Origin of the sequence: Streptomyces sp. KL2, assembly GCF_046529545.1 — a bacterium.
In the GTDB taxonomy this organism is placed as follows: Bacteria; Actinomycetota; Actinomycetes; order Streptomycetales; family Streptomycetaceae; genus Streptomyces; species Streptomyces radiopugnans.
In genome coordinates, this window is the sequence record NZ_CP127170.1 from 3,167,501 (window position 1) to 3,223,245 (window position 55,745).

General features: G+C 72.7%; 52 protein-coding genes and 2 rRNA genes (1 of these 54 cut by a window edge). 22 read left to right on the plus strand and 32 right to left on the minus strand.

The features are described 5' to 3' along the window. The first annotated feature begins 216 nt into the window (after nt 1–216). Both QPK52_RS14325 and rrf read left to right on the plus strand, forming a co-directional pair. Nucleotides 217–3,335 (plus strand): 23S ribosomal RNA (locus tag QPK52_RS14325). A 73-nt stretch (nt 3,336–3,408) separates the two neighbouring features. Then, nucleotides 3,409–3,525 (plus strand): 5S ribosomal RNA (gene rrf / locus QPK52_RS14330). 133 nt (nt 3,526–3,658) lie between these two features. Here the strand turns inward: rrf and QPK52_RS14335 are convergent. The 7 genes from QPK52_RS14335 to QPK52_RS14365 form a co-directional block, all read right to left on the minus strand. Further along, the gene (locus tag QPK52_RS14335; protein WP_410537870.1) at nt 3,659–4,090 is read right to left on the minus strand and encodes a protein-tyrosine phosphatase family protein; all 432 of its coding nucleotides are present in this window, start codon (nt 4,088–4,090) and stop codon (nt 3,659–3,661) included. Further along, nucleotides 4,087–5,631 carry a type VI secretion protein gene (locus tag QPK52_RS14340; protein WP_410537871.1) on the minus strand — a complete coding sequence of 515 codons (1,545 nt, stop codon included), beginning with the start codon at nt 5,629–5,631 and terminating at the stop codon, nt 4,087–4,089. Before QPK52_RS14340 ends, QPK52_RS14335 begins: the two co-directional genes overlap by 4 nt. Before the next feature lie 2 nt (nt 5,632–5,633). Further along, nucleotides 5,634–7,064, minus strand: coding sequence for an ATP-binding protein (locus tag QPK52_RS14345; RefSeq protein WP_410537872.1), 1,431 nt, complete (start codon nt 7,062–7,064; stop codon nt 5,634–5,636). A 15-nt stretch (nt 7,065–7,079) separates the two neighbouring features. Next, on the minus strand, nt 7,080–8,630 hold the full coding sequence (locus QPK52_RS14350; protein ID WP_410537873.1) for an SCO6880 family protein: 1,551 nt from the start codon (nt 8,628–8,630) through the stop codon (nt 7,080–7,082). Then, nucleotides 8,627–9,919, minus strand: a complete 1,293-nt coding sequence (locus QPK52_RS14355; protein WP_410537874.1) for a hypothetical protein — start codon at nt 9,917–9,919, stop codon at nt 8,627–8,629. Before QPK52_RS14355 ends, QPK52_RS14350 begins: the two co-directional genes overlap by 4 nt. Beyond that, complete coding sequence (locus QPK52_RS14360) at nt 9,909–10,700, minus strand: hypothetical protein (RefSeq protein ID WP_410537875.1); 792 nt, start codon at nt 10,698–10,700, stop codon at nt 9,909–9,911. Before QPK52_RS14360 ends, QPK52_RS14355 begins: the two co-directional genes overlap by 11 nt. 567 nt (nt 10,701–11,267) lie before the next feature. After that, nucleotides 11,268–11,576: a hypothetical protein gene (locus tag QPK52_RS14365; protein WP_093658653.1), complete on the minus strand. Its 309-nt coding sequence runs from the start codon at nt 11,574–11,576 to the stop codon at nt 11,268–11,270. A gap of 157 nt (nt 11,577–11,733) precedes the next feature. On the opposite strand from QPK52_RS14365, the gene QPK52_RS14370 reads away from it, so the two are divergent. Together QPK52_RS14370 and QPK52_RS14375 are read left to right on the plus strand one after the other, a co-directional pair. Further along, nucleotides 11,734–12,660, plus strand: coding sequence for an NlpC/P60 family protein (locus tag QPK52_RS14370; RefSeq protein WP_410540334.1), 927 nt, complete (start codon nt 11,734–11,736; stop codon nt 12,658–12,660). A gap of 206 nt (nt 12,661–12,866) precedes the next feature. Further along, nucleotides 12,867–13,547 carry a phosphatase PAP2 family protein gene (locus QPK52_RS14375; protein ID WP_410537876.1) on the plus strand — a complete coding sequence of 227 codons (681 nt, stop codon included), beginning with the start codon at nt 12,867–12,869 and terminating at the stop codon, nt 13,545–13,547. Nucleotides 13,548–13,656: 109 nt separating this feature from the next. Here QPK52_RS14375 and QPK52_RS14380 read toward each other — a convergent pair whose 3' ends face one another. Then, nucleotides 13,657–13,839: a hypothetical protein gene (locus tag QPK52_RS14380; RefSeq protein ID WP_410537877.1), complete on the minus strand. Its 183-nt coding sequence runs from the start codon at nt 13,837–13,839 to the stop codon at nt 13,657–13,659. An 87-nt stretch (nt 13,840–13,926) separates the two neighbouring features. Here QPK52_RS14380 and QPK52_RS14385 point away from each other — a divergent pair, with 87 nt between their 5' ends. Together QPK52_RS14385 and QPK52_RS14390 are read left to right on the plus strand one after the other, a co-directional pair. Continuing rightward, complete coding sequence (locus tag QPK52_RS14385) at nt 13,927–14,790, plus strand: hypothetical protein (protein WP_410537878.1); 864 nt, start codon at nt 13,927–13,929, stop codon at nt 14,788–14,790. 126 nt (nt 14,791–14,916) lie between these two features. Further along, nucleotides 14,917–15,105, plus strand: a complete 189-nt coding sequence (locus QPK52_RS14390; protein ID WP_093658661.1) for a hypothetical protein — start codon at nt 14,917–14,919, stop codon at nt 15,103–15,105. Nucleotides 15,106–15,202: 97 nt separating this feature from the next. On the opposite strand, the gene QPK52_RS14395 is transcribed toward QPK52_RS14390, so the two are convergent. Then, nucleotides 15,203–15,523 (minus strand): metal-sensitive transcriptional regulator, encoded by a 321-nt coding sequence (locus QPK52_RS14395; protein WP_093658663.1) that lies wholly within the window; start codon nt 15,521–15,523, stop codon nt 15,203–15,205. 204 nt (nt 15,524–15,727) lie between these two features. On the opposite strand from QPK52_RS14395, the gene QPK52_RS14400 reads away from it, so the two are divergent. Both QPK52_RS14400 and QPK52_RS14405 read left to right on the plus strand, forming a co-directional pair. Next, nucleotides 15,728–16,348 (plus strand): DUF47 domain-containing protein, encoded by a 621-nt coding sequence (locus QPK52_RS14400; RefSeq protein WP_410537879.1) that lies wholly within the window; start codon nt 15,728–15,730, stop codon nt 16,346–16,348. A 5-nt stretch (nt 16,349–16,353) separates the two neighbouring features. Next, nucleotides 16,354–17,349, plus strand: a complete 996-nt coding sequence (locus QPK52_RS14405) for an anion permease (RefSeq protein ID WP_410537880.1) — start codon at nt 16,354–16,356, stop codon at nt 17,347–17,349. Nucleotides 17,350–17,482: 133 nt separating this feature from the next. Here the strand turns inward: QPK52_RS14405 and pstB are convergent, their stop codons facing one another. The 4 genes from pstB to pstS all read right to left on the minus strand — a co-directional run bounded on the left by pstB (nt 17,483) and on the right by pstS (nt 21,629). Beyond that, nucleotides 17,483–18,259: a phosphate ABC transporter ATP-binding protein PstB gene (pstB, locus tag QPK52_RS14410; RefSeq protein ID WP_410537881.1), complete on the minus strand. Its 777-nt coding sequence runs from the start codon at nt 18,257–18,259 to the stop codon at nt 17,483–17,485. 32 nt (nt 18,260–18,291) lie between these two features. After that, entirely contained in the window at nt 18,292–19,368 is a 1,077-nt protein-coding gene (gene pstA / locus QPK52_RS14415; RefSeq protein ID WP_410537882.1) for a phosphate ABC transporter permease PstA, read from the minus strand. Beyond that, the gene (gene pstC, locus QPK52_RS14420) at nt 19,368–20,363 is read right to left on the minus strand and encodes a phosphate ABC transporter permease subunit PstC (RefSeq protein ID WP_410537883.1); all 996 of its coding nucleotides are present in this window, start codon (nt 20,361–20,363) and stop codon (nt 19,368–19,370) included. The genes pstA and pstC overlap by 1 nt, the downstream gene beginning before the upstream one ends. Before the next feature lie 138 nt (nt 20,364–20,501). Continuing rightward, nucleotides 20,502–21,629, minus strand: a complete 1,128-nt coding sequence (gene pstS, locus QPK52_RS14425) for a phosphate ABC transporter substrate-binding protein PstS (protein WP_093658674.1) — start codon at nt 21,627–21,629, stop codon at nt 20,502–20,504. Between the two features lie 414 nt (nt 21,630–22,043). On the opposite strand from pstS, the gene QPK52_RS14430 reads away from it, so the two are divergent. Further along, on the plus strand, nt 22,044–23,186 hold the full coding sequence (locus QPK52_RS14430) for an NlpC/P60 family protein (RefSeq protein WP_410537884.1): 1,143 nt from the start codon (nt 22,044–22,046) through the stop codon (nt 23,184–23,186). Nucleotides 23,187–23,328: 142 nt separating this feature from the next. Further along, nucleotides 23,329–24,621 carry a PP2C family protein-serine/threonine phosphatase gene (locus tag QPK52_RS14435; RefSeq protein ID WP_410537885.1) on the plus strand — a complete coding sequence of 431 codons (1,293 nt, stop codon included), beginning with the start codon at nt 23,329–23,331 and terminating at the stop codon, nt 24,619–24,621. Nucleotides 24,622–24,690: 69 nt separating this feature from the next. On the opposite strand, the gene QPK52_RS14440 is transcribed toward QPK52_RS14435, so the two are convergent. The 3 genes from QPK52_RS14440 to QPK52_RS14450 form a co-directional block, all read right to left on the minus strand. Next, nucleotides 24,691–25,023: a DUF2516 family protein gene (locus QPK52_RS14440; RefSeq protein WP_410540335.1), complete on the minus strand. Its 333-nt coding sequence runs from the start codon at nt 25,021–25,023 to the stop codon at nt 24,691–24,693. Nucleotides 25,024–25,117: 94 nt separating this feature from the next. After that, nucleotides 25,118–25,909 (minus strand): hypothetical protein, encoded by a 792-nt coding sequence (locus QPK52_RS14445; protein WP_410537886.1) that lies wholly within the window; start codon nt 25,907–25,909, stop codon nt 25,118–25,120. A gap of 15 nt (nt 25,910–25,924) precedes the next feature. Continuing rightward, a complete protein-coding gene (locus tag QPK52_RS14450; RefSeq protein WP_093658680.1) occupies nt 25,925–26,353 on the minus strand; it encodes a helix-turn-helix domain-containing protein in 429 nt (142 codons plus the stop codon). Between the two features lie 114 nt (nt 26,354–26,467). Between QPK52_RS14450 and QPK52_RS14455 the strand changes: the two genes are divergently transcribed. Further along, complete coding sequence (locus tag QPK52_RS14455) at nt 26,468–27,403, plus strand: GNAT family N-acetyltransferase (protein WP_410537887.1); 936 nt, start codon at nt 26,468–26,470, stop codon at nt 27,401–27,403. A gap of 150 nt (nt 27,404–27,553) precedes the next feature. Here QPK52_RS14455 and QPK52_RS14460 read toward each other — a convergent pair whose 3' ends face one another. After that, on the minus strand, nt 27,554–28,633 hold the full coding sequence (locus QPK52_RS14460) for a DUF368 domain-containing protein (RefSeq protein ID WP_410537888.1): 1,080 nt from the start codon (nt 28,631–28,633) through the stop codon (nt 27,554–27,556). 359 nt (nt 28,634–28,992) lie between these two features. Between QPK52_RS14460 and wrbA the strand changes: the two genes are divergently transcribed. Further along, nucleotides 28,993–29,604, plus strand: coding sequence for an NAD(P)H:quinone oxidoreductase (gene wrbA / locus QPK52_RS14465; RefSeq protein ID WP_410537889.1), 612 nt, complete (start codon nt 28,993–28,995; stop codon nt 29,602–29,604). Nucleotides 29,605–29,699: 95 nt separating this feature from the next. Here wrbA and QPK52_RS14470 read toward each other — a convergent pair whose 3' ends face one another. After that, on the minus strand, nt 29,700–31,784 hold the full coding sequence (locus tag QPK52_RS14470; protein WP_410537890.1) for a flavin monoamine oxidase family protein: 2,085 nt from the start codon (nt 31,782–31,784) through the stop codon (nt 29,700–29,702). 136 nt (nt 31,785–31,920) lie between these two features. Here QPK52_RS14470 and QPK52_RS14475 point away from each other — a divergent pair, with 136 nt between their 5' ends. Continuing rightward, nucleotides 31,921–32,472 (plus strand): GNAT family N-acetyltransferase, encoded by a 552-nt coding sequence (locus QPK52_RS14475; RefSeq protein WP_410537891.1) that lies wholly within the window; start codon nt 31,921–31,923, stop codon nt 32,470–32,472. Here QPK52_RS14475 and QPK52_RS14480 read toward each other — a convergent pair. Continuing rightward, nucleotides 32,429–33,886, minus strand: coding sequence for an FAD-binding oxidoreductase (locus QPK52_RS14480; protein ID WP_410537892.1), 1,458 nt, complete (start codon nt 33,884–33,886; stop codon nt 32,429–32,431). The genes QPK52_RS14475 and QPK52_RS14480 overlap by 44 nt on opposite strands. A gap of 71 nt (nt 33,887–33,957) precedes the next feature. On the opposite strand from QPK52_RS14480, the gene QPK52_RS14485 reads away from it, so the two are divergent. Continuing rightward, complete coding sequence (locus QPK52_RS14485; RefSeq protein ID WP_410537893.1) at nt 33,958–34,893, plus strand: LysR family transcriptional regulator; 936 nt, start codon at nt 33,958–33,960, stop codon at nt 34,891–34,893. Between the two features lie 13 nt (nt 34,894–34,906). Here the strand turns inward: QPK52_RS14485 and QPK52_RS14490 are convergent, their stop codons facing one another. From QPK52_RS14490 to QPK52_RS14500, 3 genes are all read right to left on the minus strand, one after another. After that, on the minus strand, nt 34,907–35,854 hold the full coding sequence (locus QPK52_RS14490; RefSeq protein WP_410537894.1) for a DUF3152 domain-containing protein: 948 nt from the start codon (nt 35,852–35,854) through the stop codon (nt 34,907–34,909). A 176-nt stretch (nt 35,855–36,030) separates the two neighbouring features. Further along, on the minus strand, nt 36,031–37,062 hold the full coding sequence (locus QPK52_RS14495; RefSeq protein ID WP_410537895.1) for a sulfotransferase: 1,032 nt from the start codon (nt 37,060–37,062) through the stop codon (nt 36,031–36,033). Nucleotides 37,063–37,520: 458 nt separating this feature from the next. Next, a complete protein-coding gene (locus tag QPK52_RS14500; protein WP_410537896.1) occupies nt 37,521–37,775 on the minus strand; it encodes a hypothetical protein in 255 nt (84 codons plus the stop codon). 483 nt (nt 37,776–38,258) lie between these two features. On the opposite strand from QPK52_RS14500, the gene hemC reads away from it, so the two are divergent. Further along, nucleotides 38,259–39,194, plus strand: a complete 936-nt coding sequence (gene hemC / locus QPK52_RS14505) for a hydroxymethylbilane synthase (protein WP_410537897.1) — start codon at nt 38,259–38,261, stop codon at nt 39,192–39,194. Nucleotides 39,195–39,315: 121 nt separating this feature from the next. On the opposite strand, the gene QPK52_RS14510 is transcribed toward hemC, so the two are convergent. Next, on the minus strand, nt 39,316–39,735 hold the full coding sequence (locus QPK52_RS14510; RefSeq protein ID WP_410537898.1) for an ankyrin repeat domain-containing protein: 420 nt from the start codon (nt 39,733–39,735) through the stop codon (nt 39,316–39,318). A gap of 135 nt (nt 39,736–39,870) precedes the next feature. Between QPK52_RS14510 and QPK52_RS14515 the strand changes: the two genes are divergently transcribed. Continuing rightward, a complete protein-coding gene (locus tag QPK52_RS14515) occupies nt 39,871–41,166 on the plus strand; it encodes a sensor histidine kinase (RefSeq protein WP_410537899.1) in 1,296 nt (431 codons plus the stop codon). Nucleotides 41,167–41,173: 7 nt separating this feature from the next. On the opposite strand, the gene QPK52_RS14520 is transcribed toward QPK52_RS14515, so the two are convergent. Continuing rightward, nucleotides 41,174–42,439 carry a PP2C family protein-serine/threonine phosphatase gene (locus QPK52_RS14520; RefSeq protein WP_410537900.1) on the minus strand — a complete coding sequence of 422 codons (1,266 nt, stop codon included), beginning with the start codon at nt 42,437–42,439 and terminating at the stop codon, nt 41,174–41,176. A gap of 372 nt (nt 42,440–42,811) precedes the next feature. On the opposite strand from QPK52_RS14520, the gene QPK52_RS14525 reads away from it, so the two are divergent. From QPK52_RS14525 to QPK52_RS14540, 4 genes are all read left to right on the plus strand, one after another. Beyond that, the gene (locus QPK52_RS14525; RefSeq protein ID WP_410537901.1) at nt 42,812–43,501 is read left to right on the plus strand and encodes a response regulator; all 690 of its coding nucleotides are present in this window, start codon (nt 42,812–42,814) and stop codon (nt 43,499–43,501) included. 209 nt (nt 43,502–43,710) lie between these two features. After that, on the plus strand, nt 43,711–45,078 hold the full coding sequence (locus tag QPK52_RS14530) for a cytochrome ubiquinol oxidase subunit I (protein WP_410537902.1): 1,368 nt from the start codon (nt 43,711–43,713) through the stop codon (nt 45,076–45,078). A 38-nt stretch (nt 45,079–45,116) separates the two neighbouring features. Next, the gene (locus QPK52_RS14535; protein WP_410537903.1) at nt 45,117–45,905 is read left to right on the plus strand and encodes a cytochrome d ubiquinol oxidase subunit II; all 789 of its coding nucleotides are present in this window, start codon (nt 45,117–45,119) and stop codon (nt 45,903–45,905) included. Beyond that, a complete protein-coding gene (locus tag QPK52_RS14540; protein WP_410537904.1) occupies nt 45,902–46,165 on the plus strand; it encodes a DUF5957 family protein in 264 nt (87 codons plus the stop codon). Before QPK52_RS14535 ends, QPK52_RS14540 begins: the two co-directional genes overlap by 4 nt. On the opposite strand, the gene QPK52_RS14545 is transcribed toward QPK52_RS14540, so the two are convergent. From QPK52_RS14545 to QPK52_RS14555, 3 genes are all read right to left on the minus strand, one after another. Then, complete coding sequence (locus tag QPK52_RS14545) at nt 46,062–47,312, minus strand: phosphotransferase (protein WP_410537905.1); 1,251 nt, start codon at nt 47,310–47,312, stop codon at nt 46,062–46,064. The genes QPK52_RS14540 and QPK52_RS14545 overlap by 104 nt on opposite strands. 145 nt (nt 47,313–47,457) lie before the next feature. Continuing rightward, nucleotides 47,458–48,150 carry an HAD family hydrolase gene (locus QPK52_RS14550; protein ID WP_410537906.1) on the minus strand — a complete coding sequence of 231 codons (693 nt, stop codon included), beginning with the start codon at nt 48,148–48,150 and terminating at the stop codon, nt 47,458–47,460. Continuing rightward, nucleotides 48,151–48,984 (minus strand): winged helix-turn-helix domain-containing protein, encoded by an 834-nt coding sequence (locus tag QPK52_RS14555; protein ID WP_410537907.1) that lies wholly within the window; start codon nt 48,982–48,984, stop codon nt 48,151–48,153. It abuts the gene before it with no gap. 338 nt (nt 48,985–49,322) lie between these two features. Here QPK52_RS14555 and QPK52_RS14560 point away from each other — a divergent pair, with 338 nt between their 5' ends. Further along, a complete protein-coding gene (locus QPK52_RS14560) occupies nt 49,323–49,496 on the plus strand; it encodes a hypothetical protein (RefSeq protein ID WP_410537908.1) in 174 nt (57 codons plus the stop codon). A 113-nt stretch (nt 49,497–49,609) separates the two neighbouring features. On the opposite strand, the gene QPK52_RS14565 is transcribed toward QPK52_RS14560, so the two are convergent. The 3 genes from QPK52_RS14565 to QPK52_RS14575 are packed head-to-tail and all read right to left on the minus strand — an operon-like array spanning nt 49,610 to nt 52,695. Beyond that, a complete protein-coding gene (locus QPK52_RS14565; protein ID WP_410537909.1) occupies nt 49,610–50,869 on the minus strand; it encodes a GNAT family N-acetyltransferase in 1,260 nt (419 codons plus the stop codon). Between the two features lie 25 nt (nt 50,870–50,894). Further along, nucleotides 50,895–51,929: an asparaginase gene (locus QPK52_RS14570; protein WP_410537910.1), complete on the minus strand. Its 1,035-nt coding sequence runs from the start codon at nt 51,927–51,929 to the stop codon at nt 50,895–50,897. 43 nt (nt 51,930–51,972) lie between these two features. Further along, nucleotides 51,973–52,695, minus strand: coding sequence for a hypothetical protein (locus tag QPK52_RS14575; protein WP_410537911.1), 723 nt, complete (start codon nt 52,693–52,695; stop codon nt 51,973–51,975). 189 nt (nt 52,696–52,884) lie between these two features. Here QPK52_RS14575 and dtd point away from each other — a divergent pair, with 189 nt between their 5' ends. Beyond that, the gene (gene dtd, locus QPK52_RS14580) at nt 52,885–53,310 is read left to right on the plus strand and encodes a D-aminoacyl-tRNA deacylase (protein WP_410537912.1); all 426 of its coding nucleotides are present in this window, start codon (nt 52,885–52,887) and stop codon (nt 53,308–53,310) included. A 181-nt stretch (nt 53,311–53,491) separates the two neighbouring features. Here the strand turns inward: dtd and QPK52_RS14585 are convergent, their stop codons facing one another. Together QPK52_RS14585 and QPK52_RS14590 are read right to left on the minus strand one after the other, a co-directional pair. Beyond that, nucleotides 53,492–54,451 carry a carbohydrate ABC transporter permease gene (locus tag QPK52_RS14585; protein ID WP_410537913.1) on the minus strand — a complete coding sequence of 320 codons (960 nt, stop codon included), beginning with the start codon at nt 54,449–54,451 and terminating at the stop codon, nt 53,492–53,494. Then, on the minus strand, nt 54,448–55,745 hold the 3' portion of the coding sequence (locus QPK52_RS14590) for an ABC transporter permease subunit (RefSeq protein WP_410537914.1). Its footprint extends 115 nt past the window's final position; 1,298 of the gene's 1,413 nt are visible here — the last part of the coding sequence; the start codon falls outside the window, past its right edge — the gene reads right to left on this strand; the stop codon is at nt 54,448–54,450. The genes QPK52_RS14585 and QPK52_RS14590 overlap by 4 nt, the downstream gene beginning before the upstream one ends.

Here is a 55,745-nt window from a genome sequence, read left to right on the forward strand (position 1 = left end):
CGGCCGGGTCCTTCGGGGTCCGCTCTCAGTACTGCCCCTGGTGGGTGTGGAACGGATGCGGGGCCGGGAGCCGGTCGGGCGCGCTGTTGGGTGTCTGAGGGCACGGCCGCACCGGCCGGGTCTTCGGTGCCGGCCCCGGTGTACTCCACCGTCTGGTGGGGGTGGCGGGTGGCTGGTCGTTGTTTGAGAACTGCACAGTGGACGCGAGCATCTATAGGCCAAGTTTTTAAGGGCGCACGGTGGATGCCTTGGCACCAGGAACCGATGAAGGACGTGGGAGGCCGCGATAGGCCCCGGGGAGCTGTCAACCGAGCTGTGATCCGGGGGTGTCCGAATGGGGAAACCCGGCAGTCGTCATGGGCTGTCACCCGCTGCTGAACACATAGGCAGTGTGGAGGGAACGCGGGGAAGTGAAACATCTCAGTACCCGCAGGAAGAGAAAACAACCGTGATTCCGGGAGTAGTGGCGAGCGAAACCGGATGAGGCCAAACCGGTCACGTGTGAGACCCGGCAGGGGTTGCGTGGTCGGGGTTGTGGGAGTTCTCTGCAGTCGTCTGCCGGCGGCTGGACGAGTCAGAAACCGTAGGGATAGGCGAAGGGCATGCGAAAGGCCCGGCGTAGAGGGTAAGACCCCCGTAGCCGAAATTCCTGCGGCTCGTTTGAGGACCACCCAAGTAGCACGGGGCCCGAGAAATCCCGTGTGAATCTGGCGGGACCACCCGTTAAGCCTAAATATTCCCTGGTGACCGATAGCGGAGAGTACCGTGAGGGAATGGTGAAAAGTACCGCGGGAGCGGAGTGAAATAGTACCTGAAACCGTGTGCCTACAAGCCGTGGGAGCGTCGCACGCCGGCTTGCCGGTGTGTCGTGACTGCGTGCCTTTTGAAGAATGAGCCTGCGAGTTTGCGGTATGTTGCGAGGTTAACCCGTGTGGGGAAGCCGTAGCGAAAGCGAGTCCGAACAGGGCGACTGAGTAGCGTGCCCAAGACCCGAAGCGGAGTGATCTAGCCATGGGCAGGGTGAAGCGGCTGTAAGAGGTCGTGGAGGCCCGAACCCACCAGGGTTGAAAACCTGGGGGATGACCTGTGGTTAGGGGTGAAAGGCCAATCAAACTCCGTGATAGCTGGTTCTCCCCGAAATGCATTTAGGTGCAGCGTCGCGTGTTGCTTGCCGGAGGTAGAGCACTGGATAGGCGATGGGCCCTACCGGGTTACTGACCTTAGCCAAACTCCGAATGCCGGTAAGTGTGAGCGCGGCAGTGAGACTGTGGGGGATAAGCTCCATGGTCGAGAGGGAAACAGCCCAGAGCATCGACTAAGGCCCCCAAGCGTGTGCTAAGTGGGAAAGGATGTGGAGTCGCAGAGACAACCAGGAGGTTGGCTTAGAAGCAGCCATCCTTGAAAGAGTGCGTAATAGCTCACTGGTCAAGTGATTCTGCGCCGACAATGTAGCGGGGCTCAAGCACACCGCCGACGTCGTGTCACTCACACAGGAAGGCCCAACGGCCGTGTGGGTGGGTAGGGGAGCGTCGTGTGCCGGGTGAAGCCGCGCCGGAAGGCAGTGGTGGACGGTTCACGAGTGAGAATGCAGGCATGAGTAGCGATACAGGAGTGGGAAACTCCTGCGCCGATTGACCAAGGGTTCCTGGGTCAAGCTGATCTGCCCAGGGTAAGTCGGGGCCTAAGGCGAGGCCGACAGGCGTAGTCGATGGATAACCGGTTGATATTCCGGTACCCGCTGTGGAGCGCAAGGGCCGAGCCCGGTGATGCTAAGTCCGTGAAGCCGCCCGCATCCTTCGGGGTGCGGTGCTGGTGGAGCCGACGGCCCGATCCGGTAGTAGGTGAGTGATGGGGTGACGCAGGAAGGTAGTCCAGCCCGGGCGGTGGTTGTCCCGGGGTAAGGGTGTAGGGCGCCAGGTAGGTAAATCCGTCTGGCACGAGAGCCTGAGACCTGATGCCGAGCCGATGTGGTGAAGTGGATGATCCTATGCTGTCGAGAAAAGCCTCTAGCGAGTTGCACGGCGGCCCGTACCCTAAACCGACTCAGGTGGTCTGGTAGAGAATACCGAGGCGTTCGGGTGAACTATGGTTAAGGAACTCGGCAAAATGCCCCCGTAACTTCGGGAGAAGGGGGGCCACGCCTGGTGATCCGTCTTGCACGGTGAGCTGGGGGTGGCCGCAGAGACCAGCGAGAAGCGACTGTTTACTAAAAACACAGGTCCGTGCGAAGCCGTAAGGCGAGGTATACGGACTGACGCCTGCCCGGTGCTGGAACGTTAAGGGGACCGGTTAGTGGTGCTTCGGCGCCGCGAAGCTGAGAACTTAAGCGCCAGTAAACGGCGGTGGTAACTATAACCATCCTAAGGTAGCGAAATTCCTTGTCGGGTAAGTTCCGACCTGCACGAATGGCGTAACGACTTCTCGACTGTCTCAACCATAGGCCCGGTGAAATTGCACTACGAGTAAAGATGCTCGTTTCGCGCAGCAGGACGGAAAGACCCCGGGACCTTTACTACAGCTTGATATTGGTGTTCGGTTCGGCTTGTGTAGGATAGGTGGGAGCCGGTGAAGCATGCACGCCAGTGTGTGTGGAGGCGTTGTTGAAATACCACTCTGGTCGTGCTGGATGTCTAACCCGGGTCCGTGATCCGGATCGGGGACAGTGTCTGGTGGGTAGTTTAACTGGGGCGGTTGCCTCCCAAAGGGTAACGGAGGCGCCCAAAGGTTCCCTCAGCCTGGTTGGTCATCAGGTGGTGAGTGTAAGTGCACAAGGGAGCTTGACTGTGAGACTGACGGGTCGAGCAGGGACGAAAGTCGGGACTAGTGATCCGGCGGTGGCTGGTGGAAGCGCCGTCGCTCAACGGATAAAAGGTACCCCGGGGATAACAGGCTGATCTTCCCCAAGAGTCCATATCGACGGGATGGTTTGGCACCTCGATGTCGGCTCGTCGCATCCTGGGGCTGGAGTCGGTCCCAAGGGTTGGGCTGTTCGCCCATTAAAGCGGTACGCGAGCTGGGTTTAGAACGTCGTGAGACAGTTCGGTCCCTATCCGCTGTGCGCGTAGGAGTCTTGAGAAGGGCTGTCCCTAGTACGAGAGGACCGGGACGGACGAACCTCTGGTGTGCCAGTTGTTCTGCCAAGGGCATGGCTGGTTGGCTACGTTCGGGAGGGATAACCGCTGAAAGCATCTAAGCGGGAAGCCTGCTTCGAGATGAGGACTCCCACCCCTTGAAGGGGGTAAGGCTCCCGGGAGACGACCGGGTTGATAGGCCAGAGATGGAAGCCGGGTGACCGGTGGAGTTGACTGGTACTAATAGGCCGAGGGCTTGTCCGTAGATGTTCGCGTCCACTGTGTGGGTTCTGAGACCACGACCCGTCTGGCCGGCGGTGCGTGTGTGTCATGGTGTTTCGGTGGTCACAGCGTGAGGGAAACGCCCGGTTACATTCCGAACCCGGAAGCTAAGCCTTTCAGCGCCGATGGTACTGCATGGGGGACCGTGTGGGAGAGTAGGACGCCGCCGAACGATTGTTCAGCCTCGGTCTTCGAGTTTCGACTCGGAGACCGAGGCTTTTTCACGTTGTGGCCGGTTCTATGCCGAGGGGAATTCGACTTTCGGTGTGGCGCCGCGGCCCCGTGACGCCGTGACGGTGTCGGCGTCAGGCCGGGAAGCGGCGGACGAAGCGGCGTTGCCAGGGCGTTTCGACGGCACGCGGGGAGTAGTGCTTCCTGACATGGGCTATGGCCTCGTCACCCGGTAGTCCGTCCAGTGCGGCGAGGCAGGCCAGCGCCGTGCCGGTACGGCCGTATCCGCCTCCGCAGGCGATCTCGACGCGTTCGGTTTCCGCGCGTTCCCACGCCTCGTTCAGGGCCGCGGCCGCCGCCGTCCGGTCCGGCGGCAGGCGGAAGTCCGGCCAGCGGACCCAGCGGTAGTCCCAGGGGACGGTGGGCGGTTCCTTGCCCAGGAGGTACAGCGCGAAGGCGGGGGTAGGCCCCTCGGGGAGCGGGCGGCGCAGCCCGCGGCCGCGGACGAGCCGGCCGGACGGCAGCCGAAGCACACCTGCCGCGGCGGGACCCCAGGTCGTGGTCACGGTGTGGGTCTGGGCGCCGGTGGCCCGGTTTCGCCGAGCTGCGGCCACCAGACGCGTGCCTGGGCCTCCGAACGCAGCAGCGCCAGGGTCGGCATGCCCATCGGCTCGCCGTTCACCAGCAGGTCGGGAAGCTGGGGGATGGGAGCGACGGCCGCGACGTTGTGGAGTATCAGGGAGAGTGGTGGGTCGAGCCGACCGGCGGATGACCCTGCGGCCATGCGGCGGCCGTGCTCGACCACGCTCGCGGTGAGAGCCGTGAGGAGCGGCATCGTGCCGGGGGCGCGGCGCGGGTCCTCGACGGTTTCGCCCACGACATAGAGCGTTCCCCATTCGGCCGCAAAGGATTCCAGCGCGGCCGAATCCGTGCGGGGCGCCGTACACGCGTTGCGGACGTGGAGCTGGGAGAGGCAGGCGAGGGCGCTCCGGACGATGTGGAGGGCGGCGTCCCGGCGCTCGGGGTGGGCGATCAGGGTCGCCTCCAGCTCGCCCGCCGCACCGGACGCCGCCTTGGGGTGCGTGCGCAGGATCCGGACGGCCTCGGAGGAGGAGCCCGCCGCGGCGTTGGCCCAGCGGTGGACCTGGCGGAACGGCTCGCCGGCCACGGCGGCGGCGTGGAGCCAGCAGCCCAGGAGCGTCTCGGCGGCGTCGTGGGCGGCCGCGTCCGCGCGTGCGGGGCTGCGCACGGGGGCGAGCAGGGCCGCGGCCCGTGCGGCGGCGGTACGGCGGTCGTCGCAGCCGTGGTGGGGCGACCAGCGCAGCCGTACGGGGGCGTCGGTGAGCTGTGCCGGGTCGTAGACGTGGACGGGGCCGAGCTTGGCGCGGGCTCCGGCGGTCTCCGCCCACAGGGCGGGGTCGGCGGTCACGACGAGTGCGGCTCCGGGTGCGGCGCGCAGGGCGTCGGCCGCCCGGTGGGTGTGGAGAGCGCCGTACTCGGCGCCCGCGGGCGGGCCGGAGAACGCCTCGGGGACGGGATGGGCGCGTACGGCGGCGGGGGCCTGTACGGGCTCCTGCGGGGGTGTGAGGGCCGTCGCCTCGGGCGGTGCGGCTCCGTGGTCCTCGGTCCCTCCGTGGGCAGGGAGGGGTGCCGCGGCCGTTTCGTGGGGCGCGGGCGGGGCGCCCTTGTGCGGAGCCGCCTGCCGGGCAGCCCGCCGGGCCGCGCGCAGGGCACGCCGGCGGGCCACGGCGCCGGCGGTGAGGAATCCCAGGACCGTCAGGACCATCGCCTGGCCGATGAGGATTCCCCAGAACAGGCCCGGCCCCGGCAGGGTCTCGGCCTGTGCCCCGGGCCAGGCGGCGGCCAGGTCGCCCGGCTCGGAGACGAGTGAGCGCATGGCCGCCGGGGTGCGGACGAAGGCGACGCCCCGCGGCCACGCTCCGTGGGCGAGGAGGCCGGCCAGTCCGGCGGCCGTCCAGCACAGGGTGGTGACGCCCAGCAGGAAGCCGATGAGGCCGAGCAGCAGCCCGTCGGGGATGCCTCTCTCCGGCGGGGCGCCCGTACCGCCGCCCTGTGCCCCGCGTGCTCCGCCGTGGCTCCGCGCCACCGTCAGGCCACCGTCTCGTCGGCGCGTGCGAGCCGCTCCATCGCGGCCGCCCGGGACTCGGTCTCGGCGTCGAGGTCGTCGGCCAGGGTGTCCTGCAGGGGCGAGCGGGTCGAGGAGCCGTCCGCGGAGGATTCGGTCATGGCGCGGTCGGTGAAGACCAGTGGGCGCTCGGCCTCGGTGACCAGGTGCTTGACGACCTGGACGTTGCCGTTGACGTCCCAGACGGCGATGCCGGGGGTGAGCGTGGGGATGATCTCCACGGCCCAGCGCGGCAGTCCCAGCACTTTTCCGGTGGCTCGCGCCTCGTCGGCCTTCTGGGCGTAGATGGTGCGGGTGGAGGCCATCTTGAGGATGGCGGCCGCCTCCCTGGCCGCCGCTCCGTCGACGACGTCCGACAGGTGGTGGACGACCGCGACGAACGACAGGCCCAGGCGCCGGCCGAACTTCAGCAGGCGCTGGAAGAGCTGGGCGACGAAGGGGCTGTTGATGATGTGCCACGCCTCCTCGACCAGGAAGATCCGCTTCTTGCGGTCGGGGCGGATCCAGGTGTGCTCCAGCCAGACGCCGACGATGGCCATCAGGATCGGCATGGCGATGGAGTTGCGGTCGATGTGGGAGAGGTCGAAGACGATCAGGGGAGCGTCGAGGTCGATGCCCACCGTCGTCGGGCCGTCGAACATGCCGCGCAGGTCGCCGTCGACCAGGCGGTCCAGTACGAGGGCCACGTCCAGGCCCCAGGCGCGGACGTCCTCCAGTGCGACGTTCATCGCCTCGGCCGACTCCGGCTCCGGGTGGCGCAGTTGCTCGACTATGTCGGTGAGGACGGGCTGGCGTCCGGTGACGGTCTCGTTGACGTAGGAGTGCGCGACCTTCAGCGCGAAGCCGGCGCGCTCGTCGAGGCCGTGGCCCATGGCGACCTCGATGATGGTGCGCAGCAGGGCGAGCTGGCCGGTGGTGGTGATGGACGGGTCCAGCGGGTTGAGGCGGATGCCCTGGTCGAGCGCGGCCATCGGGTCCAGGCGGATGGGGGTGACGCCCATCTGCTCGGCGATCAGGTTCCACTCGCCGACGCCGTCCTCGCCCTGGGCGTCCAGGACGACGACCTGGCGGTCGCGGAAGCGCAGCTGGCGCAGGATGTAGGTCTTCTCCAGTGCCGACTTGCCGTTGCCGGACTCGCCCAGCACCAGCCAGTGGGGGGCGGGGAGTTGCTGGCCGTAGAGCTGGAAGGGGTCATAGATGTAGCCCTTGCCGCTGTAGACCTCGCGGCCGATGATCACCCCGGAGTCGCCCAGTCCGGGGGCGGCGGTGGGCAGGTAGACGGCCTGGGCCTGGCCCGTGGAGGTGCGCACGGGCAGGCGGGTGGTCTCGGTCTTGCCGAAGACGAAGCTGGTGAAGGCGTCGGTGACGGCGGTCAGCGGATCGAACGCGGCCATGGTGGTTGCGCCTCCTCAGCGGCGGATGCCGGTCGCGAACGGCAGGGTGTTCACGAACGCACGGTGATGCTCCCGGTCGCACCACTCCAGCTTCAAGTAGCTCTTTCCGGCCGATGCCCGGATCGTGCGCTTGTCACGTGCCAGGGCGTCGGGGTTGCGGGACGAGACGGTGATGTAGCCGACGAGGTTGACGCCCGCGGCGCCGGAGGCGAGGTCCTCGCCGCGCTGGTCGACGCGGCTGTGGGCGGCCACGTCGCGCGGGTCGACGGTGCGGTTCATCTTGGCGGCGCGGCTGGCCTCGGCGGCGTCGTTGGTCTTCTCCGTCAGCATGCGCTCGATGGCGATCTCGGTCGGCTCCAGGTCCATGCAGACGGCGACGGTGCGGATCACGTCGGGGGTGTGGACCAGCAGCGGGGCGAGGAAGTTGACGCCCACGGGCGTCATCGGCCACTCCTTGACCCAGGCGGTGGCGTGGCACCAGGGGGCGCGGGTGGCGGACTCGCGGGTCTTGGCCTGGAGGTAGGTGGGCTCGGAGGCGTCCAGTTCGGCGGGCCAGGCGTTGCGGCGGCTCATGGCCTGGATGTGGTCGATGGGGTGGTCCGGGTCGTACATGGAGTGGATCAGGGACGCCATGCGGGACTGGCCCAGCGGCTGCCGCACCCGGATGTCGGCCTCGGTGAGGCGGGCGCAGATGTCGGTGAGCTCCCGGGCCATGACGATGGCCAGGCCCTCGTCACGGGTGAGGCGGCGGCCGGTGGAGGCGCGGGTGGCCTTGGCGATCGCGGCGGCCTCGGCGGCCAGGTCGCGGGTGTAGTGCATACAGGCCACCAGATAGGCCCGGTGCTGCTCGCTGGAGGTGGAGACCATCGACAGCAGCTGCTCGTAGGAGTCGCGCAGCCAGGGCGCGGCCCGCTCGTCGCCGCGCTGCGCGACGTCCTTGGCGTGGGCGTCGGGGTCGGCGGGAAGGGTGCGGGCGAGCATCTGGAGGCGGGTGACGAAGCCGTCGCCGTTGGCCACGTGCTTGAGGAGGGTGCCGAAGCGGTCGACGAGGGCCTCCTGGTCCTCGCTGTCGCGCAGGCCCACGCCCGGTCCCTCGATCTCGATGGCGGCGGTGACGGTGCGGCGGTCGGCGTGGAGCAGTACGGCGATCTCGTCGGGCCCGAAGGGAGCGGACAGCCAGTTGACCCGGCCGACGCCGGGGGGTGCGGGGATGTCCACCTCGGTGCCGTCCAGCCGGGTGCCGGCCTCGGTGGCGGTGGAGCGGTAGGTGGTGCCGCGGCGCAGCAGGCGCCGGTAACTGCGGTTGATCTCGAACCACTTGTAGTACGTCCGGCCGTTGTAGGGGACGTACACCGCGGCCAGGGCGATCAGCGGGAAGCCGACCAGCAGGGCGATGCGCAGCGACAGGACGGGGACCAGGAGCCCGCTCATCATGCCGAGGAAGGCGCCCGCGATGATCAGCGCGATCTCGCCCGTCTCCCGGTTCCTGCCGACGATGGCGTTGGGACGGGCGCGCCCGATCATGTACGTGCGGCGCGGAGCGACGGTGTGGGACGGGGTCGTCATCCGCGATCACCTCCGGTGCGATTGCTGGTGGTGCCGCCGCCGCTGCCCGTGCGGGGCGGGGGCGGCGCGGTGGGCCGGGAGGTCTGGGCGCCGCGCGAGGCGTGGGCGGCCACCCCTCCGGAGACCGGGTTGGCGGGCCGGGCGGCGGCGCCGGACTGCCCGCCGCCGCTGCCGCCCTCGGCGCCGCCGCGGGCGCTGTGGGTGGTGATGCCCTGGCGGAGCATGGCTGCGGGCGAGGAGACGACGGCTGCGGCCGTACGGGAGGCGGGGTCGGCGCTGGCGTTGCGCTGGCGGACGATCTCGTCGCCGAAGCCGGGGACGAAGCGGTAGATCATGGCGCTGGCGAAGATGGCGAGCAGGATGATCGCCAGGCCGGAGACGATCGCGGAGAAGGCGTTCGGGCCCTCGTCGGAGGCGAGCGCCCCGGCGAGGCCGAGGACGATGACGATGACCGGCTTGACGAGGATCACCGCGATCATGATGCCCGCCCAGCGGCGTACATGGCCCCACAGGTTCTTGTCGACGAGCCCGGCGTAGACGACCGTGCCCAGCAGGGCGCCGACGTACAGCAGGGCGGCGCGGATGACGAGTTCGAGCCAGAGGACGCCGGCGGCGAGGACGGAGACGAGGGAGACGACGATCAGCATGATGGGACCGCCGCCGATGTCGTCGCCCTTCTTGAGGGCCTCGGAGAAGGAGCCGAAGAACTTGTCGGTGTCGGATCCGGTGCCCGCGGCGATCACGTCGGTGACGGCGTCGGTCGCGGTGACCAGGGTGTAGAGGATCAGGGGGGTGAAGGCGGAGGCGAGGACCGTCAGCCACAGGAAGCCGATGGCCTCGGTGAGCGCCTCGGTGAGGGGGATGCCGCGGACGGCGCGCTTGGCGACGGCCAGCAGCCACAGCACGAGGGTGAGGATCGTCGAGGCGGCGAAGACGACGGCGTACTGGCGCAGGAACGCGGGGTTGGTGAAGTCGACGGTGGCGGTGGAGGCGACGGCCTCGGAGAGCTTGTCGACGATCCAGGCGGCGGCCTCGGCGCAGCCCTGGGCGAGGGAGGCGAGGGGGTCGAGGGTGGACAGGGGGTCGGTGCCGGAGCCGCCGGCGCCGTCGGGATCGCCTGTGTCGCAAAGGTCCCTGGCGGGGCTGCGGAGTTCCTCGCAGGCGTCCTGGCTCGGGGGTGTCGGCTCGTCGGCTGCCGCGCGGGCGGCCAGCCAGAACCCCGCGGCCTGCAGGCCCGCCAGGATCCCGGCGAGCGGCAGGGCGCGGCGGCCGGCTCGGTCAACGGGCATAGGTGAACCCTCCGTACTCCTCGACGGCCTTGCTGATGTCCTCGGCTGTGGAGGCCCGGATGTCGCCCGGTACGGGGGCGGGGCCGTCCTCCTGGGAGTCCTGCGCGATCCTCCAGTCGGATCCGGCCCACCGCAGCTGGAAGGTCCAGGTCTTCCAGGTGGTGGTCACGGGCATGGTCGACTCCTCGCCGGCCATGCCGATCAGGCCCGTGTACCAGACCTCGACGGTGGCGCCGTCGTCCTCGTACTCCGTCACCTTGGTGCCGACGGGGACGGTGCGTGAGACGAAGGTCATGCCGTCGGGGGCCTCGCCCTCCGGGGTGAGACCCAGGCGCTCGAAGAGGGCCTTCGAATAGGCCCTGTCCTGCGCCTCCTTGACGCGTGCGGCGGCTTCGGGGGTGTAGAGGGTGTCGACGAGCATGTGCCGGTGCTCGGTCTCGAACATGCCCGTACCGCCCAGTGCCACCGCGTAGTTGGCCGCGGCGCTCTGCGCGCCCTGTTCGGTGCGGGGGAAGCCCGAGGGCACGCCGTTCGACTGCCCGGTGACGGGACGTTCGCCGGTGGGGGCGGTGGGCCGGGCGTCCTCGCGCGCCTCCCCGCCGCCGCCACCGGACGTGGCGTCGCCGCCGCCCCTGTTGGCGAAGGCGATGGCCGCGATCAGCAGGACGACGACGCCCACCACCGTCACCATGCTGCGGCCCACCCGGACGGGCTGCCGTCTGGGCTCGTCGTACGCGTCGACGACGTCGTCCCCGTACCCGCCATCGCCGCCGATGCTCATCGTGCGCGTGCCCTCTCGGTCGCCCGGGCGCCGCCCGGTTGTCGTCGTGCCCTGTCCATGACGTTAACTCCGCCGCGGCGGTTGTGGGACCGGTGTGTGCAGGATCGCTTCCGCACCGTGAGCAGTGGATCTCCGGACTCGGCCCGGTGGCGCCGCCTCGCGCCCTCCGGTCGCGTTCGGGCGGGGGAGGAGGGGAACCGGCCGGGGTGGGGGCGGATCCTGGGCTGGTGCATCGCTGCGGTGCTCTTTTTCCTGGTGGGGGGAGCGGCCGGGCGGCGGCGGCCTCTCGGGTGCGGCGGGGCCGGCGCCGGCGGGGGCGCCGTCTGCCTCCGTCTGCCGCCGGTGCGCTGCCCGTGGGCGGGTACGTCCGGTCCCGCGGGGCCGTTCCGCCCGCCGTCGCGGGGTGACGGTTCTCACGGGGCGTCAGGCGTCCGCCGGCCGGGGCGCGCACCGCCGGCCGGCGGCGTACGGGACGGTCCGGGCCTCTCGCCGGGCACGCGGGCGCACCCGGGAGCCGGGCACCGGGAGGTGGAGGTCGGAGGGGGACGGGAGGCGGGGGCGGTGCGGCTACACGGCCATGCCGTAGACGATCGTGAAGAGCGTGCCGAGGGACCCGATGATGAAGACCCCGGTCAGGCCCGCCACGATCAGGCCCTTGCCCTGCTCCGCGCTGAAGGTGTCGCGCAGCGCCGTGGCGCCGATGCGCTGCTTGGCCGCGCCCCAGATGGCGATGCCGAGGCAGAGGAGGATGGCGACGGCCATGACGACCTCGATCATCACACGGGCCTCGTTGCCCAGGGATCCGAACGGGCCCCAGTCGGGGGCGATTCCGCCGATGATGGTGGTGATGTCGCCCTTTTCGGCTGCCAGAAACATGCTGTGTTCACCGCCCCGGTGAGGGTTGTCGAAAGTTGCGCTTCACTTGGATTCTGACACGGTTGCGGCCGAATCGGCAGTGAACTCCTTTCGGATGGGGGAGGGTTGAGGGGTGCGGAAGGCGTGGGTGGCGATCGGGACCGGTATCGGGCTCGTCATGTGCCTGATGGCGTTGCTCGTGGTGGGCACGTACAGCGCCGCGTCGAACCTGTTCGGCGGGCGGGGCGGCACGGTCGCGCTGGCGAAGAACTCGGTGCCGGCGGCGTACCGGCCCCTGGTGCAGAAGTGGGGCAACTACTGCCCGGCGCTCAACCCGGCGCTGCTGGCCGCCCAGCTCTTCCAGGAGAGCGGCTGGAACCCGAAGGCGCAGAGCCCCGCCGCGGCGCAGGGCATCGCCCAGTTCATCCCGGGCACCTGGGCGGTCCACGGCGTCGACGGCGACGGTGACGGCGACCGCGACGTGTGGGACCCGGCGGACGCGATCCCGTCGGCGGCGAAGTACGACTGCACGCTGGCGGAGGACGTCCGGGGGGTGCCCGGCGACCCGACGGACAACATGCTGGCCGCCTACAACGCGGGTCCGTACGCGGTGTTGAAGTACGGCGGTGTGCCGCCGTACCGCGAGACGCAGAACTACGTGAAGGTCATCCGGAAGCTGGAGCAGAGCTTCGCGGCGCCCGCCGGGCGCCTGTCTCCGACGCGGCAGGCCGCCGGGGCGATCGACTTCGCGCAGAAGAGGCTGGGGACGCCGTACCTGTGGGGCGGGGACGGCACGCCGGAGGACGGCGGGCGGTTCGACTGCTCGGGCCTGACGAAGGCGGCGTACGCGAGCGTGGGCATCGAGCTGCCGCGTGTCGCCAACGACCAGTGGAACGCCGGCCCGCACCCGGAGCGGAACGAGCTGCTACCGGGTGATCTGGTCTTCTTCGCGCACGATCTGAACGATTCGCGGTCGATCCACCACGTGGGGATCTACGTGGGCGGTGGCTATATGATCGACGCGCCGTACACGGGCGCGGAGATCCGTTTCGATCCCATCGACTCCCCCGACTACTTCGGGGCGACGAGGCCCACGGCGTCGTGAACCCCGGGGCGGCCGGTGCCCCGGTGACACGGTGTGCGGCCGCGGCCTCCGGGCCGCGGGTGCGGGTGCGGGTCACCCTCCGATAACGTCCGGGTGATCGTTCGGTGGAGGTCGGAACGTACGGCCGGGGCAGGGCGTTTCCTTGTCCGGAACGGGCATTCCGCTACCACGGGGGTCGGCAGCGAAGAGTGAAGGGCAGCATCGCGATGGCTGAATGGGACAACCCCGACGTCGAGCTGCTCCACGACATCAACGGATTGGCCAGGGAAGCCCCCGGCTGGGCCGACCACCTCATGGAGTACGTCGGCGAGTACGGCACGATCGCGGCGCTGGGGCTGCTGGGCCTGTGGGCCTGGTGGACGGCGCGGCGCCGCCCGGACGCGGTCTCGGCGGTGGCCGGGCTGGTCTGGGCGGCGCTGGCGGCCGGGGTGGCGGTGCTGGTGAACGTACCGATCCGGGAGTTCGTGGAGCGGCCCAGACCCTTTCTGACCCATGACGGGCTGGAGGTGCTGGTGGACGGGAAGGAGGACTTCTCGTTCGTCAGCGATCACGCGACGCTGGCGATGGCGCTGGCCGTGGGGATCTTCATGGTCAACCGGCGGCTGGGGCTGGTCGGCATCCTGGTGGCGGTGTTCGCGGGTTTCTGCCGCGTCTACATGGGGGTGCACTACCCCACCGACGTGATCGGCGGCCTGGCGCTGGGCACGGCCGTGACGCTGCTGCTGGCACCGGTGGCGCTGGCGCTGCTGACTCCGCTGCTGCGCGCGATGGCGGCCTCGCCGCGGATCGGCCGGCTGGTGAGCGCGTCGCCGGAACCGCGACCGGAGCCGGGGGCCGGGGAGCCGGACGCGGAGCGGCGGCCGTACGACCGGGACCTGGTCGCCTGAGGGCGCTCGGGACGCTCGAGGAGATCCACGGCCGCCGGGGCGCACGCCCCGGCGGCCGTTCGCCGTCTTCGGGGCCGCCTGTCCGGCGGCCTCGCGTCTCCCGGCGGCCTCACGCCTCCTGGTGGGCCGCGGCGTCCGCGCGGGCGCGTCCGCGGGCCCGCCGGGCGGGGCCGCGCCACCCGCAACTGCAGGCGGCGCTGCAGAACGGGCCCTTCTCCACGGTCGAGATCAGATGCTCCTGCGGTGGTGCCTGCCGCTGGGGCGGCACCACCTGGCTGCTGTCCTGCTGCACACGGCCACGGTACCGGCCGTGACGGGGGCCCGGAGCCGTCGTTAGTCGGAACGGGTTCCGATACGCGTGCTTGGGGGTCGTCAGACGATGGTGGTGCAGCGGGGGCGGAAGGGCAGGGCCGCGGCGGTCGGTGCGATCTGCGCCGGGACGGTGCTGGCGGCGCTGGCGGCCGCGGGCTGCTCCGGGCGGGGAACCGCCGCCGCCGCCGACGTGAGCGCCGCCGAGGCGCGGGCCGCCGTCCGGGGGGCGGCCGACGCGCTGGCCGGGGCGGGCACCTCCCGGACGCGTACGGCGGTGGAGATGACCAACGGGGGCACCCGGGTGACCATCCGGGGCACGGGCGTCTTCGACTACGGCAGACGTACGGGGCGGTTGAGGGTGGTGCTGCCGGGGGAGGCCACCGGCGAGAGCGAGCGCCGCCGGGTCGTGGAGCTGGTCACACCGGGCGCGCTGTACATGAGGAACCGGGGCGCGGGCGTGCCCGACGGCAAGTGGGTGCGCGTGGACACGGCGACCCTCCCGGACGGGAACCTGGTCACGGGAGGCGCCACGGACCCGATCAGCGCCGCCGAACTGCTGCGCGGCGCGCGGTCGGTGTCGTTCCACGGGGAGGAGCGGCTGCACGGGGAGACGGTGCGCCACTACCGGGGCACCGTGGACCTCGCGGCGGCGGCCGAGGCGGCGGAGCCGCGCTCACGCGGGCAGTTGGCCGCGGCGGCGAAGGGGCTCTCGAACCGGACGGTGGCCTTCGACGCGTACGTGGATGAGCGCGGGCGGCTGCGGAAGGTCCGCCACCGCTTCTCCTTCCCGCGGGCGGCGGGCGACCCGGGGAGGCGGGGGGAGGAGGCCGCGGTGGTCTCCACCACGTCGCTGTACGGCTTCGGCGTGCCGGTGGAGGTCGAACTGCCGCGGCCGGAGGACATCTACACCGGGAGGATCGCCGCACCGTAGGTGGTGCGCCGGCGCGTAGCCGGGAGCGGTGGCGCGAAATGGCCCGGACGTGCCATGCGCGGGGGCGCGCTTCTTCCTACTCTTGAGTTCGGGTGCGTCGCAGGGGAGGCGGAGGAGGTGGTGCGTGTGTCCGGCGAGAACAGGGGTCCGCTGACCGAGGACCACGTGGCCCTCGACGAGATCGAGCTCTACGGGGAGTTGATGATCGCGGCGTCGGCCGCGGTCGAGGACCGGCTCAGCCCCGCCCGCATCGACGAGGTGCTGCGGGTCGGGCGGGACCACGAGCGCAAGGGCCGCGGCCGCCCGCGGCCCTGACCGTGATCCGGCGGCCGCCCACCGGCCGCCGGCGTCCGGATCCGGGAAGGAGCGGACAGGGCGGTACGGGGTCGGACAGGGCGGTACGGAACGGGCGTCAGGTGCGCAGCAGCCGGGCGATGGCGGCCGTGGCCTCCTCCACCTTGGCGTCGATCTCCTCGCCGCCCTCGGTGGCCGCCTGGGCCACGCAGTGGCGCAGGTGCTCCTCCAGCAGTTGGAGGGCGAAGGACTGCAGGGCCTTGGTGGACGCCGAGACCTGGGTGAGTATGTCGATGCAGTAGATGTCCTCCTCGACCATGCGCTGCAGGCCGCGGATCTGGCCCTCGATGCGCCGCAGCCGTTTGAGGTGGGCGTCCTTCTCCTTGGCGTAGCCGTGCGGGCCGTGGGCGGTCTCTGGACGGGCGTCGGTGGTCGTCATACGGTCCTCCCGTGGTCGCCGTGAGGATCAATACCCCCACTGGGTATATGGTACCGAATGTTCCGTTCTGTGGTGATGAGAGGCTGGATCCCCGGGTACGGAGCGTGTGGTCCGATGGGTGACACTGATGGACGCCGGTTCCACGTGGCCGGATGATGCGCCTAGCATCATGAGACCGACAACGATGCACCTCGAGGAATCCCAGTGCGCTTTCGTCTGACCCCCAGGGAGACGAGCTTCTATGACATGTTCGCCGCTTCCGCGGACAACATCGTCACGGGTTCGAAACTCCTGATGGAACTGCTCGGGGCGGAGACCTCGGCCCGGGCCGAGATCTCGGAGCGCATGCGTGCTGCCGAGCACGCCGGTGACGACGCCACCCACGCGATCTTCCACCAGCTGAACTCCTCGTTCATCACGCCGTTCGACCGCGAGGACATCTACCGGCTCGCGTCGTCGCTCGACGACATCATGGACTTCATGGAGGAGGCCGTCGACCTCGTCGTCCTCTACCAGATCGAGGAGCTGCCCAAGGGGGTCGAGCAGCAGATCGAGGTCCTGGCCCGGGCGGCCGAGCTGACCGCCGAGGCGATGCCGAACCTGCGGACGATGGCCAACCTCACCGAGTACTGGATCGAGGTCAACAGGCTGGAGAACCAGGCCGACCAGATCCACCGCAGGCTGCTGGCCCACCTGTTCAACGGCAAGTACGACGCGATCGAGGTGCTCAAGCTCAAGCAGATCGTGGATGTCCTGGAGGAGGCGGCCGACGCCTTCGAGCACGTGGCGAACACGGTGGAGACCATCGCCGTCAAGGAGTCCTGAACCACGTGGACACCTTCGCGCTCGTACTGACCGTCGGGGTCGCGCTCTTCTTCACCTACACCAACGGCTTCCACGACTCGGCGAACGCCATCGCCACCTCCGTCTCCACCCGTGCGCTCACCCCCCGGGCCGCGCTGCTGATGGCGGCGGTGATGAACCTGGCGGGCGCCTTCCTGGGCAGCGGCGTCGCCAAGACCGTCAGCGAGGGGCTGATCGAGACGCCGGACGGCCGGAGCGGGATGGCGATCCTGTTCGCGGCGCTGGTCGGGGCGATCACCTGGAACATGATCACCTGGTACTTCGGCCTGCCGTCCTCCTCCTCGCACGCCCTGTTCGGCGGCATGGTGGGCGCGGCGCTGGCGGGCGGCATCGCGGTGTACTGGTCCGGGGTGTTCTCGAAGATCGTCATCCCGATGTTCGTCTCGCCGCTGGTCGGCCTGCTGCTCGGCTACCTGGTGATGGTGGTCATCCTGTGGCTGTTCCGCAGGGCCAACCCGCAGCGCGCCAAGCGCGGCTTCCGCATGGCCCAGACGGTCTCGGCGGCGGGCATGGCGCTCGGCCACGGCCTGCAGGACGCGCAGAAGACGATGGGCATCGTGGTGATGGCCCTGGTGATCGCGGACGTCCAGGACCACGGCCAGATCCCGATCTGGGTCAAGGTCTCCTGCGCGCTGATGCTGTCGCTGGGCACGTACGCCGGAGGCTGGCGGATCATGCGGACGCTGGGGCGCCGGATCATCGAACTGGACCCGCCCCAGGGCTTCGCCGCCGAGACGACGGCGGCGTCGGTGATGTACACCGCCTCGTTCATGTTCCACGCCCCGATCTCCACCACCCATGTGATCACCTCCGCGATCATGGGCGTGGGCGCCACCAAGCGGGTCAGCGCGGTGCGCTGGGGCGTCGCGAAGAACATCGTGCTCGGCTGGTTCATCACGATGCCGGCCGCCGCGCTGGTGGCCGCGGTGAGTTACTGGGCGGTGAAGATGGTCGCCGGCTGAGGCCGTGTCCGCCGTCCGCGGGCCCGGAACATGGGACGCCCGCCCCCCGGGAGCCGGGGGGCGGGCGTTTCGTCTTGCGGTGGCACCGCCATGCAGCACCGCAGACGGCCGGGGCGGGCCGGGGCCGGCCGGATCAGCCGAAGCGGCCCGAGATGTAGTCCTCGGTGGCCTGGACCGAGGGGTTGGAGAAGATGCGCTCGGTGTCGTCGATCTCGATCAGCTTGCCGGGCTGGCCGACCGCCGCCAGGTTGAAGAACGCGGTGCGGTCCGAGACACGCGCGGCCTGCTGCATGTTGTGGGTCACGATGACGATCGTGAAGCGCTCCTTCAGCTCGCAGATCAGGTCCTCGATGGCGAGGGTGGAGATCGGGTCGAGCGCGGAGCACGGCTCGTCCATCAGCAGCACCTGCGGCTCGACCGCGATGGCGCGGGCGATGCACAGCCGCTGCTGCTGGCCGCCGGAGAGGCCGGAGCCGGGCTTGTTCAGGCGGTCCTTGACCTCGTTCCAGAGGTTGGCGCCCTTGAGGGACTTCTCGACGACGTCGTCGAGCTGCGACTTCTTGTAGGAGCCGTTGAGCCGGAGGCCCGCCGCCACGTTGTCGTAGATCGACATGGTGGGGAACGGGTTCGGGCGCTGGAAGACCATGCCGATGGTGCGGCGGACGGAGACCGGGTCGACGCCGCCGGCGTACAGGTCCTCGTTGTCGAGCATCACCTTGCCCTCGACGCGTCCGCCGGGGGTGACCTCGTGCATGCGGTTGAGGGTGCGCAGGAAGGTGGACTTGCCGCAGCCGGACGGGCCGATGAAGGCGGTCACGGAGCGGGGCTCGACGGACATCGAGATGTCCTCGATCGCCTTGTGGGAGCCGTAGTACGCGGTGAGGCCGCTGACGTCGATGCGCTTGGCCATGGGAATCACTTCTCTTCTGCTCGTGCGGCCGGTCAGCGGCCGGTCTTCGGGGCCTTCCAGCGGGCTATGCCGCGGGCCACCAGGTTCAGGATCATCACGAAGGCGATCAGCACGAGGGCCGCCGCCCAGGCTCGGTCGTAGGAGGCCTCGTTGCCGTTGGCCCACTGCTCGTAGACGTAGTACGGCAGGGAGGACTGGGCGCCCTCGAAGGGATTGTTGTTGATCGACTGGGCGCCGAACACCAGCAGCAGGATCGGCGCGGTCTCACCGGCGATACGGGCGACGGCGAGCATGACGCCCGTGGTGATGCCGCCGATCGCGGTGGGCAGCACGACCTTGAGGATGGTGCGCCACTTGGGCACGCCCAGCGCCAGGGACGCCTCGCGCAGCTCGTTCGGGACGAGCTTGAGCATCTCCTCGGTGGAGCGCACGACGATCGGCATCATCAGGATCGCCAGCGCCATGGCGCCGGCGAAGCCGGAGTAGCCGAAGTCGAGGATGATGATCCAGAAGGACAGGACGAACAGGCCGGCGACGATCGAGGGGATGCCGGTCATGACGTCGACGAAGAAGGTGACGGCCGTGGCGAGTCTGCCGCGCCCGTACTCGACCAGGTAGATCGCGGTCAGCAGGCCGATCGGCGCGGCGATCAGGGTGGCGATGCCGACCTGCTCGACGGTGCCGATGATCGCGTGGTAGATGCCGCCGCCGGGCTGGAGGGTGATCACGCCGCTCATGGAGTGGGTGAGGAAGTACCCGTCCAGCACCTTGGTGCCGCGTGCGATCGTCTCCCAGATCAGGGAGGCCAGCGGGAGGACGGCGACCAGGAAGCTGACCCAGATCAGACTGGTGGCCAGCCGGTCCTTGGCCTGGCGGCGGCCCTCGACGGCCGTGGTGAGGGCGTAGGTGGCCACGACGTAGACGATCGCGGCGATCAGGCCCCACTGGATGCGGCTGGCCAGGCCGAACGCCAGGCCGGCCCCGGCGCCGGCGCCCGCGGAGAGCAGGGCGAGGCCGACGGGGGCCCAGCGCGGCAGGCGGGGCTGCTTGAGGGTGCCGCCGGGGGGCGGCACGGCGACCGGGGGCTTCTCCATGACTGCGTTGCTCATCAGGCGTTCGCCCCCGAGTACTCCTTGCGGCGGGCGATGATCAGCCGGGCCGCACCGTTCACCAGAAGGGTGATGACGAACAGGACGAGGCCGGACGCGATCAGGGCGTCACGGCCGATGTCGCCGGCCTCCTTGAAGCCCGCGGCGATGTTCTGGGCGAAGGTGCCGCCGCCGGGGTTGAGGAGGCTGACGTTGATCAGGAAGTTGGGGGAGAGGACGGTGGCGACCGCCATCGTCTCGCCCAGCGCACGGCCCAGGCCGAGCATCGAGGCGCTGATCACACCGGAGCGGCCGAAGGGCAGGACGGCCATCCTGATGACCTCCCACCGGGTGGCGCCGAGCGCGAGCGCGGCCTCCTCCTGCATCTTCGGGGACTGCTTGAAGACCTCGCGGCTGACGTTGGTGACGATCGGCAGGATCATGATCGCCAGCAGGATGCCGACGGTGAACAGCGAGCGCGGGGCGCCGCCGTCGTAGGAGAGGACGCCCGTCCAGCCGAGGAACTGGTCGAACCACTCGTACAGGCCGGTCAGGTGCGGCACCAGGAACAGGGCGCCCCACAGGCCGTAGATGATGCTGGGGACGGCGGCGAGCAGGTCCACCACGTACGCCAGCGGGGTGGCGACCCGGCGCGGCGCGTAGTGCGAGATGAACAGGGCGATGCCGACGGCCACGGGGACGGCGAGGACCATCGCGATGATCGAGCTGACGATCGTGCCGTAGGCCAGGACCGCGATGCCGAAGACCGGCGGGTCGGCGTTGGCGCTCCACTCGAAGGTGGTGAGGAAGTTGCCCTCGTTCTCGGCGAGGGCGACCAGGGTGCGCCAGGTGAGGAAGACCGCGATGGCGGCCATGATCACCAGCAGCGCGATGCCGGAGCCCCGGGAGAGGCCGAGGAAGATCCGGTCGCCCGGGCGGGTGGCGGAGTCCTTGCCGGAGGGGCCCTTCGGTGGTGGGTTCTGCGGGGCGGCGGAGGCGGTGGGTGCTATGTCCATGGTTTCTCCGGTCTGGTTAGGGGTTTCATCCCCTGGCGGCGGTGCACCGGATGGGTCGTTCGTGTGCGGAGCGGTTCCGTGCCCGGACGCGGCCGTGCGGCCGGCCCCGCTGGGGTGCGGGGCCGGCCGCCTGCTGCGTCAGGAGAGGGAGGAGATGGTCTCGCGGACCTTGGCGATGATCTCGTCGGGGATCGGGGCGTAGCCGGCGTCGGCCAGCGCGCTCTGGCCGTCCTCGCTGGCCGTGTAGGTCAGGAAGGACTTGGTCAGGTCCAGGGACTCCTTGCTGTTGCCCTTGTCGCAGACGATCTCGTAGGTCACCAGGACGATCGGGTAGGCGCCGTCGGCCTTGGTGGCGTAGTCCAGCTCCATGGCCAGGTCGCTGCCCTCGCCGACGACCTTGCCGGCGGCGATGGCCTTGGTGGCGTTGTCGACGGTGGCCTCGACGGGCTCGGCGGCACCGGTGTCGAGCTTCACGGTCGGGATGTTGTTGCCTTCGGCGTAGGACAGCTCGAAGTAGCCGATGGCACCGTCGTTGTTCTTGACGTTGGTGGCCACACCGGAGGAGCCGTCGGCCGACTGGCCGCCCTTGCCGGCCCACGCCTTGGCGGGCTCGTACTTCCAGGCGTCGGGCGCGGCGGCGTGCAGGTACTCGGTGAAGTTGTCGGTGGTGCCGGACTCGTCGGAGCGGTGGAAGGCCTGGATCTTGGTGGACGGCAGCTTGGCGTCCGGGTTCAGCTTCTTGATCGCCTCGTCGTCCCACTGGGTGATCTTCGAGTCGAAGATCTTGGCGATGGTCTCGGCGTCCAGGACCAGGTCGTCGACACCGGCCAGGTTGTAGCCGACGGCCACCGGGCCGCCGACCATCGGCAGGTTGATGCCCTGGCCGCCCTCGCAGACCTTCTTGGACTGCTCGACCTCCTCCTCCTTCAGGGCCGAGTCGGAGCCGGCGAAGCCGGTCTTGCCCTGGAGGAACTCCTGGATGCCCGCGCCGGAGCCGGTGGGCTTGTAGTTGACCGCGGAGCCCTCGCAGGCCGCCTGGTAGTTCTTGACCCAGATGTCCATCGCGTTCTTCTGGGCGCTGGAGCCGGACGCGAGGAGGTTGCCCTCGCCGTCGCACTTGATGTTGCTGGCGGCCTTGGTGCCGCCGCCCTCGTTGCCGCCCCCGGTGTTGTCGTCCGAGCCGCAGGCGCTCAGGACCAGTGCGCTGGAAACCACGGCGGCGCCGATGGCGAGCGTGCGGAGCCGGTTGGTGGGCTGAAGCTTCACTTCGTTCAGTTCCTTCCTGGGGCCCGCCGGTGGGGACGGCAAGCGGTGAGGTGTGTCCGGGTCTCGTCGTTCAGCATGCGGGGCGGTCCGCGTCCGCCGGCGACCGGGCGCGCTCCCCATGAGGCCGAAATTAGGCAGGACAGGTGAAGCGCCCGGCGGCCGAGAGTGAACGAGAGGTGAACCTCGGCGGACGGTGCAGTTGACGAGGTCGCCGGTGCGGCTGCCGGCGCGCCGTCGGAGGGGGCCGGCCGCGCCCTCTGTCGCCGGAGTGGCCGACGTGGCACCATCCCCGGCTGGGACTCGTTACGCGTGGGTAGGGACCGTGTGACGTGCGTGGAAGGGAGACGCGTGGAAGGGCAGGGGGGCGGCGCCGGTACGGCACGCCGGGGAAGGCCGTCGGCGGGTGCCGTGTCCGTGGGGGCGGCCGTCTGCGCACTCGTGTGCGCGCAGTTCGCGCTGCTGGTGGCGCCGGCGGGAGCGGCCCGGGCGGAACCGGGCGGGCCGGGCGCGCAGGGGAAGGGCGTCGTCCGGGCCTCGCCCCCGCCCTCGGCCCCGGAGCCCGGGGAGGAGGGGAGGCCCGGGCAGGCCGGGCAGCCGGACGAGGGGGCCGGCGAGGGCTCCACCGCGCGCCTGGAGGAGCTCCGGAAGAAGATCGAGAAGCTCCATGACAGGGCGGAATCGGCCACCGAGGAGTACAACGCGGCCGATGAGCGGGCCGAGAGGCAGCGGCGCGAGATCGTACGGCTGGCCCGGGCGATCGTGCGGACCCGGGGGCAGCTGGACGATCTGACGGACCGGGCCGGGGCGATGGCCCGCGCGCAGTACCGCGGCGGCGGTCTGCCGCCCTCCGCGCGGCTGGTCCTCGGCGGTGATCCGGAGGACTTCCTGCGCGACCTCGGCCTGCTCCACAAGGGCGACCGGGCGGCCAAGGGGCTGATCGCGAAGCTGCGGACGGCCAACGAGGACCTGGACGAGTACGCGGACGAGGCCACCGGCCGGTGGGCGAAGCTGGAGGCGGACCGCAAGCGGAAGGCCAGGGCGAAGAAGGACGTCGAGGCCGAGCTGGCGAAGGCCGAGAAGCTGGAGTCGCGGCTGGAGGCCGACGAGCTGAAGCGGCTGCGGGAGCTGGAGGACGAGGCGGCCTGGGCCCGGCAGGCGCGCTGGCTGGAGTCCGGTGTGCTGGAGGAGATCGGCCAGCGGGCGTCGGCGCGCGGCAGGAAGGCCGTCGGGTACGCCATGGCCCAGATCGGCAAGGACTACGAGTGGGGCGCCGAGGGCCCGGGCACCTTCGACTGCTCGGGGCTGACACTGCGTGCCTGGGAGGCGGCGGGCCTGCGGATCCCGCGCACCTCGCAGGAGCAGTGGAGGCTGCTGCCGCGGGTGGACATCACCGACATGCGCCCGGGCGACCTGATCGTCTACAAGCGTGACGCCAGTCATGTCGGCATGTACGTCGGCGACGGCGTGATGGTCCACGCGCCGCGGACCGGCCGGCAGATCACCACCGCCGGCGCGGGATCGCTGCCGATCCTCGGTGTGGTGCGGCCTGACGCGTAGACTGCCTCGGTTGGTTGCCCGTCGGCCGTTTGGCATATGCCACAAGGCATTCCGTGCAGGGCCCCGGGGCCGCTATGGTCGCCCGGGGCGTCTCCACCCTGACGCCTGTGCGCCCTCGGGGGGAGGGAAGAGGAATTCTGGCATGCCCGTATCGATGGGCGACGAGGTGATGACCGTGGCACTGCCGCGGCAGTCCGCCGGTCCGAGGACCGGTTCCCCCGGTCCTTCCGGTCCTCCCGGTTCCCCCGGCGGGCTGACCCTGCTTCTCATCGAGGACGACCCGGCGGGCTCCCTGGCCATTCCCGAGCTGCTCGACGCCTCCGGGGGCCGGGTGAGGGTCCGTACCGCCCGCAACCTCACCGAGGCCGAGCGGCTGCTCACCGACGATGTCCACTGCATCCTGCTGGACCTGGCGCTGTCCGACGGCAGCACCGCCGGTGGAGAGCAGGAGGAGGGCGGGGACGAGCTGGACATACTGCGCCGGGTGCTGCGGCTGGCGCCCCGGCACGCGGTGCTGGCGCTCACCGCCGAGGACGACGCCGAGCGCGCGGCCGAGGCCGTACGCGTCGGGGCGCAGGACTTCCTCTTCCGCGACGAGCTGGACGGCCGGGTGCTGAGCCGGGCCGTCCGCTACGCGGTCGAGCGCAAGCGGGCGGACCTGGCCCAGCGGCAGCTCACCGAGTCGCGGCTGCGGGCCCAGGAGAACGCCCGGCTGGAGCGCGGGCTGCTGCCCACCCCGCTGCTGGACGGCTCGGAACTGCGGTTCGCCGCCCGCTACCGGCCCGGACGCTCCCGGGCGCTGCTCGGCGGCGACTTCTACGACACCGTGCGCACCGCGGACGGGACCGTCCACGCCATGATCGGCGATGTGTGCGGGCACGGCCCGGACGAGGCGGCACTGGGGGTGGAGCTGCGGATCGCCTGGCGGGCGCTGACCTTCGCCGGGCTCTGCGGCGACCAGCTCCTGGGCACCCTCCAGCGGGTGCTGGAACACGAGCGATCCAGCGACGAGATCTTCGCCACGCTGTGCACCGTCGACATCGCGCCGGACGGCCGGCGGGCCGGGCTGTGCCTGGCCGGGCACCCCGCGCCGCTGGTGGCGGGCGGCGGGCGCGGGCCGCGGCTGCTGCCGCACCACGAGGAGGGCGGCGGCCCGGCGCTGGGCGTCCTGCCGAAGGCCCGCTGGCCCCGCACCCAGGTGGAGCTGGGCGGCTCGTGGAGCCTGATGATGTACACCGACGGGCTGATCGAGGGCCGGATCGGCCAGGGCGAGCAGCGCCTGGGCCAGGAGGGCATGCTCGGGATCGTCGGGCACCGTATGGCCGCCGGGCTGCGCGGCGAGGAGCTGCTGGACGCCGTACTGGCCGAGGTGCGGGAGCTGAACGGCGACGAGCTGACGGACGACGTGGCGGTGATGCTGCTCGACCGGGGCTGACCCCGGACGAGCGGCGGCCGGGCGGCCCGTTCAGACGGGCGGGCCCGGCCGGCTCGGGCGGCCGACGGCTCAGCGGCCGCCGTTGTACGGGCCGTAGGGGCCGTCGCTGCTGCTGCCGCGGCGGAAGCCGCCCCCGCCGACCTGGACGAGCGCGGGCCGCACGTCGACCACGTAGACGATGTTGGCGATCAGCCCCGCGATGGTCAGGAAGAGCATCCCCAGGAAGAGGTTCACGGCCACCGTGATCCCCAGGATGATCAGCCAGAAGCCCTTGGTCTTCTTGTCCGCGGCGCGGTAGGCGTCCTCGCGGCGCAGCGCCGCGTCCACGAAGCAGAAGATGCTGAAGATGAGCAGGCCCAGGAACACCCAGGACATCAGCCCGTAGAAACCGTCCAACAGCACGCTGGCCACCATCCCGTCCATGAGCCGGTCGTCGGCCCTCCACGCTACCGGTCGGGGGACCGGACACGAAGTGCGTGCCCGGTCCCGGCGGTGCTCACTCCTGGGGCTTGTCCGTGGGCAGCTTGTCCGACGGCGACGACGCCCTCGGGGAGGAGGACCGCTTCGCGGCGGTCTTCTTCGCGGCGGACTTCCTGGCGGCCGCCTTCTTGGCGACCGTCTTGGGGGTCTCCTCGGCGGCGGCCTTCTTCGCGGCGCCGGTCTCGGACGCGGCGCTCCTGCGGGCCGCGGTCTTCGAGGCCCCGGCCCTGGAGGCGGAGGTCTTCGAGGCGGAGGCCCTGCCGGGCGTGGCCCGGCGGGTGTCGCCCATCTTGGGACGCGGCTTCTCCTCCTTCCCGCCCGCCTCGACGGTGACGGCCTCACCACCGCCGCGCCTCCCCTTCACCGGGAGTCCGCGAACGGCGCCGGAGCCGTTCCTCTCCCCGTTCTCCCCGGCGTTCTTCTCGCCGCGCCAGGTCTCCACCGCGCCGCGGCCGCGCTCGGCCAGTTCGCCGTATCCCTCGCGCGCCTTGACGGCGTACTCGGCGGCGAGCCCGACGCTCTGGAGGGCCAGGTGCTGGGCCTGCTCGCGCAGCTTCTTCAGGTCGGCGTCGAAGCCGGACAGCGCGGTGGTCAGCCGCGACTGGGTCTCCTTGGCCTGCTGGGCGAGGCGCTCCTGCACGGCCTTGGGGTCGGCGGCCCTGTCCTTCACGGCGGCCAGGCGCTCGGGCGCGGTCCGGCGGATCTTGTCGATCACGCCCGCCGCGAAGTACAGCGGGGTGGGGTCGGTCAGGGCCTTGCGGAGGTCACCGGTCTTGCTGGCGGCCTCGCCGGCGGTCTTCTCGGGCATGAGGATCCCTCCTGTTCATGGGGTCTGGGGCTTCGTCTCGGTGGAGGGGGCGTCCTCGGCCTCCGGGCCGGAGGCGTCCTCGGTGGGTCCGTCCTCGGTGTGTCCGTTCTCCTTGCGGAACGACCCGTAGATCTGGAGCAGCACCTGCTTCTGCTGCTCGTTGATCGACGTGTCGGCCAGGATCGCGCTGCGCACCTCCAGTCCCGCCTGCTCCTTCTCGTCGAGGATCCCGGCGCGGACGTAGAGCGTCTCGGCGGAGATCCGCAGCGCCCTGGCGAGCTGCTGGAGGATCTCGGCGCTGGGCTTGCGCAGCCCCCGTTCGATCTGGCTGAGGTACGGATTGGACACCCCGGCGGCATCCGCGAGCTGCCGCAGGGAGAGCTGCGCGCTGCGCCGCTGCTCCCGCAGGAACTCGCCGAGATTGCCGACATGCAGTGAAGCCATGTCTCCACAGTGCCTCTCTCCGCTAACTTTTGCAAGCAACTGCTTGCAGGAGTGTCGCTCCATGCGTCCCGCACCGCTTGTTCACGGAACCCGCCGCACGCGGGAGCATGAGGCATGCGACCGGACGGCTGGCACCTCACCGAAGACGTCGACGACTTCCTCGCCCGGGCCGGGGGCTTCCTGCGCTCGCGCCCCGCCCTGCACAACACGCCGCTGACGGACATCGAGAAACTGCGGATACGCAGGCCGGACGCACACGGCCCCGTCACCGCCATCTTCGGCCGACTGGAGTCCGGAGGCGAGGTCCACGCGATCTTCTATCTCACTTCGCGCGGCCGCCTGGGCCTCACCCCCCTCTCCGCCGAGCAGGCCGACACCCTCGCCACCCACCTGGCCGGCCTCGGCCACCTCCCCTCCGGCGTCATCGCGGACCACGCCACGGCCTCCGCCTTCGCCGAGTCATGGCAGCGGCACACGAACGCGGCGCCGACACCCTTCTGGCGGACTCGTCTGTACCGTCTCGGCACGCTCACCCCACCGCAGCCGCGCCCGGAGGGCCGGGGGCGCGTCGCGGGTCGCGAGGACCATGGGCAAGTCATGCGCTGGTGCCGTGAGTTCTGCGTCGAGGTCGGGGAGCAGATCTCCATCGACCTGATCGACTCCGGCGCCTGGGCCGACTCGCGCTTCGGCGACAGGCACTTCACGTTCTGGGAGACCGCGGACGGCACCCCCGTCTCCATGGCGGCCGCGACCTCGATCGTCGGCGGCATGGTCCGGGTGGACCCCGTCTACACCCCGGCCCGCCTCCGGGGTCGCGGCTACGCGGGAGCTGTGACGGTCGAGGTGAGCAGGGCCGCGCTGACCGCGGGCGCCACGGACGTCGTCCTGTTCGCGGACCCGGCCAACCCCACCAGCAACGCCCTGCACCAGCGCATCGGATACGTCCACGTCGCCGACTTCTCCGGGTACCGGTTCTCCGGCGCGCCGGAAGCCGGCTGGAGCCGGCACCAGCGCCCGGACCGGCGGGAAGGAGCGACTCGCTCAGGATGAGCGAGACCGGCGTGTCCCCGGCGCCCCGCTCGACCTGAGGCGCCCGGGGCCGGAGCACCGCCCTGCTCCACGTTCGGCGGGACGGCCGAGGGGCGGGGAGGACGCCGCGCCGGTGTCCTCCCCGCCCCTCGAAAGGCGCCTCGGCCCGTCTCAGCCCTCGGTGTCGTGCCGGGGCGCGGCCGCGCCCGCGTACGGCTGGTCCCCGGCGCGGTGCCGCCCGCCCGCGCCCCCGGGCGCGGCGACGGCCTCCGCCGCGCGGGCCGCCGCCTCGCGCCGGTTCTTGGTGATGTGCTCGGCCACGGCGAACGCCGCGACCACGACGAAGCCCAGCGCCGCGAATCCGATCGCCGCGCCGAGCTGGCCGTCCGGCGCGAGAAGGGCCCGGTCCTCGTCCTGCCAGGGCCACAGAGCCCGCAGGCAGCCGGCGACCACACCGGTCAGGACCACCAGGGTGATGCGCTGACGGTTCTCCAGCAGCCACTGCATCAGCTTGACGAAGGAGGCCAGGCCCAGGAGGGCGCCGAGCGCGAACAGGCCCAGGTAGCCGAAGTCCCGCTCGTTGACGGCGGAGAGGGTCCGCTCGTACAGCCCGAACGTCAGCAGCAGGAACGAACCGGACAGGCCGGGCAGCACCAGCGCGGAGACCGCGACCGCCGCCGCGGCCACGATGACCAGCGGGGTGGCCTCCACCTCACCGGGCGGCAGGCTGACGATCACGAAGGCCGCCGCCGCGCTCACCAGGGCCACGACGACCTCGCCCGGCCGCCAGGAGGAGGCGGCGCCGTTCGGCAGCGGCGCCCGGGAGGCGAGGGAGAACGGCACCCACAGCGAGGCCAGCACCAGCCCGAAGAACAGGGCCCGGCTGTGCACCGGCTGCTCCTCGACCCAGCCCTCGACCAGCCCGGCCATCAGCACCAGCGCGGCGAACATGCCGATCAGCAGCGGGACGATGACGTTCCACCGGACCTGGCGGATCTCGTGGAGGGCCCGGGACGGCCCCCGCCCCCGGGGGAGGTCGGCGAGCGCCAGCCGGACGCCGGTGACCAGGCGGCTCGCCGAACCGATGGCCGTGTCGTACACGCCGACCACGAGGGCCACGGTGCCGCCGCTGACGCCCGGGACGGTCTCCGCGGTGCCTATCAGGGCGCCGCGCACCAGATTGAGGCCGTGTGCCGGCCAGGACGACGGTGACGACGGCTTCGCTGCCCTGTGTCGCTGGGTCTCCCCCACCAGAGCTCCTTCGGTGCTGGTCGAGTGCTGTGGGACTGTCCGCACGCCGGTTCCCGGGAGTGCCGGGGCGGGCGCCGAGGACACATTGTTCACGATGCCGGATCCCGCCGGCCGCCGGAGTCGGCCGGGGCGGCCCCGGCCCGGCGCCGCTGCCCGTCTTCCCGCCCGGCCCGTACGGGGTTTGACCGACTCCCGGCGTGGAACCCGCCGCCCGCCGCGGAGCCGTGGAGCCATGGAGCCGCGGCACCTCAAAGCGGGTGGAAAGCGCCAAAAGCCGCATAGAGTGGCGACCGGCAGACGGTGAACGGAACGCGCCGGCGCCCGAGCGGCCGCCGGCGCGGGCAAGGAGTCGGAATCAGATGAGCGATGTCAAGCTGTCCGTGATCTACTACTCGGCGACCGGCACCATTCACGGCATGGCCAAGCGCCTGACCGAGGCGGGCAAACAGGCGGGCGCGGAGGTACGGCTTCGGCAGGTCGCCGAGCTCGCCCCGGACGAGGCCATCGCCTCCAACGCCGCGTGGAGCCAGCACTTCGACAACACCAAGGACGAGCCGAGGGCCACCGCCGACGACGTGGTCTGGGCCGATGCCGTTCTGTTCGGTTCCCCCACCCGGTACGGCAACGTCGCCAGCCAGCTCAAGCAGTTCCTCGACACCCTCGGCCCGCAGTGGCAGCAGGGCCTGCTCGCCGACAAGGTGTACGCCGGGTTCACCGCTACCCAGACCGCCCACGGCGGCCAGGAGTCGACGCTGCTGGCCCTGTACAACACCATCCACCACTTCGGCGGCCTCGTCGTCGCGCCCGGCTACACCGACCCGCTGAAGTTCACTGACGGCAACCCCTACGGCGTCTCCCACGTCACCGGGGCGAACAACGACGCCCCGCTCACCGACGCGGAGTACGCCGCCCTCGACCACATGGCGCAGCGCGTGGTGCGCATCGCGGGCCGCCTCAAGGGCGAGGGCTGACGGCCCCGCCGCACGGGTGAGCCGGGGGAGGGCGACGGGCCGCCCTCCCCCGGCCGCTTCGGGCCCGGTGCCCGCCGTACGGCAGCGGCGGGGGGTCAGGCCCGGTGGACCTCCAGCGCCGTTCGTACCGCCGACTCCAGGGCGCCCTCGATCCACGCCGTCCTGATCGAGGTGTGGTCGCCCGCGAAGAACAGCGGCCCCTCGCGGCGGCCGAGCAGCGGGAACAGCTCGGTGTGCTGCCCCGGCAGCAGTACGGCCGCCTCACCGTACGCGTACGGGTCCCGCTGCCAGCTCTGGGTGCGCCCGGCACCGGTGTAGAAGACCTCCACCCGCTGCCCGTAGACCTGCTGCACACCGCGCAGGGCGTACGGGTAACGGGCGTCGTCCTCCAGGCAGTCCCAGCGCCGGGCGTCGTCGGCCCAGCTGTAGGAGGCCAGCAGGACGCCGCCCTCGCTGCCCTCGACGCGGTGCGAGGGGTTGAACATGAACCGGTTGGGGTTGTCGCACACCGACCCGCCGCCGGTCACGCCCGCCGCCTCCGGCTGGTCCCGGGAGATCCAGCGGCAGGCGGTGTAGTGCACGCGCTGGGAGTCGGAGATGTGGCCGCGCGGCACGGACGGGTGGGCGCCCAGCAGACTGCCGTCGTCCGGCGCCCTCCCCAGGCGGTAGGCGTCGTACAGCCCCGGCCGTACGCGTTCCAGCTCGCGCTTCCAGTCGGCCTCGTCGAACTCCCACCAGCGGCGGCTGAACTCCAGCAGCACCTTGGTGGCGCTGTCGTAGTGCAGTTCGGTGACCGCCCGCCGCTTGCCGTACGACAGCGGCGGGGCGATCTGGACCTGCCGCAGCCCGGAGAAGGGCACGGTGAGGACCGCGAAGTCGCCGGTGAACTGCTCGCGCACCACCGCGCCGTCGCGGCCCTCGGATACGGTGTCGATCCACACCGCCGGGCCGTCGGCGCCGATGTGCGCGGTGCCGTCGCTTCCGTCCCGCCCCTCCCCGCGGTACTCGACGCGGGTGGCGCGGCGGTCGAAGCGCACCGGGACCTTCAGGCCCCGGAGTTCCTTCAGCAGCGCGTCCGCCAGGGTGGCGGTGCCGCCCTGGAGCTCCCAGAAGACGGTGCCGGGGTTGATCAGGGACCAGCCGATGAAGCTGTGCAGGAAGGACAGGGGCAGGCGCGAGGTGAGGTTCTCCAGGGTGCCGATCAGGTCGATCGTCCGCTCGTCGAACCCCGCGTGCTCGGTCAGGAAGCGGTGCATCGACCAGCCGCCGAACCTCTCGACCACCCGCGCCCAGCCCTCCAGGCACTCCGGCAGCGGCTTGTTCACGCGCTTCCCGTCCGGCCCGGCGGTGCTGTACTCGTCGCGCACCGGGTCCAGGACCCGGCCCAGGATCACCGCGGCGGGGACGTCCCGGTACTTCTCGGGCACGCCGAAGGACCGGTTGACCGCCCGCGGGTCCTTCGCGTAGTCGGCGCGGCGCACCCGGACGCCGTTGACGTTGATCCAGGTGCGGTACGCGGGCCTGCCGTCGGTGTCCACGTCCACCAGGTGGAAGCGGCGGCGCCTGAGCCCCAGTTCGTCGATCAGGCCCATCACCAGCGGGTGGCTGCCGGGGATGCGCATGGCCCCGGCCTCCGCGTACTGCCTCGGGTCGGCGAAGGGCTGCTCCGCGCCCTCGTGGCCGCCGGTGCGGAAGGTCTTGATCCGGCCGCCGGCCCGGTTGCCGTTGGCCTCGACGACGGTGACGCGGTGCCCGGCCCGGCCCAGCAGCAGCGCGGTGACCAGTCCGGCCGGGCCCGCGCCGACGACCAGCACCTTCTTGCCGGGTGCGCCGGACGCGCCGCCCTGCGCGGTACCGGAGCGGGGCAGGCCGCCGCGCAGGATCCTCTCGTACCGCGGGGTGAGTTCGGAGCCGTCCTCGTCCAGCAGGAGGATGGCGCGGGCCACCGCCAGGCATGCCTGGCGGTCGGCGGCGCCCGCGGGTTCGGGGGAGTCCCCGGGAGAGGACGCCCGGGACGGGGGAGCGGCGGGCGCGGCGGCACCGAGCCCGGCGACGGCGGCGGCCGTCGTGGTGCCGACCGCGAACCGCCGCCGCGACAGGGACGCGGCGGTCCCGGCGGTGCGGTGGGCGGTGATTTCGGTGGTGTGTCCGGTGGTGTGACGGTCTTCGTGGGGAGCCATGGCATCTGACTAGGGCCGCGCCGCCCCGGCGCGCCGTCGGCGCACGGGGCGGCCTGCCGGATTCCCCCGTACGGGAGCGGCTTCCGGGTGCGAAAAGCCGTTGGGGAGCGGCGCGCGTCTCGGGCAGTGTGCCCCCATGGACCTCATGAGCCCCGCCCACGTCGCCCTGCGCCCCCTGGACGAGGCGCTGCTGGACGCGCTGGCGGCCACGGCCGCCTCCGACGCCGACCCCGGCGAGGTGATGCCGCCCGCCGAGGACGGGAGCGGGCCCGGCTGGACGGACGCCCGGCGCGAGGCGTTCGTCCGCTTCCACCGCTCGCGCTCCCTGCGCGCGGATCCGGTGGAGACCGTGTACGCCGTCCTCGTCACGGAACCGGGGGAGGACGGACGGCCGCGGGAGGCGGTCGCCGGAGCCGCCCGGCTGGCCCCCGCCCCGGAGCCGGGCGCGGTCGAGGCCGGACTGTGGCTCGGCCGCTCCCACCGCGGCCGGGGCATCGGCACGGCGGTGTTCGCCCTCCTCCTCGGCGAGGCCCGCGCCGCCGGCGCCACCCGGCTGCTCGCCCGTACGCACAGGACCAACGCCGCCGCCCGCCGCCTGCTCGCGGCCGCGGGAACCGGCCTGGAGTTCCACGGGGACGGGACGGTCACGGCGTGGTGGCCGCCGGCCGGCCGCCGCCCGCCGGCCTGATGTTGCGGTTGAAGCGGAAGAGGTTGTGCGGGTCGTGGACGGCCTTGAGGGCCGCCAGCCGCTCGTAGGCGCCCGCGTCGTAGCCCGCGCGGGTCTGGGACTCGCCGGCCCGCTCGCCGTCCCCGTAGAGGAAGGCCGGGCTGTGGCCCAGCGTCCAGGGGGCCAGGACCTCGCGCAGCAGGTCGAACCGGTCGCGGACCTGCCGGAGGCTGTGCCCGGTGCCGCCGGGCGGAGGACCGGGGAAGGCGACGGCGCGCACGATGTACTCCGCCTCCCGGTGGTCCACGGCGACCCCCGCCGGCCCGCGCCTGCGCAGCGCCCCTCCGAGGTGGCGCACATCCGTGACGCAGGGGACGGGCGAGCCGGGCCCCACCGTGTCGAGCACCGCGCCCAGCGCCTCGGGCGGCAGTTCGCGCAGCAGGGCGTTGGTGGCGGTGTAGGGCTGGGGGAAGGGCGGGTCGCGGTGGACGGAGTCGCACTCGGCGTACGGCATCTCGCGCAGGTCGTCCACGAGCCGTTCGCCGACCGCCCGCAGCGGCGCCACCAGCCGCTCGCCCTCCTCGGCCGGGCCGCTGTGGACGATCCGGAACGAGGCGGCGTACCGGCCGCGCAGCGGCGCGGGGACGGCCGGCACGTCGGGGTGGGAGAGCAGGGCGACGGAGGAGGTCAGCGTCTCGGGCACGTCCGCCGTCCAGCGCCGCCAGACCTCCAGCGCCCGGTCCGCCAGCGGGGCGCCGAAGACGAGCTGCCCGCCGTAGATCGCGGGTACGGGGAAGAGTTCGATCTCCATGACCGTCACCACCCCGAAGTTGCCGCCGGTGCCCAGCAGGGCGCCGAACAGCTCCTCGCCGGGGACGGTGCGGCGCGGCCGGCCGTCGGCGGTGACGGCCTCCAGGGCGCGCACGTGGTCGGCCGCGTAGCCGAACCGCCGGGCCAGCAGGCCGATGCCGCCGCCCAGGGTGTAGCCGACGGCGCCGACGGTCGGCGAGGAGCCGTTGAGCGGGGCCAGGCCGTGGGCGGCGGCCGCCGCGACCACCGCGCCCCACCGCGCGCCGGCGGCGACGCGCGCGGTACGGCTCTCCGGGTCGACGCTCACGCCCGTCATCCGCCGGGTTCCGATCAGCACCCCGCCCTCGGCGACCACCGACAGCCCGTGCCCGGTGGCCTGCACCGCCACCGGCAGACGGCGCCCGGCGGCGTACGACACGGCCAGCCGTACGTCCTCGGCGTCCACCGCGCCGACGACCAGGTCGGGGCGGTGGGTCCAGGCCGTCTGGAAACCGGAGACCTCCTCGCCGTAACCGGGGTCGCCGGGCCCGAGGACCGGGCCGGTGGCGGCGATTGGGCGGCGGGCGGTGCCGGCGGTTCGGGGGGTTCGGGGGATTCGGGCATTGCTGTGCTGTGCGCTTCCCATGACCTCCAGGGTGGTGACGTCTCGCCCATAAGTCCAAGATCTGGTCGGAATGAAAGCTAGAATCAACGGTTATGGAGATCCGGCAGCTTCGCTATCTCGTCGCCGTGGTGGAGGAGGCCGGCTTCACCCGCGCCGCCGAGCGCCTGCACGTCGCCCAGCCCGGCGTCAGCGCCCAGGTCCGCCGGTTGGAGAGGGAGTTGGGCCAGCCGCTGCTGGACCGGTCCGGCCGCACGGTGCGCCCCACGGAGGCGGGCGAGGCACTGCTGCCCTACGCGCGGGCCGCGCTCGCGGCCGTCGACGGCATGAGGCAGACCGCGGACGAGTTCACCGGGCTGCTGCGCGGCCGGGTCACGGTCGGGCTGTTCTCGGCCGCGGCCACCCACGACCTCGACGTGGTCTCCGTGCTGGCCGGCTTCCACGAGGACCATCCGCACGTGGAGATCACCCTCACCGAGGACGTCTCGGACCGCATGGTCGCCGCGCTCCAGCACGGCGAGCTGGACGTGGCGGTGATCGGGCTCACCGGCGAGGAGCCGCCACCGGGCGTCGACCTCCGGATCGTCGTCGACGAACCGCTGGTCGCGGCCGTCCCGCCGGGCGACCCACTGGCCGGGCGCGCGAGCGTGGCGCTGGCCGCGCTCGGTGAGCGCACCCTGATCAGCCTGCCGCGCGGCACCGGGCTGCGCGCGGTGCTCGACCGGGCCTGCGCCGCGGCCGGGATCCGGCCGCGCGTCGGCTACGAGGCCGCCGCGCCGCACGTCCTGGCCGAACTGGCCGCGCGGGGTCTGGGCGTCGCCGTGCTCCCGGCGGGCTCGGCGGCGGAGGCCGGGGACCGGCTGCGCGCGCTGGAGATCGTACGGCCGCGGCTGCGCGGCCGGATCGCCCTGGCCTGGCGCACCGACGGTCCCTCGGGGCCGGCGGCCCGGGCCTTCCTCGCCCGCATGCGCGAGGCGATGCCGGCACCGGCGGGCGCCGGCCGGGTTACGGGCGCCGGCGTCGCGGGGTGAGGCCGGGGGCGGTTCAGGGGACGGAGGGGCCGCCCAGATAGGTGCCGTCGGCGTCGTAGGGCCAGGCGTTGGCCACGCAGCCCTTGAGGCCCTTGATCTGCTGCATCATCGCGGGCGCGGGCCGCCCCGGGCCGGGGCAGGTCTCGTGGCCGTGGCCGATGCGGTGGCCGACCTCGTGGTTGACGATCAGCGCCCGGTACTCGGTGACGGGCCCGGCGAACTGCGGCGATCCCAGCACCCAGCGTTTGAGGTTGACCACCACGGTGGGGCCGACGGCGCAGTTCAGCTCGCCGCGGGTGTCGAGCCCGGCGGCGCCGCAGATGGCGTCGGCGGTGCCGGGGGTGGCGATCTTGACGATGAAGTCGGCGGGCCCGGAGGCCACGAGGCGGAAGCCGTTGACACCGTCGTTGGTCCAGCCGCGCGGATGGGCGAGGATCGCGGCGACCTCCTGCGCTGCCTGCCGGGCGGAGAGTTCGATGCCGTCCTCCACCTGCACCTGGTAGGTGCGGATGGTGCCCTGCCCGACGGCCTCGCCGGAGGCCTGGGCGGTGGTGAAGGTGCCCGGACCGGTCGCCGGGACCGGGATCACCGACTGCTCGTCCGGCTCGTCCGGCTCCTGCGTGGAGGGCGACGGTGACGGGGAGGGCGACGCGGAGACGGAGGGAGAGGGGGACGGGGACGGCGGTACGAACACCGCCTCCTCGGAGGCTCTCAGCTCGTCCGGGTCCTGCGGCTTGGTCATGGTCCGGGACTCGGCGGAGTCCTGCTCGGTGACGAGTAATCCGCCGAGGGCGAAGGCCCCGACGGTCGCTACGGAGGCCAGTACCCGTATGTGCGGACGTCTCCGGCGGCGGCCGCCCCGACGGCCCCCGCCGCCCTGGCCGCCCCGGCGGTGGGCGGCACCGCGGCGAGCGGTGTCGGTGCGCCGGTTGCTGCGGCGGTCGGTGCGGCGGCGGCTCAAGATGGACTCCCCCCGTGGTTCGGCGTACGCGAAGGTGCTGTCGGCGGCTCGTGGGGGGCGGTCGAAGATCACCGTAACACCGCCGTACGACAGGCCGGTTGTGGGACCACCGGCCGCCGCCGCACCCGGCGCGCCCCCGCGGAGCTCCCCGCGGCGCGCTCCGCGCCGCCCCCGTGTCACGCTCCGGCGAGCGCCCGCTCCCCGGGCTCGCAGGCCTTCCGCAGCGCGTCCAGCTCGTCCGGCGGCAGCCGCAGCGAGGCACCGCGCCTGCCCGCGTCGAGCATCGACCGGCCCGCCGCCAGCCACTCCCCGTGGGGTTCGACGCCGACGAACTCGGCCAGCCGCGACAGCTCCCGCTCGGGTGCGTCCAGCAGGTCCTCGTACGAAAGGCTCGTCCGGGCCGCCTCCGGCACCCGGGCCAGGTGCTCCAGGCACTCGGTCACCAGCCGCGACCACAGCTCCCCGAACCGGGCCACCGGCATCACCCGGTCGAACACCAGCCGGGGGTCGAACGGGTCCTGGAGGAGCCCCGCCAGGTCCGGCGGGAGCTCGCGGGCGTGCTCGGGCGTCAGCTCGTCACCGAACTCCAGGCCCAGCAGCGCGTACATCTCCTCCAGCATCGAGATCACCCGGAAACCGGTGTGCCGGCTCATCGACAGCGCGCAGTCCGGGCCGCCGCGGTACAGGTGGACGAACCTCGCCTCGGGGAAGCCCGCCCGCAGCCTCGGCACCCACCGCACCGAGAAACCCGAGCGCTCCACCACCGCCCGGCGCCCGAACCGGGCGCACAGCAGCCCGAACAGCTCCCGGTACTGATCCTCGACCGGGCGCCGCGGCCAGGCGGAGACCAGCGGGGCGAGCTCGTCCAGCAGGCCGTCGGGGTCGTCGGTGAGGTGCGGCAGCACCATCAGGGACAGCCTGGGGATGCCGGTGGTTTCGGCCGAGAAACGCCCCGGGCGGCGCGGGTAGAGGAACTCCGGAATGGGCGCGCCGCTGCGGACCATCCTGTCGAACGTGGGGTTGGGCTCGGCCAGGAGCCGCCAGAACTCCCGGCCCTCCAGGGACCCTTCGGGCATCCCCTCGGACCCGACCGAGGCCAGCAGCTCGTTGAGGCTGAGGATGTCCCGGTGCAGGTTCAGCACACGGGACAGCGCGGTCGAACCGCTCCGCCCCGTCCCGACGACGAACGACAACGGCCGTGCGCTCACGTCCCCCACCCCACTGCCCCCTCGGTCCCGTTCCCGGTCCCGGCGCCGGTCCGGCTCCGCCGGTGATCTCCACACCGCAGCGTACGGACCCGGCCGCCGCGTGCGGCAGGGCGACTTCCGGCCACCCGCCGCCGCCCGCCCGCCGACTCGCCCGGTGAGGCGGGCGGACGGGAGGGTGTGGCCATGACGGAGGGAAACGGGAACAACGGCGGGGAGCGGCCGGGGAACGGCGATCTCGCGATGGGGATCTCCATTGGAACGGCGATCGCGTCGCCCTCGGGCCGGCGGTCTTCGACAACATCGCCCTCGGGATCGGCGTCGGGACGGCCTTCGGCGTCGCCCTCGGCTCGGCCCGGCGGAACCGCCGGGAGCCTCCCGGCGGTTCCGGGGACGAGCGCTGAGACGCTCCTCCGCGGCGGCGGGCCCGGTGACGGCGGGCCCGGTCGCGACGGCCCGGGTCACGGCGGCAGAAGGCGCCGGCTGCGGGCGTTGGCGGCGGCGAGACGGGCGCTGAGCTGCTCGTGCGCGGTGAGCGGCCGGACGTCGTCCGGCTTCGCGTCCCACTCCCGCCCGCCGCCGAGCGGGCGCAGCCACACCCGTCCGGGGTGGACGTCCATCACGTCGCCGATCCGCCCGTCCCGCAGATCCCGTGCCACCGAGCCGACCGCGATCGCGGGCGGACTCCCCCGCCTCTCCCGCCTCTCCGCGCTCACCGCGCCTCCCCGGGCCGCAGCGCGGCCAGGGCCGTCCCCGGCGGCTCGGCCGGTGGTCCGGCAGGCGGCTCGGCAGGCGGTACGGCGGCCGGTGCGCACCCGGCGTGTACGGGCGCCGGCGTCCGCGGGGGACCCCCGGCGCAGCGGCCCGGAGGAGTCTCCGCGGTCGTGTCCGCGCCCGCGTCCCTCGCGGCGCGGGCGAGTTCCTCGCCGTCGGCGAAGACCGCCGGGGAGTGGTGAGTTCGGGATTCCATCGTGCTCCGTGATACGTCGATGCCCTCTGACGGGCGACTATCACTTTCTGTATCCCGATCGTCGCTTTCCGACGCCGCCGCCGACTGATTTTTCACCGTGGCCCCACACGGACCCCGGGAAGGAGAACGGAAGGTGACGGCGCGGTGCAGGAGTCAACTGGCCGCGGGGACGGGTGGTTCGACCGCGGCGCCCACCGGGACGCGAGCCCGGAGGTCTATCGTGAGCGGTATGTCCGCCCCTGAGCTGATCCGTATCGTCTCCCGCGACTCGCCCATGGCACTGGCGCAGGTGGAACGCGTCCGCGCCGGACTGGCCGCGCTCCACCCGCACGTCCGCACCGAGGTCGTCCCGGTGCGGACCACCGGCGACAAGTGGCTGGGCGACCTCTCGCAGGTCGAGGGGAAGGGCGCGTTCACCAAGGAGGTGGACGCCGCGCTGCTGGCCGGCGAGGCGGACCTGGCGGTGCACTGCCTCAAGGACGTCCCCGCCGACCGGCCGCTCCCCGCCGGTACGGTTTTCGCCGCCTTCCTCGAGCGCGACGACGTCCGCGACGCCCTGGTCCACCCCGGCGGCCTCACACTGGACGAACTCCCGCCCGGCACCCGGATCGGCACCTCCTCGGTGCGGCGCGTCGCGCAGCTCGCGGGCTCCCACCCGCACCTGGAGTGCGTGCCGTTCCGGGGGAACGCCAACCGGCGCATGGAGAAGATGGCGGCGGGGGAGGCGGACGCCCTGCTGCTGGCGGTCTCCGGCCTGGAGCGGATCGGCCGCCCGGACGTGATCAGCGAGATCCTGCCGACCGAGGTGATGATGCCGCCGATCGGCGCGGGGATCCTCGTCCTCCAGTGCCGGGAGGGCGACACCGCCCTGATCGAGGCCGTCAGCGGCCTGGGCGACCCGGACACCCACCGCGAGGCCACCGCCGAGCGGATGCTGCTCCACGTCCTCCAGGGGCACTGCAACAGCCCGATCGCCGGGTACGCCAGGACCGAGCGGGGCGGCGAACTCTCGCTGCGGGCTTGTGTGTTCACTCCCGACGGCAAGACCGTCCTCAACGCGCACGAGTGGGCGGGCCGCCTCGACCCGGCCACCCTGGGCACCTCCGTCGCCGTCGCCCTGCTCCGCCAGGGCGCGCGCGGCCTGATCGACGGCATCGCGCACTAGGCGCATCGCGCCGGGGGTCCGCCCCCGGCGCGGAGAACCGCCGTGTCCGGTGCCGGGAGGGCGGGACGCGCGAGGCGGCCGGCCGGGGCCCGCGCCCCGGCCGGCCGCCTCGCAGCGCGGCTCACTCCGCGCCGAGCAGCTTCAGCAGCTCGTGGCGGCCGAACATCCGGGCCGTGTCGATGGCCGACGGGTTGCCGGCGGCCGGGTCGGCGCCGGCCTCCAGCAGCAGCCGCACCATCTCCTCCTGGTCCTTGAAGACCGCGCCTCCGATGGGGGTCTGGCCGCGGTCGTTGACCCGGTTGGGGTCGGCGCCGCGCTCCAGGAGGGCCCGTACGGTGGGGGTGCGGCCGTAGTAGGCGGCGAGCATCAGGATCGAGTCGCCCTTGTCGTTGGTCAGGTTGGCCGGGACGCCCGCGTCCACGTACGCCGCGAGGGTGTCCGTGTCGCCTTCCCGGGCGAGGTCGAAGACCTTGGCCGCGAGCTGGAGCACCTCCGGGTCGTGAGCGGGCTCGGAGGTCTCGGGGGTCGGGGCGTCGGACATCGGGTGCCTCCTCGTCGTACCGTCTCGCCGCCTCGGCGGCTGATCGTCTTCAGACTACGTATGCCCGCTTACCGGCCGGTGCCGCCGCGCTCCCGCGGGCCGCATCCCCCGCGTGCCCCGCATACGCTTCGTTCCATGCCGCCGATCGCGACGTCCGCGCCCCGCCGCCCCGTCCGCCTCCTGGCGGCGGCGGTCGTGCTCGCCCTGGTGGGGCTCAACGCGTACCGGATGACCGTCATCCCCCAGCCGTGGCCGAGGGCGGCCCTGGACTGGGCGCTGATCGCGGCCGGCTGCGGCGCCCTGTACTGGCGGCGGCGCCGGCCGGTGCCGGTGGCGCTGGCCGTCCTGCTGTGCGCGGCGGTGTACTACCCGGCCAACCCGTACGACAGCCCGCTGCCGATGATCGCCTTCGCCGTCGCGCTCTACACGGTCGCGGCCGAGGGGCGCATGACGGCGGCCGTGACACTGGCCGTACTGACCATGCTGGCCGTCGGCTACGGCGAACTGGCGCCCGGGCCGGGCGGCGGGCGCCATGTGGACGACGCCGCGATGGTGCTCCTCACCGGCTGGCTGTTCGGGGTGATCGCCGCCGGGCACGCCCAGCGCAACCGGCAGGCGTATCTGCGGGAGGTGGAGCAGCGGGCGGTCGCGGCGGAGCGGGAGAAGGAGGTGCGGGCGCGGCAGTCCGCGGTGGAGGAGCGGCTGCGCATCGCCCGCGAGCTGCACGACGTGATCGGCCACAGCCTGTCGCTGATCAACGTGCAGTCCGGGGCCGCGCTGCACCGGCACACCAAGCGGCCCGGGGAGACGCGGGAGCTGGTGGCCGCGCTGGAGGCGGTACGGGCCGGCAGCCGTGACGCCCTGCGCGAGCTGCGCGCCACGCTCGGGGTGCTGCGGCAGGCGGACGAGGAGGCGGCGCCGACCGCGCCCGCGGCCGGGCTGGACGACGTGGAAGCCCTGGTGGAGCGGGCGAGCGCGGCCGGACTGGACGCGCGCCTGGTGACCGAGGGGCGGCCGGTGCGGCCGGTGCCGCCGCAGGTGGGGCTGGCCGCGTACCGGATCGTGCAGGAGTCCCTGACGAACGCGGTCCGCCACTCGGGGGCGCGGCGGGTGGTCGTCACCGTCCGGCACGAGGAGGACGCCGTGCGGGTGCGGATCGAGGACGACGGGCACGGGGCGCCGGAGGAGGCGGCACAGGAGGACGCGGGGCCGGGGAAGGAGGGGCCGAAGGAGGCGGGGAGCGCCGGTGGCGGTCCGGACCGCGGCCCGGGCGGAAGCGCCGCGGGGAGCGGCATCGAGGGGATGGCGGAGCGGGCGCGGGCGCTGGGCGGCGGGCTGACCACCGGGAACGTGCGCGGGGAGGACGGCGGGGGAGGCGTCCGGGGCTACCGGGTGGAGGCCCGGCTGCCGCTGGGGAGGTCCGTCCCGTGACGGCCGCTCAGAGCTTGATGACGACCAGGGCCGCGTCGTCGGCGGTGCCCTGGTTCATGCCGAGGTCCTCCAGGAGGTTGTCGGCGATCTCCTCCGGGCCCAGGTCACGGTGCCGGGCCAGGCTCTCCGAGAGCCGCTTCAGCCCGACGTCGATGGACTCCTCGCGGCGCTCGACCAGCCCGTCGGTGTAGAGGATGAGGGTCGAGCCCGGCACATAGGTGGTGATCGCCTGCGGCCGGTGCGAGGGCCTGCTCCGGGCGGCCAGGGGCACGTCGGTGGCCTGGTCCAGCAGCTCGGTGTACCCGTCGGGGTGGCACAGCATCGGGGGCAGGTGGCCGGCGCTGCTGTAGGTGAGCGTGTGCGTGTGGGTGTCGATGTCGAGCTTGACGGCGGTGGTGGCCAGCGCGCCGTCGAGGGAGCGCGCGTACAGGTCCAGGCCGTACAGCGCCTGCGCGGGGCCGTCGGCGACCCGCATGGCCGCGCTGAGGGCGCTGCGCAGCTGCCCCATCACGCTGGCGGCCTCCAGGCCCCGGCCGACGACGTCGCCCACGGCGACGGCGAAGCGGTCCTCGCTGAGGTTGATGATGTCGTACCAGTCGCCGCACACGTTCAGCGAACCCTGGGCGGGCCGGTAGCGCACGGCCGCGTTGCGGAGCTCCAGCGGCATGTGCGTGGGGAGCATGGCCTTCTGGAGGGTGAGGGCCACCTCGTGCTCACGGGCGTGCGCCCGCCGCAGCCGCTCGTTGTGCTCGTACAGCTCCCGGGCGCGGGCGTACAGCTCGGACTCGGCGATCTTCCCGCCGGCCGCCTGCAGGCCGCCGCCGGCGTCGGCCAGGCCGGTGGGGTGGGAGAGGCTGTCGCGCACGTACGCCGTGGCGTCCTCGACGCGGTTGACGATCAGGCTCACCGAGCCGTCCTCGCCGAGGACGGGGGTGTTGACCGGGCTCCAGTACCGCTCCTCGTACCCGGCGTCGGAGCCGGGGCGGGGGATGTCGTACCGCTGGAGGATCATGGTGTCCGGCTTGCCCGTCTCCAGTACGCGCCGGAACGAGGCAAGCAGGTTCCCGGGGCCGTCGGCGTTCGGGTCGTCCGGGTTGACGGGGAAGACGTCGAACAGGTGGTGGCCGATCAGCTCGTCGCGGGTGCGCCCGGTGATCTCCAGGTAGGCCTGGTTGGCCTCCACGAAGACGAAGTCCCGGTCCAGCACCGACAGGGGGGTGGGAACGGCGTCGAACAGGGCGGCGTAGTCGATGTCGCCGCTCATCTTGCCCATGGCCCCTCCCCTCTGCGTGGCGCCGGCCGGAGCCGGGGACCTCTTTCGTCATGGTGGCACGTACTCCCCACCCGCATCGAACACTACCGCGCGGCCTGCGGGGCCAGCAGGCCGCGGACGGAGGACCGTGCCGCCTCCCGACCGCGGCGTGCCGCGGGCGGACGGAGCGGACCACTCCGGGCGGAGAGGGCGAATTCGGCCGTTGAGCACCTGCTTTGTGCAATTGTGCACCACCTGGGCGGGCGTGTTCCGCACCGGCGCGGTGGGCCACGACCGTACCCGATCTTGGGAGGACGTGTGGCGGGTTCCACAGCCTCTCCACACCCGGCGCGGGCGGCGGCCGGGAGGGGGCGGGCGGCATAGGCTCGTGCCATGGCCGCAGAGCACGACGGGCGACGGGTGCGCGTCATCCTCGCCGACGACCAGACCCTGGTGCGGGCGGGCTTCCGCTCCATCCTCGCCGACGAGGACGACATCGAGGTCGTCGGCGAGGCCGGGGACGGACTGCGGGCCGTCGAGCTGACGCGCGCGCTGCGGCCCGACGTGGTGCTGATGGACATCCGGATGCCCGGGCTGGACGGGCTGGAGGCCGCCCGGCGCATCGCCGCCGACGAGCGGCTCCCGGACACCAGGGTGGTCATCCTGACCACCTTCGACGTGGACGACTACGTCTACGGGGCGCTGCGCGCGGGCGCCTCCGGCTTCCTGCTCAAGGACACCGAGCCGATGGAACTGCTGCACGCGGTGCGGGTCGTGGCGCGCGGCGACGCGCTGATCGCCCCTGCGGTGACCCGCCGGCTGATCGCGGAGTTCGCCGGGCGGGCGCGGCAGCCGGACCCGTCGCCCCGCCTCGGGGTGCTCACCGGGCGGGAGCGCGAGGTCATGACCCTGGTGGGCGAGGGCCTGTCCAACGACGAGATCGCCCGCCGCCTGGTGCTCAGCCCGGCCACCGCCAAGACGCACGTCAGCCGGATCATGACCAAGCTCGGCGTACGCGACAGGGCGCAGCTGGTGATCCTGGCGTACGAGTCGGGGATGATCACGCCGGGCTGGCTGGGTTAGGGACCGGCCCGGACGGGAGCCGGACGGAGCGGGGGCGGGCAGGCGCGGGGGCGCGGGGAAACGGCGGCTGCGGGGACCCCTTAGGGGGAGCACGCCCGTGGACGCAACCCGGGTGGTACGTCCGAGCCCCCGGCCGCGCCCGGTGTCGTACCCGAGGTGTCCGCCACGGGCCGATGCGCCGGGGCGCACCGTTCGCCGACGGTGGTGGCGTGGACGGAACCGGAGCACTCGACCTGGCGCGGTGGCAGTTCGCCCTCACCGCCGCCGCGCACTTCCTGTTCGTCTCGCTGACGCTGGGTCTGGCCACCGTGGTGACCGCAGTCCAGACGTGGGCGGTGCTGCGGCGCGGGAGCGGCGGGGACGGCGGGCGGGACGCGGCCGTGCGCGCGCGCATGGTGCGCTTCTGGGGCCAGCTCTACGTCGTCAACTACGCGGTCGGGATCGTCACCGGCATCGCCATGGAGTTCCAGTTCGGGCTGGCCTGGAGCGGGCTCGGGCACTACGCGGGCGATGTCCTCGGCGCCTCGCTGGCGATGGAGACGATCGTCGCGTTCTTCGTCGAGTCCACCTTCCTGGGGTTGTGGATCTTCGGCTGGAACCGTTTCGGGCCGCGCCTGCACTGCGCCCTGCTGTGGGTGGTCACCGGCACCGCCTACCTGTCGGCCTACTGGATCCTGGTCGCCAACGGCTTCCTCAACCACCCCGTGGGGTACGCCAGGACGGCGCACGGCATCGAACTGGCCGACGCCCCCGCCGTCCTGGCCAACCCCAGCACGCTGCTCGCCTTCGGGCACATCGCGGGCGGGGCGCTGCTGACGGCGGCGTTCTTCGTCGCCGGGGTCAGCGCGTACCACCTCCGCCGGCGCGGCACGTCCCGTCCGTCCGGGGCCGACACCGAGCTGTTCCGCAGGTCGCTGCGGATCGGGGTCTTCCTCGCGCCGCCCGCGCTGCTGTGGACGGCGGCGTCCGGCGGCCTCCAGCTCTCCGCGATCGCCGGTCACCAGCCGATGAAGAGCGCGGTGTGGCGGGCGGAGACGGCCGAGATCGCACGGCTCCAGGCGGAGCTGGTGGAGCGTTTCGGCCCGGGCGACTACGTCCCCTCCCAGGGGCTGGTGCGCGGCGCCGCGCTGCTGATGCTCGGCGCGTTCGCGCTGATGCTGTACGCCTCGGCCGGCTCGGCGCTGCTGGCCTGCTTCCGCCGTGCCGTGCTCCGCTTCCGGGGCTGGCACGTGCTGCTGATGGCGCTGGTGCCGCTGCCGTACGTGGCGATGACGGCGGGCTGGGTCTTCCGGGAGGCCGGGCGGCAGCCGTGGGTGGTCTACGGGCTGCTGCGGACCGAGGACGCGCTCTCGGACGTGTCGGCCGGCGGGATGCGGGTCTCGCTGGCCGTCTTCACCACGCTCTTCGCGCTGCTGCTGGCCGTCAACTGGTGGCTGCTGCTGCGCACGGCCCGCCGGGGCCCCGGCGCCGTCGCGCTCGGGGGGCTCGGGGGGCCGGGCGAGGACGAGCGGGACGAGCGGACGCCGGGGGACGGGCCGCCCGCCGGACGCGACATCGGCCCCGTCCCCGCGTACTGAGAGCCGTACCGAGAGCCGTACCGAGAGCGGAGACCGCCGTGGAGATCGCCGTGGAGACCCTCGCCGCCGCCCTGCTGGGCCTGTTCACCGCCGGCTACCTCGTGCTCGGCGGCGCCGACCTCGGCGTCTGCATGCTCCTGCCCCACCTGGGGCGCGACGCGGACGAGCGGCGGACCGTCCTGGCCGCCATCGCCCCCTTCTTCCTGGGCAACGAGGTGTGGCTGATCGCCGCCGCCGGGGTGTTCGTCGGCTGCTTCCCGGCGCTGGAGGGAGAGGTGTTCACCGGTCAGTCCGCCGTCCTCGTCCCCCTGCTGGCCGGTTGGATCGTGCGGGACGCGGGCCTGTGGTGGCGCGGACGCGCCCCGTGGCGCGCCTGGCGGGCGCTCTGCGACGGCATGGCCGTGGCCGGGAGCTGGACGGCGGCCCTCGCCTGGGGGTGGCTGCTGGCCGGGCTGCTCACCGGCGATCCCGCCGAACCGGCCGCGGGCCCGGCCGCCGTCCTCACCTCGCTGGGCGTGGCCGCGCTCTTCGCCGTCCACGGGTCGGCCTTCGCCGCGCTGCGGCTGACCGGCGGCCTCCGCCGCCGCGCCCGGCTGCCCGCGGGCCGCGCCGGCGAGCGCTCCACCTTCGCCCTGACCGCCCTGGCCATGGCCGTGCTGCCGCTCGCCGCGGGGGTACGGCTGCCCCTGGCCGAGTCGGCGGCCGGCGGTCAGGTGCTCGGCCTGCTGGTGCCCGCGGTGCTGGCGGTCGTACCGCTGCCGGTGGCCGCCCAGGTGTGGCTGTGGCTGACCTTCCGGGGCCGGGTCACCGGCCCCTCGTACCTGTGAACACCCCGATCCCGGAGAGCGAGAAGACCGTGAAGCACGTACTCGCCGCACTCGCCGGCCTCGTCGCCGGCTTCCTCCTGGGCGAACTGGCCGCCGTGGCGGTCGGCCTCACCGCCGAGGCCGTCCTCGGCGCCTCGATGCCCTTCGCGCTCAAGCTCATGCCCCTCTACCTGGCGGTGGCCGGAGCCGTCGCGGGCCCGTACCTCCTCGGCCGGGAGGCCCGCCGGAGGAGGGGAGGGAGGCCGGAGGAGAGCCGGTGACACCGCCCGCCCGCCCGCCGGGGCGGGAGGCCCCCGCCCCCGCCGCGGCGCGTACCGCCGGTGCCGGGGCAGGGGCCGGGGCGGGGCGGCCCGGGAGGGGCGCCACGCGGCCGGACGCCGTGTGCGCCGTGTGCGCCGTGTGCGCCGCGTATGCCGCCTCGACCTCCCCCCTGCCGGGCACCCTGGTCATCCCCAGGGCGTCCGCGGCACGCTCCAGGACGCCGTGCACGGTCCCGGCGGCCCGGCTCAGCCGCTCGCCGTACTCGGCCGGGCCCGCGCCGGCGAGCCACCGGGCCTGGCGGACGACGTCCGTGTACACCGACTGGGCCCTCTTGTAGGCGAGGTAGCGGGGCAGGTCCTGTCCGGCCGCGGCCCCCGCGCCGGGCAGTACGGCCTCCACCGTCGTGCGCCAGCGTTCGACGACCTCGCCCTCCTGCGACGGCGGGTAGCCCATCAGGTACAGATGGGTGGCCAGGTCGTAGAGCGGGTCGCCGAGCATGGCCAGCTCCCAGTCGATGGTCCACAGCAGGCCCGATCCGTCGACGATCAGGTTCGCCCGGTGCAGATCGCCGTGGAGCAGGCAGAACGGCCGCGGTGTCAGCTTCCCGGCCTCCAGCCACAGCCGCGACGTCCGGCCGAGGGCGCGCGGCGGGACGCCCAGCCGGTCGAAGAGCCGGCCGTACTCGGGGCGCCGGGCGCGGTAGGCGCGCCTGCGGGTGAACCGGATGAGGCCGCGCAGGAACTTCGAGCTGCGCGGCGAGGCGACGCGTTCCCGGCGCGAGCACCGGCGCGCCGCGGTGACGGCCTCGGGGCGCACGCGGGCCAGTTCCGAGAAGCGCCGCAGGATCTGCGCGAGGTGCTCCTCGGCCACGGCCTCCCCGGTGGGGGAGACCTCGGACAGCGTCCTTCCCACGATGAAGTCCTGGACCGCCGGGCCCCCGGCGCCCACCGGGCGGGCCGACGGCACGCGGGACACGCCGTGCCGGCCGAGTTCGGCCAGCAGATCCTCCTCGGACCGGAAGCAGCGCCGGTCGAACCAGAGGACCTCGTCGCGGGGTTCGGCGAGTTTGACCCATCCGCGGCCCCCGGGCCCGGGGACCACGTGCCAGATGCGGTGGTGTCCCTGGAAGGTGGAGGGGTGTGCCATCGACGCGGTTCCGGAGTCCTTCGGTCGTGCGGACCGGCCCGCCGGGGACGGGACGGTGCGGTGCGGGGACGGGAGGCGGGGAAGGCGAAGACTACTCCGCGGGCCGCGGGGGGAGGCGCCCGTGCCCGGACCGCGCGCACCCCCCTCACCCGAAGGTGGGGGCCCGTACCGCGGTCAGTACGTCCTGGAGCGATGTGACGACGTGCGAGGCGCCCGCCTCGCGCAGCTGCTCCGCCTTTCCCTCGTTCCGGGCGTACCCCAGGAAGCGGACGCCCGCCGCCCCGGCGGCGAGCAGGTCCGCGGGGCTGTCGCCGATCATCAGAGCGCGCTCGGGTCGCGTTCCGGTGGATTCCAGGGCGCGGTGCAGGCAGTCGGGGTGCGGTTTGAGGAGCCGGGTGTCCTGCCGGCGGCCGTGGATGTGGCCGGAAAAGTACGGTGCGAGGCGCCGGCCGGTCAGATAGAGCTCGGCCGCGCGGGCCGAGTTGTTGGTGGTGACGGCCAGCCGTCGCCCGGTGGCCGCCAGGGTCCGGACGAGCGGGTCGGCGTACGGGGTGGGGCGGGCGACCGCGGCGGCCCGCATCTCCTCCTCGGTGAGGGCCCGCTCCAGCAGGGCGGCGAGTCCGCCGCCGGGCCGGGCGGCGGCGACGGTGCGCAGGACGACCTGCGGATCGCCGGTGGAGCGGGCCTCCTCGCCGAGGAGCCGCTCCTGCCCGTGTTCGGCGACCAGATCGCGCATGCGCTGGGCTATCCCGGCGGACGGATGACCCGAGAAGAGCCGGCACACCGGTCCGTCGAAGTCGAAGAGGACGCACTCGGCCGAGCTGATGAGGTCATGCATCTAACCGAGTGTCAGGGGTTGGGCAATGCTTGACCAGAGCGACTCGAACCACCGCCGCGTCTCGTCCACGAACGCCGTGCCGTGCTCGCCGTGGAGATCGGGGCCCGAGGCGTGGCGGAAGAGCTTGGCCCTGATCCCCATCACGTCGTGGATCTCCATCTCCTCGCCCCGGTAGGGCACCTTGTGCCGCATCACCTGGTAGTAGCCGAAGAGGGCCTCGGTGCCGTTGAGCAGGTACACCTTGTGGGTCGGGGTGATGGGCACGGTGCGGAACTCCACCGAGACCTCCGGCACCAGGTCGCGCACCTTGAGGGTCTCCAGCTGCCTGCGCAGGGCGTCCGCGAAGGTGTGGGTCAGTTCGTGCAGCCGCTCCAGGGGGCGCTTGTCGTCCCCCTCCGGGTCCGAGACCGGGCGGGGGAGCGCCAGATCGGCCTCGGTGCCGGGCAGCAGCACCCGCGCCGTGATCGACCGGGGGGAGAGTTCGCCGCTGCTGATGGCGATCGTCGCGTGCGCCAGGGCGGTGTTGAGGGTCTCGGTGGTCAGGGAGAAGACGTCGATGGTGACGTGCTCGGCGCGGAAGGCCTCGTGGAGCCGGTCGGCCAGCTCGATGTCGGCCTTGCGGGGGGCCTCGTGCCCGCGGGCGTGCTCGGCGACCGAGGGCGGGGCGCCGCGGCCGGTGCCGGTGAGCAGGCCCTCGCGCCGGAGGGTGTCGATGGCCTGGCGCACGGCCGTGCGGTTGGTGTCGAACTCGGCGGCCAGCTCTTGCTGGGTGGGCAGTCGGGAGCCGGGGCGGAGGGTGCCGGAGAGGATGCGGGCGCGCAGGGCGTCTGCCACACGGTCACGCGATGAGGGATGCGTTCCGTTTGTGGCGGTGTTGTCGTGGCTCACGCTGTGACCGTACAACTTCTGGCCATTGAGCGGGAGTTGGCCGCGAACCGTTTTGGAGTTTCATCCGGATGGGAAGAAGTTCAACAAGTTGGAGACCAACTTGAGCAAGTTGTAAGAGCCGCAATTCAGTTGGTCGCAAGGTCCTCGCCGAAGGGCACTCGCCGGGAGCGCGCCGTCGCGCGCCGGGCGGCGCACGGCGTGGCCTCGGCCTCAGCACTCTTCATCCGTCGAGCCTGCCGACACCCGTCGCCCGTTCCGACGAGTCTTCCGGAGGAGGGACCGCCATGCCCGTCTACGCTCTCGCGCTCGCCGCCCTCGAACAGCTGGTGGAGTCCCATCTCGGACTGGCCGGGGTGTTCGGCCTGGTCATGCTGACCATCGGCTACCGGGAGGGGAACACCGCCTGCGGCTGCATCGGCGCCGTGGTGCTGACCCTGCTGGTACTGCCGGCGGCGTAGCGCCGCACGGCCGAACGCCCGTCCCCCCGCCGCCGTGAACCCACGCCCCGGCGGCGGAGGGACGGGGCGGCGCCCCGGGAGCGCGTCCGCGCGAGCGCGCCCGGCGGGCCTCGTCAGAAGACGTCCGGCGCCCAGGGCCGGCGGCCCGTGCGCAGCAGGGCGTCCGCCAGGGCCGCCGCGCCGGGACGCTCCTCGGTGAGCTGCCCCAGCTCCCGCAGCCGCGAGGCGGACTCGTCCCCCAGGTACATCGAGCTCAGCGCGCCCACCCCCATCGACAGGTCGGCCGAGCGCGTGGTGGGCGCGCAGGCGGCGCCCTCGGGCGAGGCGTCCAGCAGGAAGCGCCCCCCGGCGATGCCCATCGGATCCTCCAGCTCCAGCACCAGCGTGCCGGAGACCGGGTACGTACGGGTCTGGAGCAGCACCGGGACGTCCAGCGGGCGCAGCCACAGGAAGTCCGCGTGGGAGGTGATCCGGGCGGCGCGCGGGTTCGGCAGCAGCCGGGGGAGGAGGGAGTCGGGGGCGCGCCGGCGGCAGTGGACGGTGGCGACCCAGTCCATGGAGAGCAGGAAGTGCCACAGGGCCCGCTCGGCGGCGGCGTCGGCGGCGATCAGATCGCGGACGCGGGCGTTCAGGCGCGGCGCCTCGTTCTCCCAGTTGTCGTCGGCGGTGTACGTCAGCAGCCCCTGCACCCGGTCCGCGGCGTCCCGGTACACGGCGGTGAAGGACGGGGGGAAGCCGCTGCCGGGCCAGTCGATCGCACCGGTGCTCAGCTTCCACCAGCGCTCGGTGCGGTCGGTCATGCCCTGCCGGTCGGGCAGCGCGCGCACCCGTTCGTGCAGCTCGGCGCCCAGGACGCGCGCCTGGGCGGGTTCCACCAGATCGATCCGGGCGCCCTCCTCCTCCGGGCGCGACCAGCGCGGGTCCAGCCCGGCGCGGGCGGCGTCCACGGTCCAGTCGGTCGACCAGGTGGCCGAGCCGTAGCCGTAGCGGCCGTAGATCGGGTACTCGGCGGAGTCCAGCGTGGAGCAGACGTCCCCGCGCTCGCGCCCGTCGGCCAGTGCGTTGCGCATCATCCGCGTCAGCAGCCCGCGCCGGCGGTGGGTGGGCAGGACGGAGACGTTGGTGACGGCCAGGGAGTCCACCGCCGCGCCGCCGGGCACGGTCAGCCGCTGCGGCAGCGTGCGGAAGGTGGCGACGCAGCGTCCGTCCTCGAACGCCCCCTGGGTGCGGTCGAGTTCGATTCCGCCGCGCCGGGCGGCCAGCTCCTCGGCGGTGAGCTCCGAGGAGTTCAGGAATCCCGCCCGCAGAGCGCGCACCCAGCCCGGGTACTCGTCCTCGGCGATGGTGCGGATGTCAGGGGAGTTCGAGTCCATGGCGGTCACGTTAGGACCACCCGCCTCAGAACGTCGCGCGGATTTCACCCACCCGCCGCCCACCGCCCAGCAGCGGGGAGTCGCCTGTCTCCGCCAGCACCGGGGACTCCACGCCCATCCGCGCGAGCGTCCGGGCCAGGACCGGGCCGAGCGCCCGCAGCCCGCCGTCGTCGATCTTGATCGCCAGCGCGCGGCCGTCGGGCAGGGCCACCGCCTGGACCGCCTCGGCGCCCACCTTCGCCAGTGCGCCCGGCACCCCGCGCATCAGCCGGGTGTCCTCGCGCCGGGTGCCCGCCACGTACTCGGGGTGGGCCCGCATGGCGTCGGCGACCCGGCGCTCGGGGGTGCCGGGCGCGGCCAGCACGAAGGAGCGGAAGGCACGGGCCAGGCCGGTGAGGGATATCGCCATCAGCGGAGCGCCGCAGCCGTCGGTGCCGGTGTGCGCGACCGGCTCGCCCGCCGCCGCCTCGATCCGCTCGCGCACCAGCACCTGGAGGGGGTGGCCGGGGTCGAGGTAGTCGGCGCCGGACCAGCCGTTCACCCGGCAGGCGGCGAGCATGGCGGCGTGCTTGCCCGAGCAGTTCATGGCGATGCGGGAGGGCCGCGAGCCCGCCGCCAGGAACCGGTCGGCCTCCTCGCGGTCCAGCGGCAGGTCGGGCGGGCAGCCCAGGTCGTCCTCGGTCATCCCGTGCTCCGCGAGCACGGTGCGCACCAGCTCCAGGTGGAAGGGCTCGCCGGAGTGGCTGGCGGCGGCCAGTGCCAGCCGTTCGCCCGACAGCTCCAGACCCGCGTGCAGCACGGCCGCCGCCTGCATCGGCTTGTTGGACGAGCGGGGGTAGATCGGCGCGGCCACCTCGCCCAGCGACCACTCCACGCCGCCGTCCGGGCCGAGCACCACCACGGAACCGCGGTGGTGCCCCTCGGTGAACCCCGAGCGCACGGCCTCGGCGAGGACCGGGAGCTCCGCGAAGGGCCGTGCTCCGGTCTGCGCGCCGGAGGGCGTGCCGGTCTGCGTGCCGGGAGCGGGGGCGTTCGCGGGCGGGGTGGTGCTGGCGGACATGGGCGGCCTTCCCTGGGTGTAGGGGGGACGACCGCCCCCGGGGTCAGGGCAGCAGGTCGTCCACGTGTGCTTCGCCCTCACGGTACCTGCGCGCGATCTCGGCGCTGCACCCGTTCGCCGTCCGCTGGAGCGCCCGGCGGCGCCGGGAGATCCGGTGCTCGTGCCGGCCCAGCCGCGCCATGGCGGCGTGCAGCTCGGCGTCGGTGCGGGCGGCCAGGTCGGACAGCTCGACCTCGGCGAGCACCTCCTCGGCCAGCCGCCGGTACTCCTCGCTGCGCGGGGTGCGCAGCGTCACATGGCGGGCCGAGCGCGCGGGGCCCCGGCCGGGCGGGGGAGCGTCGGCGAGGATCTCCGCCAGCCGGTCGATCAGGGGTACGTCCGCGGCGCTGCGGCGGGCCAGCTCGGCGCGGAGGATGTCGACACGGCCCTGGACCAGCCGCCGCACGTAGCTGAGGTCGGCCTCCTCCTGCTGCGCCTGGCGGCGCAGCTCGCGGAGCTGGGGCAGGCGCAGAGCGGTCAGCTCCGGCGGCTCGGCGTCGTGCGGGACCGCCGGGATCGCGCCGTCCGCGCCGTCCGCGCCGTCCGTGCCGTCCGCATCGGGAGGCGGTCCGGCCGAAGCGGCCCCGGCGGCCCCCGCGGCACCGGCCGGAACGGTCTCCGCGGCACCCGCCGGGGCGGCGGGCGCGGTCGCGGACGCTGTCGTGGAGGCGGCCTCGCGGGCCGTCGGTACGGCTCCGGGCGTCCGCCCGGTTCCGGCAGTGCTCATCTTCTGTCTGCCCCTCATCCCCTTCGCCGTGGATCACAGCGCGGTCCACGGCCCGTCACGGATACGCCGCAGGCCACCGTGCGCACCGTGCTGCACGCATCGTGCCACCACGGGCACCCTCCGTGCAGTCCGGGCCACCCGTCCGGCGGCGGTCGGCGGGCGCACGACCGGGGCGGCATGATGGTCGGCATGCGAGCTGTGGTGCAGAGGGTCGGCGGCGCGAAGGTCGTCGTCGGGGGAGAGACCGTCGGCGAGATCACCGGGGAGGGCCTGTGCGTGCTGGTCGGGGTGACCCATGACGACACCCACGAGAAGGCGGACCGGCTCGCGCGCAAACTGTGGGGCCTGCGGATCCTGGAGGGCGAGAGGTCCTGCTCGGACACCGGCGCCCCCCTGCTGGTCGTCAGCCAGTTCACCCTCTACGGCGACGCCCGCAAGGGGCGCCGTCCCACCTGGCAGGCCGCCGCCCCCGGCCCGGTGGCCGAGCCCCTGGTGGAGGAGGTGTGCGCCAGGCTGCGGGCGCTGGGAGCGCGGGTGGAGACGGGCCGCTTCGGGGCGAAGATGGAGGTCTCGCTCACCAACGACGGCCCGTTCACGGTGCTGCTGGAGGTCTGAGGGCCCGTTCCGCGGTTCCGTGCGGACCCGCACGGAACCGCGGAACGGGCGTCCGGGCCCTGCCGCCCCCCGTGACGGCGGCAGGACCGCTCACAGCCCCCCGGTCGCGCCCCCCCGGTCGCGCCCCCCCGGTCGCGCCCCCCCGGTCACAGCCCCCCGCTCGCGCCCCCGGTCCTTGCGGTCACTTCACCGATCCCGCCATGACGCCCTGCACGAAGTGCTTCTGGAAGGCGAAGAACACCACGAGCGGAACGGCCAGCGACAGGAAGGCACCGGGCGCGAGGATCTCGATGTTGCTGCCGAACTGCCGCATCTCCGACTGGAGTGCGACGGTCAGTGGCTGCGAGTCGCTGTCGGCGAAGATCAGCGCGACCAGCATGTCGTTCCACACCCACAGGAACTGGAAGATGGCCAGGCTCGCGATCGCGGGCTTGCCCACCGGCAGGACGAGCCGTGTGAAGATCCGCCACTCCCCGCCGCCGTCCATCCGCGCGGCCTCCAGCATCTCCCGCGGGATCTCCGCGAAGTAGTTGCGCAGCAGGAAGATCGCGAACGGCAGCCCGTACGCGACGTGGAAGAGGACCACGCCGGGGATCGTGCCGAACAGCCCGACCGCGCCCAGCATCTCGGCCACCGGCAGCAGACCGACCTGGACCGGCACCACCAGCAGCCCGACGACCACCAGGAAGATCCAGTCGCGGCCGGGGAACTCCAGCCAGGCGAAGGCGTATCCGGCCAGCGCGGCGACCACCACCACGGCGACGGTGGTGGGCACCGAGATCAGCACGGTGTTCCAGAACGCCTGGGTGATACCGGAATCCGCCAGCAGGGCCGTGTAGTTGTCGGCCGACAACTGGCCCGGCTCGGTCAGCGCCGTCCACCAGCCGCTGGAGGAGTTGGCCTCCTCCGACCGCAGCGAGGACAGGAACAGCCCCAGCGCGGGGGTGATCCACACCAGCGCGACGACGACCAGGAACACCTGGACCGCGCCCCTGCCCAGCCAGGTGCCGATCCGCGCGCCGGCGGGCCGCCGCGCCCGGTCCGTGCGCGGGGGGTGATGCCCGGCCCCCGCGGCTGCCGCCGCAGCCGCGGGAGCCGGAACCTGTGCCGCCGCTCCCTTTTCGACGGTGCCGTGGGTCATGACTGGCTCCTGCGGAAGCGTCGGATGTTGAAGACCATGGCCGGGACCACCAGGAGCAGCAGCAGGACGCCGATGGCGCTGCCCAGCCCCTGGTTGTTGCCGCCGCCGAAGGACACCAGCCACATCTGCATGGCCAGCACGTTGGCGTCCTGGAGCACCGGGCCCGGGGCGATGATGTAGACGAGGTCGAAGACCTTCATCACATTGATCACCAGCGTCACGAAGACCACGGTCAGCACGGGCGCGAGCAGCGGCACGGTGATCCTGCGGAAGATCTGCCACTCGTTCGCGCCGTCCATCCGCGCGGCCTCCAGCACGTCCCGGGGCATCGCGGCCAGTCCGGCGCCGATCAGCACCATCGAGAAGCCGGTCCAGATCCACAGGTACGCGCCGATGATCGCCGGGGTGACCAGGGCGGGGCCGAGCCAGGAGATCCCGCCGTAGGGCTCGGCGAAGTTGGACGCCGGCAGCCGCAGGGCGTACGAGCCGCCCTCCAGGCCGGTGATGCGGAACGAGCCGTCGGCGGCGGTGGTGGCCTCGCCCACCGCCTTTCCGTCGCGCACCGCCTGGACGGTCATCCCGGGCAGTCCGCGCTCGCCGGAGTCGATCCGACCCGGCTCGCCGCCCCCGCCGGGGGTGAAGTCCAGGTAGACGGTCCCGGCGAGCGCACCGTCCCCGGCCCCGGGGGAGCCTTCGGGCTCGGCGGCGGGCTTCGCGCCGGAGGGCACCTCCTTCGGCGGCACGCCGACGATGCCGAGCGATGCGGTGCTGCCCGGAGCCAGGTCCGCGGCGGTGCCGTAGGAGCCGTCCGCGCCTTTGGACAGAGGGTTCGGGCCGGCGTCCTCCCGGGCACGGGCGCCCGGGTAGGCGGGGCGGTCGGCGAAGACGTCGTGGACGCCGACGGCGACCGCGTTGAGGACGCCGCGGTCGGGGTCCTGCTCGTAGGTGATGCGGAAGATGATCCCGGCGGCGAGGAAGGAGATCGCCATCGGCATGAACATCAGCAGCTTGAACGCGGTCGCCCAGCGCACCTTCTCGGTGAGCACGGCCAGGATCAGGCCCAGGCCGGTCAGCAGGGCCGGGGCGACCACGACCCAGATCGCGGTGTTGCGGACGGCCTTGAGCGTGGTCGGGTCGCGGAACATCTCGACGTAGTTGTCCGCGCCGACGAACCGGGTGCCGGATGCGTCGAAGAGGCTTCGGCCGACGGAGAACAGGATCGGGTACGCGACCAGCGCGCCGAGCAGCAGCAGCGCGGGCAGCAGGAAGGCGGCGGCGACGATCCTGCGGCGGC

Bases quoted from the DNA above. Each gene is read 5' to 3' on its own strand.
- QPK52_RS14345 (WP_410537872.1), bottom strand. From the start codon at position 7,064: ATGGCCGCGTTCGATCCGCTGACCGCCGTCACCGACGCCTTCACCAGC.
- QPK52_RS14350 (WP_410537873.1), bottom strand. From the start codon at position 8,630: ATGACGACCCCGTCCCACACCGTCGCTCCGCGCCGCACGTACATGATC.
- QPK52_RS14355 (WP_410537874.1), bottom strand. From the start codon at position 9,919: ATGCCCGTTGACCGAGCCGGCCGCCGCGCCCTGCCGCTCGCCGGGATC.
- QPK52_RS14360 (WP_410537875.1), bottom strand. From the start codon at position 10,700: ATGAGCATCGGCGGCGATGGCGGGTACGGGGACGACGTCGTCGACGCG.
- QPK52_RS14365 (WP_093658653.1), bottom strand. From the start codon at position 11,576: ATGTTTCTGGCAGCCGAAAAGGGCGACATCACCACCATCATCGGCGGA.
- QPK52_RS14370 (WP_410540334.1), top strand. From the start codon at position 11,734: ATGTGCCTGATGGCGTTGCTCGTGGTGGGCACGTACAGCGCCGCGTCG.
- QPK52_RS14375 (WP_410537876.1), top strand. From the start codon at position 12,867: ATGGCTGAATGGGACAACCCCGACGTCGAGCTGCTCCACGACATCAAC.
- QPK52_RS14385 (WP_410537878.1), top strand. From the start codon at position 13,927: ATGGTGGTGCAGCGGGGGCGGAAGGGCAGGGCCGCGGCGGTCGGTGCG.
- QPK52_RS14395 (WP_093658663.1), bottom strand. From the start codon at position 15,523: ATGACGACCACCGACGCCCGTCCAGAGACCGCCCACGGCCCGCACGGC.
- pstB (WP_410537881.1), bottom strand. From the start codon at position 18,259: ATGGCCAAGCGCATCGACGTCAGCGGCCTCACCGCGTACTACGGCTCC.
- pstA (WP_410537882.1), bottom strand. From the start codon at position 19,368: ATGAGCAACGCAGTCATGGAGAAGCCCCCGGTCGCCGTGCCGCCCCCC.
- pstC (WP_410537883.1), bottom strand. From the start codon at position 20,363: ATGGACATAGCACCCACCGCCTCCGCCGCCCCGCAGAACCCACCACCG.
- QPK52_RS14435 (WP_410537885.1), top strand. From the start codon at position 23,329: ATGCCCGTATCGATGGGCGACGAGGTGATGACCGTGGCACTGCCGCGG.
- QPK52_RS14445 (WP_410537886.1), bottom strand. From the start codon at position 25,909: ATGCCCGAGAAGACCGCCGGCGAGGCCGCCAGCAAGACCGGTGACCTC.
- QPK52_RS14450 (WP_093658680.1), bottom strand. From the start codon at position 26,353: ATGGCTTCACTGCATGTCGGCAATCTCGGCGAGTTCCTGCGGGAGCAG.
- QPK52_RS14455 (WP_410537887.1), top strand. From the start codon at position 26,468: ATGCGACCGGACGGCTGGCACCTCACCGAAGACGTCGACGACTTCCTC.
- wrbA (WP_410537889.1), top strand. From the start codon at position 28,993: ATGAGCGATGTCAAGCTGTCCGTGATCTACTACTCGGCGACCGGCACC.
- QPK52_RS14470 (WP_410537890.1), bottom strand. From the start codon at position 31,784: ATGGCTCCCCACGAAGACCGTCACACCACCGGACACACCACCGAAATC.
- QPK52_RS14475 (WP_410537891.1), top strand. From the start codon at position 31,921: ATGGACCTCATGAGCCCCGCCCACGTCGCCCTGCGCCCCCTGGACGAG.
- QPK52_RS14480 (WP_410537892.1), bottom strand. From the start codon at position 33,886: ATGGGAAGCGCACAGCACAGCAATGCCCGAATCCCCCGAACCCCCCGA.
- QPK52_RS14485 (WP_410537893.1), top strand. From the start codon at position 33,958: ATGGAGATCCGGCAGCTTCGCTATCTCGTCGCCGTGGTGGAGGAGGCC.
- hemC (WP_410537897.1), top strand. From the start codon at position 38,259: ATGTCCGCCCCTGAGCTGATCCGTATCGTCTCCCGCGACTCGCCCATG.
- QPK52_RS14510 (WP_410537898.1), bottom strand. From the start codon at position 39,735: ATGTCCGACGCCCCGACCCCCGAGACCTCCGAGCCCGCTCACGACCCG.
- QPK52_RS14515 (WP_410537899.1), top strand. From the start codon at position 39,871: ATGCCGCCGATCGCGACGTCCGCGCCCCGCCGCCCCGTCCGCCTCCTG.
- QPK52_RS14520 (WP_410537900.1), bottom strand. From the start codon at position 42,439: ATGGGCAAGATGAGCGGCGACATCGACTACGCCGCCCTGTTCGACGCC.
- QPK52_RS14525 (WP_410537901.1), top strand. From the start codon at position 42,812: ATGGCCGCAGAGCACGACGGGCGACGGGTGCGCGTCATCCTCGCCGAC.
- QPK52_RS14545 (WP_410537905.1), bottom strand. From the start codon at position 47,312: ATGGCACACCCCTCCACCTTCCAGGGACACCACCGCATCTGGCACGTG.
- QPK52_RS14550 (WP_410537906.1), bottom strand. From the start codon at position 48,150: ATGCATGACCTCATCAGCTCGGCCGAGTGCGTCCTCTTCGACTTCGAC.
- QPK52_RS14560 (WP_410537908.1), top strand. From the start codon at position 49,323: ATGCCCGTCTACGCTCTCGCGCTCGCCGCCCTCGAACAGCTGGTGGAG.
- QPK52_RS14565 (WP_410537909.1), bottom strand. From the start codon at position 50,869: ATGGACTCGAACTCCCCTGACATCCGCACCATCGCCGAGGACGAGTAC.
- QPK52_RS14570 (WP_410537910.1), bottom strand. From the start codon at position 51,929: ATGTCCGCCAGCACCACCCCGCCCGCGAACGCCCCCGCTCCCGGCACG.
- QPK52_RS14575 (WP_410537911.1), bottom strand. From the start codon at position 52,695: ATGAGCACTGCCGGAACCGGGCGGACGCCCGGAGCCGTACCGACGGCC.
- dtd (WP_410537912.1), top strand. From the start codon at position 52,885: ATGCGAGCTGTGGTGCAGAGGGTCGGCGGCGCGAAGGTCGTCGTCGGG.
- QPK52_RS14585 (WP_410537913.1), bottom strand. From the start codon at position 54,451: ATGACCCACGGCACCGTCGAAAAGGGAGCGGCGGCACAGGTTCCGGCT.